The organism is Tistlia sp. (genome assembly GCF_040905785.1).
GTDB lineage: Bacteria > Pseudomonadota > Alphaproteobacteria > Kiloniellales > DSM-21159 > Tistlia.
In genome coordinates this window covers 112036-168666 of record NZ_JBBDQW010000005.1, presented here as the reverse complement: position 1 = coordinate 168666, position 56631 = coordinate 112036, and the positions used below count along the sequence as shown (strand labels likewise).

The window sequence follows — 56631 nt, the reverse complement described above, 5'->3', positions numbered from 1 at the left end:
CCTGCGCCGCCCGTCCTGCACGATGTCGTTGAGCGTGATGTAGATGGCGTGGTCGCTCTCCGGCCAGGTCAGCTTGTAGGTCCGACCGGGCAGGGCCTCGGGCCGGGCCAGCGGCTCCGTCAGGTGGACGACGCCGCCCTCCGCGGGCGCGGCGGCGGCGGCCTTGTCCTCGACCTCCAGCACGGCGCCGCGCAGCGCGTTCGGCCGGTAGGTCGTGCAGCCCTTGCAGCCGAGCTCGTAGGCGCTGCGGTAGACGTCCTTGAAGGCCTCGAAGCCGATGTCGGCCGGCAGGTTGATGGTCTTGGAGACCGAGGAGTCGATGAAGCGCTGCACCGTCGCCTGCATGACCAGGTGCGCCGCCGGCTCCAGCGACTGGGCGTCGACGAAGGCCGGCCCCGGCGCCGCCTCGGCGCCGAAGCGCTCGCGGAACAGGCGGTAGGCGTGGTCGACGACCTTCTCGGCCGGCCGCTCGCCGTCGGCCTGGCGGACCCGGCGCGTGTACTCGAAGGCGAAGACCGGCTCCAGGCCCGAGGAGACGTTGTCGGCAAGCAGCGAGATCGTCCCGGTCGGCGCGACCGAGGTGACCAGGCCATTGCGAATGCCGTAGCGGGCGATCGCCTCGCGCACCTCTGGCTCGAGCTCGCCGACGGTCTCGCCGGCCAGGAAGGCCTCGCGGTCGAACAGCGGGAAGCTGCCCTTCTCGGCGGCCAGCTCGCTCGAGGCCAGGTAGGCGGCACGGCGCAAGGCGCCCAGCCAGCGCTCGCTGCGCTCGACCGCCTCCTGGCTGCCGTAGCGCAGGCCGCAGAGGATCAGGGCGTCGGCGAGCCCGGTGATGCCGAGGCCGATGCGCCGCTTGGCCAGCGCCTCCGCCTTCTGCGCCTCGAGCGGGAAGCGCGAGGCGTCGATGGCGTTGTCGAGCAGGCGCACGGCGGTGGCGGTCAGCTCGGCCAGCGCCTCGAGGTCGAGGTCGGCATCGGCTTCGAAGGGCCGCTCGACCAGGGCCGCCAGGTTGATCGAGCCGAGCAGGCAGGCGCCGTAGGGCGGCAGCGGCTGCTCGCCGCAGGGATTGGTCGAGCCGATCGTCTCGCAGTAGTGCAGGTTGTTGCGCTGGTTGATGCGGTCGATGAAGATGACGCCCGGCTCGGAGGCCTCGTAGGTCGCCGCCATGATGCGCTCCCAGAGCGCCCGCGCCTTCATGGTCCGGAAGGTCCTGCCGCCGAACACCAGCGGCCAGTCGGCGTCCTCGCGCAGCGCCGTCATGAAGCCGTCGGTGACCAGCACCGAGAGGTTGAAGTTGGTCAGCCGGCCCGGGGTTCGCTTGGCCTCGACGAAGGCCTCGATGTCGGGATGGTCGCAGCGCAGGGTCGCCATCATGGCGCCGCGCCGGTTGCCGGCCGACATCACGGTGGCGCACATGGCGTCCCAGACGTCCATGAAGGACAGCGGGCCCGAGGCGTCGGCGCCGACGCCGGCGACCGGCGCGCCGCGCGGCCGCAGGGTCGAGAAGTCGTAGCCGATGCCGCCGCCCTGCTGCAGGGTCAGCGCCGCCTCGCGCAGCTGGGCGAAGATCCCGCCCATGTCGTCGGGGATCGTGCCCATGACGAAGCAGTTGAACAGCGTCACGTTGCGCTCGGTGCCGGCGCCGGCCAGGATCCGCCCGGCGGGCAGGAAGCGGAAGCCCTCCAGGGCCTCGTAGAAGCGCCCTTCCCAGAGGTCGGGCGCGCGCTCGACGGCGGCCAGCGCCCGGGCGACCCGCCGCCAGCTGTCCTCGACGCTGTCCTCGAGCGGCGCGCCCTCGGCGTCCTTCAACCGGTATTTGTCGTGCCAGATCTTCTGGGAGATCGACGAAAGCGCCATCGGGAGAGCGCGCTCCGGCTTGCCTGAAGGACCGCAAAGGTAGGGTCGCGGCCGGCAGGAATCAACGTTCATCCTTCGTTCGGCCGGCGGTGGCGGCCCGGCCCTCGGCCAGCAGCCGCCGGCTCGCCGGCTCGATGCGCGCCTCCAGCTCGGCCAGGAACTGCCGGCGCGGCAGCCCCGGCGGAATCGGCTCCAGGAACTCCAGCACGATGCGGCCGGGCCGGCGCAGGAACGACTGGCGCGGCCAGTAGAGGCCGGAGTTGAGCGCCACCGGCACGACCGGCACCCCGAGCTCGCCGTAGAGCGCCGCGACCCCCGGGTGGTAGGGCCGGCTGTCGCCGGGCGCGGTGCGCGTGCCCTCGGGATAGATCACCAGGGGCCGGCGCTCGCGGCCGACGATGCGACGCGCCGCCGCCAGCATCCGGCGCAGGGCCGCGGCCCCGCCCTTGCGGTCGACCGCGATCATGCGCAGCCGCCACATGATCCAGCCGAAGAAGGGCACCAGCAGGAGCTCGCGCTTGAGCACGTAGGCCGGGTCGCGGACCAGCAGCGGGAACACCAGGGTGTCCCAGGCCGACTGGTGCTTGCTGGCGATCAGCAGGCCGCCCTCGGCCGGCAGGCGGTCGCGGCCGCGGACCTCCCAGGTCAGGCCGCAGAGGTGCTCCAGCAGGAACAGGATGCCGCGGACCCACAGCCGGCCGCCGGCGTAGAGGGCGCGCCTGGGCAGCAGGAAGGCCGGCAGCAGGACCAGCCCGATGGCGACCAGCCAGAGGTGGTAGGCGAGCTGGAACAGCGCCGAGCGGAGGATCAGGGCGATCCCCGCCGGTGGCTCCGGCGGGCCTTCGGCCGGCGCGCTCACGCGCGCGGTTTCCCGAGCGCGCTCGCGCGCGCAGACCCCCCGAGCGCGCTCGCGCGCGCAGACCCCCCGAGCGCGCTCACGCGCGGAGCCCGTCGAGACCGCCGGGCAGCAGGCCGGCGGCCAGGGCGGCGAGGAACTTGACGTACTCGGTCATCAGCAGCCAGGCGCTGTCGGGGCTGAACCACCACTGCTCGCGGAAGCCGACCGGGAACACCGGATGGGGCACGATCTCGGCCTCGGGCAGGGCGCGGCGGAACTCCATCATGCTGCGCGGCAGGTGGTAGGCGCCGGTCACCAGGCGCAGGCTGGTCAGGCCCTCCCTGCGCATCCACTCGGCGGCCTCGCGGGCGTTGCCGTGGGTGTCCTCGGCGTCGTAGCCGAGGGCGATGCAGCAGGCCAGCTCCTCCGGCGCGCCGCGCCCCAGGCGCAGCAGCTCGCTGACCTCGACGCCCCGGTAGACGCCTGAGACGAAGAGCTTCTGCGCCGCGCCCTGCTCGAGCAGCTCGAAGCCGACCTTGAGCCGCTCGCTGCCGCCGGTCAGCACGACGATGGCGTCGGTGCGCTGGTCGGGTGGCGGCGCCACCGGCGGCAGACCGAGGGCGAAGGCGGCGAAGCCGCCCAGGAACAGCAGGAGCAGGACCGCCGGGACAAGCAGGAAGCGGCGCGGCCGCCGGGTCCGATCGCGAGGCATTGTGCTCATCGCCGGATCGCCGCTAGGCAAGCCGGGCGAGGGTGCCGAGCACCGTCCAGCGCGCCGTCAGGGCGGCGACCGCGACGGCCAGCGGCGGCAGCAGCAGCAGGGCGATCCAGTCGACCGGCGTCGGCGAGAAGCCCGGCAGCAGCCCGGCGCCGCTCTCCACGACCCGCTCCAGCGCATAGAGCACCAGGCCGGCCGCGACCAGGCCGACGAGACCGCCGCGCAGGGCCAGGCGCGCCGCGTTGTGCTGGAACTGACCGGCGACGTAGCGGTCGCGCGCGCCCATGAGGTGCAGCAGCTCGATGGTCTGGCGATGCACCGACAGGCCGGTGCGGGTGACGAAGATGAGCGTCAGGATGGTCGCGGCCCCGACCAGCAGCACGACCGCCGCGGCGATCAGCTGGAGCGAGCGCGCGAAGTCGATCAAGGCGCCCAGGTAGCGCTGGTGGTCGTCGAGCCGGGCCGCCGGGATCTCCTGCTCCAGCCGTTCGGCGAGGCCCTCGGGCACGCCCTCGACGCCGCGGGCCAGGGTGACGTCGACCAGCACGGGCAGCGGCAGGGTCGCGTCGTAGGCGCTGGCGCCGAGCCAGGGCTCGAGCAGGCCGCCGAGCGTCCGGCGGTCGAGCACCTCGACCTGCGAGATGCTTTCGCTGGCGGCCAGGAACTCGAGCACCAGGCCGACCCTGGCCTCGGTCTCGGCGGCGTTCTGGCCGGGCATCACCTGCACCGTCAGCTTGCCGGCCAGCCCGCTGTCCCAGCGCGCGGCCAGCCGGTTGGCGCCGAGCGCGCCGACCAGGGCGAGGCCGGCCAGGAAGACCAGGAAGGCGATCAGCCAGGGCAGGTAGCGCGCCGAGGCGTCGCTGGCCAGCGGCAGGTCGCGGCGGCGGCGGCGCTTGGGGACCGCGGGCCGCCGAGCGGAGAGCGAGGGGAAGCCGCGGCGCGCCATGGCTCAGGCGGCTCCGCCGGCCGCCCGGGCCACGGCGGGCACGATGCGCAGCGTGCCGCCTTCCAGGCGCAGCCGCGGGTGCGCGAAACGCCCGACCAGCGTCTCGTTGTGGGTGGCGACGACCACGGTCGTGCCGTTGCGGTGCATCTCCTCGAACAGGAACATCAGGCGCATGGCGATGCGGTCGTCGACGTTCCCGGTCGGCTCGTCGGCGAGCAGCAGGCTAGGCCGGCCGACGACGGCGCGGGCGATGGCGACGCGCTGCTGCTGGCCGCCCGACAGGGTCGCCGGCAGCGAATCCAGGCAGTCGGCCAGGCCGACCCAGGACAGGAGCTCGCTGACCTTGGAGTCGATCGCGCCGCCCCGCTCCCCGGTCAGGTGCAGCGGCAGGGCGACGTTCTCGAAGGCGGTCAGGTGGGCGATCAGGCGGAAGTCCTGGAACACGACGCCCATGCGGCGGCGCATCACCGCCCGGTCCTCGCGCGACAGGCGGGCGACGTCGCGGCCGAACAGCATCAGGCGGCCGCGCGTCGGGCGCTGGCCGAGGTTGAGCAGGCGCAGGAAGGAGGACTTGCCGGCACCGCTGTGGCCGACCAGGAAGTGGAAGGAGCCCGGCTCGAGGTGGCAGGTGACGCCGCTCAGCACCTCCGGCCCCTCGCCGTAGCGCAAGGCGACGTCGTCCAATCGAACCAACGGGCCTGTCCTCCTGGCGGTTGGGGGCGGGGGCGGCGGGCGGGCGCCGCCTCCGTGCTGCCGGTCGCCCGAGCGCCTGGATAGCAAGCGCCGGGATCGCTCCACAAGGGCCAGTCCCCTTATGGCACGTTCCGGCGCTGCCCCGCCCGCCCGGAATTCGCAAGGCCGGACCGGCCCGGATCGCCCCCGGTCGGGCGATTGCGCCGGTCGCCGCCGCAAGGTCGTCAGCGGCCGGCCTTGCTATGGCGCGAGTCAGGGTCTTATAAGGAGTCCCGCCTGCGCGCGACCCAGCGAGCCCTCTAGACGGACTGTCCTGCCCGGCCCATGGAAATCGCTTGCCCCAACTGCGCGAAGCGCTTCCGTCTGCCGGCAGAGAAACTCGGGCCGAAGGGCCGCAAGCTCCGCTGTGCGGGCTGCGCCCACGTCTGGTTCCAGGCGCCGCCGCCCGAGGCCGCGGCCGAGGGGACCGGCGCCGCGGCGGCGCCTGCCACGGCCCTGGCGGCCGAGGCCGGGGAGGTGCCCTGGCCCAAGGCCCCGCACCGCGAGGAGCCGGGCTACGACCGGCCGCCGATCTTCGACGGCCCGCATCTCGGCGAGCCGCGCCGCTTCGAGCTGTCGAGCGAGGCCGACGACGCGAGGAGGGCGCGCGGCGGCTCGCGCGCGGGCCTAGTCGTCGGCTGGCTGCTGCTGCTGCTGGTCGTTGCCGGCCTGGTCGTCGGCGGCTGGTACTACCGCAACCAGATCGTCGAGGCGGTGCCCGAGCTGCGGCAGATCTACGACCTGCTCGACGTGCCGCTGGAGACCGGCCATCCCGGCGTCGTGCTCGAGGACGTCACGACCCAGGTCAACACGGTCGGCGACGGCCGGGTCATGACCATCACCGGCCGCGTCGGCAATGTCAGCGACCTGCCGCGCGAGGTGCCTATGCTGGTCGCCACCGTGACCGACAAGACCGGCGCGGTCCTGGTCGAGTGGCGCTTCGACGCCGGTCGGACGGTACTGCGTCCCGGCGAGGAGCTCGAGTTCGAGACGCGGCGGGAGGCCATTCCGCGCGGCGAACTGAGCGTCCGCGTCGATTTCGTCCTGCCGTAGCGCCCGCCGCCTGCCATTCGCGGCTCGAACTCGGCGCGGAAATGCGCTTTGCTTGAGCGCGGCCGGCCCTTGGTGCCGGCTCCTGGTCGTGGGAACAGCCGATGGTCCGCATTCTGATCGCCGAGGACGACGAATCCGTCCGCACCTTCGTGACCCGGGCGCTTGAGCAGCGCGGCTTCGAGGTCACGGCGGCGAACGACGGCCTGCAGGCGCTGGAATGCCTGAAGGACGGGCCCTTCGACCTGCTGATCACCGATATCGTCATGCCAGGCCTCGACGGCATCGGCCTCGCGCTCAAGGTGACGCGCGACCACCCGGACCTGCCGGTGCTGCTGATGACCGGCTACTCCGCCGAGCGCCAGCGCGCCCACAATCTCGACGAGCTGATCGCCGAGGTGCTGGTCAAGCCCTTCACCTTGAAGCAGATCTGCGAAGCCGCCGAGACGGCCCTCGGATTGCGCCGCACGACGGACGACGCGCACCGCTGAAGCGCCCTTCGGTCAGGCGGCCGACTCCGCGTCGGCGGGCGGAGACCCCCAGCCTGCTGGCGCCGGCTCAGAACTGGCGGAGCAGTCGGTCCAGGTAGTCCAGCTCGATGGCCGGGCGGTCGACGTCCTGGCGACGCCGCCGCAGCTCGTCGAGAATCTGGCGGGCGCGGCGCAGCTCGGAGCCGGTCGGGATCTCGACGCGGTCGTCGCCCTCCAAACCCTGGCCCTGGGGGCCCCGGCCGAAGGGGTCGCGACCCTGCCCGGGACGCTCGCCCGCCTGGGTGCCGTCCTGGCCCTCGCCCGGCTGCATCTGCTGGGCGAAGCTCTCCAACATGCTCTCCAGGCCCTGCTGCAACTGGTCCAGGGCCTCGCCCTGGGACTGCGCCGCATTGCCGGGCTGACCCTCGCCGAGGGCGTCGCGGGCGTCGCGCATCGCCTGCTCGGCCTGGCCGAGCGAGCGCGGGATCTCGCCCATCATCTCGCCGATCTCGCCCATCATCTCGCCGAGCCGGCGGCGCAGCGCCTCCTGGGCCTGGGCGTCGCCGGCGTTCGAGCTGCGGCCCGGGTCCCTGCCCTCGCCCTCGCCCTCGCCGCGCTCACCCGACTGCTGCTGTTGGCTGCCCTGCTGCGAGCGCTGGAAGCTGCGGTCGAGCAGCTCCTGCTGCTGGCGCATCATCTCCTGCAGCCCCTGCATCGTCTGCTGGGCCTGCTGCGCGGCTTCGTTCATGCGCTGCTGCATCGGCATGGCCTGCAGGTTCTCCAGCATCTGCTGGAGCTGCGACAGCAGCTCGCGGGCCTGGTCGCGCGCGCCCGCCTGGGCCAGCTCGCGAGCCTGCTCGATCAGGCGCTGCAGGTCGTCGCGCTGCAGCATCTGCGCGTCGGGCGGCAGCGGCTGCGCCTCGCCGAGCTCCTGCTCGCCCATCCGCTCCATCATCTGCTCGGCCATCTGCCGCAGGAAGTCGTCGAGCGCGCGCTGCAGCTCGCTCATCAGGCGCTCGATCTCCTCCTCGGGAGCGCCCTGCTCGAGCGCCTCCATGAGCTCCTCCTGGAGCTCGCGCAGGCGCCGCTCGGCGAGCGCCAGCTCGCCTTCCTCGATGTGCAGGGCGGTGTCCCAGAGCAGCTCCTGGACCTGTGCCACGGCGGCCTCGCCGCGGTCGTGAATCAGGCGGCGCTCGGCGATGGACAGCGCCAGGGCGACCACGACGTCGTGCGCGAAGTGGGCCGGGCGGCGGCTCAGCTCGTCCAAGCCCTGGACGACCGGCCGGCGCTGCTCGGGCGCCAGGGTCAGCCGCTTGCGCAGCTCGACCAGGCGGCGCGCGACGGGATGCTCGAAGGTCCGCTCCGGCATGACCATGGCGAACGACTCGGTGGTGCCGGTCTGGCCGATGGCGTCGCGCGCCTCGAGCCGGACCGTGACCGGGATGCCGGCCCAGGGGTGTGGCGTCAGGTCCCGGTAGGCGGCCCCCTCGCTCTCCGTCACCTCGCCGCTCGGCAGTCCGAGGTCGAAGCTCAGCGGCTCCTCCTCCGGCCGGTCGTCGCGGCGGATCAGCGCCTGCAGGCCGGCCAGGCCGTAGTCGTCCTCGGCCCGGTAGGCCAGCTCCAGGGCACCGCGGCGGGCGCGCGCCGGCGGCTTCAGGTATTCGACGCTTGGCGCCCGGTCGGGCAGCACGCGCAGGTCCCAGGCGCCGAGCGTCGTCTCGCCGCGGCGGATCTCGAGCGGCAGGGAGCGTGCCTCGGCGTCGGTCTCGACCGCCCGCTCGAGCCGCAGGCTGCCGGCGTCGTGGCGCACGAAGGCGGTCTCGTCGCCGCCCAGGCTCAGCACCGCCTCGCCGCTGCCGCCCTGGACCTGGGCGAGCAGCCGGCTTCCGGTCGGCACCTCGATGCGGGTGCCGGCGGTCTTCGCCGGATCGAGGTAGCGCGGCGCCTCGCCGGTATAGGCCGGCGGGTTGAGCCAGACGTCGAGCTGGGGCGGCAGGCTGGCCTCCGTGGCGCCGAAGCTGGGCGTCAACGCGCTCGACAGGCGGAAGCGCCAGTCGGCGCCGCCGACGACCAGGCCGACGACCAGCAGCAGCCCGACCACGGCACGCAGCGCGAAGCCGTCGACCCGGGCCCAGCCGGCTGCGGGCGGCGCCACCCGCAGGCCGCGCAGCTGGTCGGCCAGGCGCCGGCGATGCGCCCGCCAGAGCGCCTCGGCCTCGGCGTCGTCGCCGGGTGTCGCCAGGCTGTCCTCGAGGGCCTGCAGGGGGCGGTGCTCGAAGCCGCTGTCGCGCTCCAGCCGGCGGCGGGCGGCCTCACGCCGCGGCAGGCGGACCCGCCGCACCGCCCAGGCCAGGGCGGCCAGGGCGGCGAGCGAGAAGCCGGCGAGGACGGCCAGGTGCAGCCAGCCGTCGAGCTCGGCCAGCGCGTCCATCAAAGCGAGGGCGAGGAACAGCCCGGCGATGCCGCCCAGCGGCCAGAGCGCCGGCCACAGGCTCTCCCAGAACAGCGCCGCGCGGCTCAGGCCCAGGCGCAGGCGGTAGCCGCGCGCCAGGACGCCCGGCTCCGGAGCGCCCGGCCGCTCGCGGCCCGCTGCCTGGCCGGGCCGGATCACCGGGTCGCTCGCCTTGGAGACCGCATCGCCTCACCTCGCTCGGCCGGGGCTATCCCTCCAGCCAGGCCGGCACCCTGTCCTGGGCGATCAGCGCGGCGTGGTCGGGACGGGCCCGGATCAGGGCGCTGTCGCCGCCGCGCACCATCACCTCGGGCGCCGGTAGTCTTGAATTATAGGTCGAAGACATGGTCGCGCCATAGGCCCCCGTCGAGAGGATCGCGATCAAATCGCCCGGCGCCAGCGGCGGCAGCGGGCGGTCCTGGGCGAAGCTGTCGCCGCTCTCGCAGATCGGCCCGACGACGTCGGCCGGCTCGGCCGGCGCCCCGGCGGCGGCCTGGCGGACCGGGACGATCTCGTGCCAGGCGTCGTAGAGCGCCGGCCGGATCAGGTCGTTCATCGCCGCGTCCAGGATAACGAAGCGCTTGGCCCGGCCCTGCTTGACGTAGAGCACCCGGGCCAGCAGCAACCCGGCGTTGCCGACCAGGTAGCGGCCCGGCTCGAAGACCAGCGGCAGGCCGAGGCCGCCGACCGTGCGCCTGACGGCGGCGACGTAGGCCTCGAGCGACAGCGTCGCCGCGCCCTCCGCCCCGGCCGGACCGTAGGGGATGCCCATGCCGCCGCCGAGGTCGAGGTGGCGGAGCTCCCAGCCCTGGTCGATGAGGCTGCGCGCCAGCTCGGCGAGGCGCGCGAAGGCGGCCTCGTAGGGCTCGGCGTGGACCAGCTGGGAACCGATGTGGACGGCCAGGCCGTCGAGGCGCAGGTTCGGCAGGCCGCGCAGCAGCGCCAGGGCCTCCGGCACCTGCTCGAGGTCGATGCCGAACTTGTTGCCGGCGAGGCCGGTCGAGATCTTGGCGTGGGTGCGCGCGTCGACGTCGGGGTTGACCCTGAGCGCGACCGGCGCGACCCGGCCGAGCCGTGCCGCGACCGCGTCGAGCAGCTTCAGCTCCTCGAGCGATTCCGCGTTGAACTGCCGGATGCCGGTCTCCAGGGCGAAGGCCATCTCCTCGGCGGTCTTGCCGACCCCGGCGAAGACGATGCGCTGCGGCGGCACGCCCGCCGCCAGCGCCCGCCGCAGCTCGCCCTCCGAGACCACGTCGGCGCCGGCGCCGAGTGCGGCGAAGCCGCGGATCACGGCGACATGGGGATTGGCCTTGACCGCGTAGCAGATGCTGGTCGGCAGGCCGCAGCCGGCCAGGGCAGCCTCGAGCGCCCGGTAGGTCGCCTGCATGGCGCCGCCGGCGTAGACGAAGCAGGGGGTGCCGGCCTGCTCGGCGATCCGGTCCAGGGGCACGCCCTCGGCGTGCAGGAGGCCGCCGCGATAGGCGAAGGCGGTCGCGTCCCCCTGGGCGGCGTTGCCGCTTTTGGCCAGGATCTCGGTCATGCCTGCGCTCACTGGGCCGGGTGGACCGTCGTGGTCGTGCGGTCCGGGTCGCGGCCGGGCAGGGCGTCCGGCCGCCGGAACTCCCGGGTCACCCCGAGGCCGGCGACCGGCTCCTCCTCGGCGAGGGGATCGGCCGGGACGACGGTGCGCGGCGCCGGATACTGCTGCGGCCAGGTGAAGGCGGCGGATTCCTCCTCCAGCGGCTTCAGGTCGCCCTTCTTGCCGCAGCCGGGCAGCAGCAGGGGCAGCGCCAGGCAGAGCAGGGCGGCGGCGCGCATCACAGCCAGCGCTCCCGCGCCGCCGCGGCGGCTTCGCGCACGCGCTGCGGGGCGGTGCCGCCGAAGGAGCCGCGGCTCCCGACGGCCTGTTCCGGGGTCAGCACGGCGAAGACTCCCTCGTGAATGCGCGGCTCGACCGCGCGCAGCTCGGCGAGCGGCAGGTCGGCGAGGTCGCAGCCGGCGGCCTCGGCCCGGGCGACCAGGCTGCCGGTGACGTGATGGGCCTCGCGGAACGGCAGGCCGAGCTCGCGGACCAGCCAGTCGGCGAGGTCGGTGGCGGTGATGAAGCCGGCGGCCAGCGCCCGGCGCATGCGCGCGCGGTCGGGGGTCAGGTCGCGGACCATGCCGGCGGTCGCCGCGATGCAGAGCTCCAGGGTGTCGACCGCGTCGAACACCGGCTCCTTGTCCTCCTGCATGTCCTTGCCGTAGGTCAGCGGCAGGCCCTTCATGACGATCAGCAGGGCGGTCAAGTCGCCGATCACGCGGCCGGCCTTGCCGCGCACCAGCTCGGCGGCGTCGGGGTTGCGCTTCTGCGGCATGATCGAGCTGCCGGTGGTGAAGGCGTCGCTGAGCGCCACGAAGCGGAAGCCCTCGGCGCACCAGAGTACCAGCTCCTCGGCGAAGCGCGACAGGTGGACCGCCAGGATCGAGAGCGCCGAGAGGAACTCCAGGGCGAAGTCGCGGTCGGAGACGGCGTCGATGGAGTTGGCCATCGGCCGCTCGAAGCCGAGCGCGCGCGCCGTCGCCTGCCGGTCGATCGGGAAGGAGGTGCCGGCCAGGGCGGCGGCCCCCAGCGGCGACTCGTTCATGCGGGCGCGGCAGTCGGCCAGGCGGCCGCGGTCGCGGCCGACCATCTCGACATAGGCCATCAGGTGATGGCCGAAGGTCACCGGCTGCGCCGCCTGCAGGTGGGTGTAGCCGGGCATCAGGGTCTCGGCCTCCTGCTCGGCGCGGCCGATCAGCGCGTCCTGCAGGTCGCGCAGGCGGCCGTCGAGGCCGTCGAGGGCGTCGCGGACCCAGAGCCGGAAGTCGGTCGCGACCTGGTCGTTGCGCGAGCGCGCGGTGTGGAGCCGCCCGGCCGGCGCGCCGACGATCTCGGTCAGCCGCGCCTCCACGTTCATGTGGATGTCCTCGAGTGCGCGCGAAAAGGTGAAGCGGCCCTCCTCGATTTCCGCCAGCACCTGGTCTAGACCCTGGCGGATGGCGGCGCCGTCCTCGGCCGAGACGATGCCCTGGGCGACCAGCATGGCGGCGTGGGCCTGGCTGGCGCGGATGTCCTGGCGGTAGAAGCGCCGGTCGATGTCGATCGAGGCGTTGATCGCCTCCATGACGGCGTCGGCGCCGCCGGCGAAGCGGCCGCCCCACATGCTGTTGGCAGCGGGGGCGGACTCGGCCGGGGCGGAACGGGTGCGGGCTTCGGAGCCCTTGGGTGTGGCAGCCTTCATGACGGTGAGGTTTAACGGATGACCCGGCTCTTGAGAAAGCCTCTTCGCGCTCCTACCCGCACGGCGGCGCTCGCGGCGCTGCTTGCGGGCCTGGTCGCGGTCCTGCTTCGGGGCGGCGCCGGCCTGCCGGTTCCCACCGCGGTCGCGGCCGGCCTGGGCGAGGGCTACGTCATCTACGAGAACGCCGAGCCGGTGCCCGACATCTCGTTCAAGCACAAGACGGGCGGCCTGGTTCGCGAGGTCAGCCTGCGCGACTTCGCCGGCAAGGTCGTGGTGCTGAACTTCTGGGCGACCTGGTGCCCGCCCTGCGTCGCCGAGATGCCCTCGCTCGACCGTCTGCAGGCGGCGCTCGGGCCCGAGGGCGTCGAGGTCGTGGCGCTGTCCGAGGACCGCGGCGGCTTCGCCCAGGTAGACCCCTTCTACGAGGCGCGGGGCCTGGAGCGGCTGGAGCGCTACGTCGACGAGGGCGGCGCGCTCGGCCGGCACTTCGCGATCAGGGCAATGCCCACGACCATTCTGATCGGCCCCGACGGCATCCCCGTCGGCGCCGTCGAGGGCGCCGCCGAGTGGGATTCGCCGGAAGCCCAGAAGCTGCTGCGGGCCCTGCTGAAGCAGTGAGCCGCCGCGGCGGCCTAGGGCGTCAGCGCGTCGGGACCGGGGTCTCGCCGCTGTAGTCGTAGAAACCGCGGCCGGCCTTGCGGCCGACCCAGCCGGCCTCGACGTACTTCACCAGCAGCGGGCAGGGCCGGTACTTGGTGTCGGCGAGGCCGTCGTGCAGCACGTGCATGACCGCAAGGCAGGTGTCGAGGCCGATGAAGTCGGCCAGCTCGAGCGGGCCCATCGGGTGGTTGGCGCCCAGCTTCATCGCCGTGTCGATGGCCTCGACCGAGCCGACGCCCTCGTAGAGCGTATAGACCGCCTCGTTGATCATCGGCAGCAGGATGCGGTTGACGATGAAGGCCGGGAAGTCCTCGGCGGCGACCGGCTGCTTGCCCAGGCGCACGGTCAGCGCGCGGATCGCGGCGAAGGTCTTCTCGTCGGTCGCGATGCCGCGGATCAGCTCGACCAGCTGCATCACCGGCACCGGGTTCATGAAGTGCATGCCCATGAAGCGCGCCGGCCGGTCGGTGACCGCGGCCAGACGGGTCACCGAGATCGAGGAGGTGTTGGTGCAGACCAGCGCCTCGGGCTTCAGCAGCGGGCAGAGCTTCTGGAAGATCGAGCGCTTGATCTCCTCGTTCTCGGTCGCCGCCTCGATGACCAGCTCGCAGTCCCCGAAGCCCGACATCTCGGTGACCGTCGAGATCCGCGCCATGGTCGCGTCCTTGTCGGCCTCGCTGATCTTGCCGCGCTTGGCCTGGCGGTCGAGGTTGCGCTGGATGCCGTCGATCGCCTTGTCGAGCTGCTCCTGGCCGAGGTCCTGGAGCACGACATGAAAGCCGGAGAGCGCGCAGACATGGGCGATGCCGCTGCCCATCTGGCCCGCGCCGATGACGCCGACGGTCTTGATCTCGGCGGGCAGGGGCGCGTTGCTCTGGTCGGACATGGGGCGGGGATCTCTTCGCTGTCGTGCAGGTTGAAAGGGACGGTCGGGAAGGGCTCAGGCCTTGTCGAGCTCGGCCTCGAGCTCGGGCACGGCCTTGAAGAGATCGGCGACCAGGCCGTAGTCGGCGACCTGGAAGATCGGCGCCTCCTCGTCCTTGTTGATCGCCACGATAACCTTGGAGTCCTTCATGCCGGCGAGGTGCTGGATGGCGCCGGAGATGCCGACCGCGATGTAGAGCTCGGGGGCGACGACCTTGCCGGTCTGGCCGACCTGGTAGTCGTTCGGCACGTAGCCCGCGTCGACCGCGGCGCGGCTGGCGCCGACCGCGGCGCCGAGCTTGTCGGCGATGCGCTCGAGCATGGCGAAGTTCTCGCCCGACTGCATGCCGCGGCCGCCGGAGATGATGACCCGGGCGCTGGTCAGCTCCGGGCGCTCGGACTTGGTCAGCTCGTGGCCGACGAAGCTGGAAAGGCCGGCGTCGCCGGCCGAGGCGACCTCCTCGATCGCGGCGCTGCCGCCCTCGGCCGCGACCGCGTCGAAGGCCGTGCCGCGCACGGTGATCAGCTTCTTGGCGTCGCTCGACTTGACCTTGGCGAGGGCGTTGCCGGCGTAGATCGGCCGCACGAAGGTGTCGGCCTCGACGACCTCGCTGATGTCCGAGATGCCCTGGACGTCGAGCAGGGCCGCGGCGCGCGGCAGGACGTTGCGGGCGCCGGTCGTGGTCGGGCCCAGGATGTAGTCGTAGCTCTCGGCCAGCTTGACCAGCAGCGGCGCGATGTTCTCGGCCAGCTTGGCGTCGTACTCCGGCGCGTCGGCCTTGAGCACCTTGGCGACGCCCTCGATCTTCGCCGCCGCCTCGGCCGCGGCGGCGCAGTCGCTGCCGGCGACCAGGACGTGGATCTCGCCGCCCGCCTTCTCGGCGATCGCCTTGGCCGCGGCCACGACGTTCAGCGTGACCGGCTTCAGGGAGGCGTTGTCGTGCTCGGCGTAGACCAGGATGCTCATGACGGGGCTGCCCTATGGCTGGCGCGGGGTTGGACCGATCCGGAAAAAAGCGGGATCGCCGCTCAGATGACCTTGGCTTCGTTCTTCAGCTTGTCGACCAGCTCGGCGACGCTGCCGACCTTGACGCCGGCCTGGCGCGCCGGCGGCTCGGTGACCTGGAGCACGCTCAGGCGCGGCGTCACCTCGACGCCGAGATCGGCCGCGCTCATCGTCTCGATCGGCTTCTTCTTCGCCTTCATGATGTTCGGCAGGCTGGCGTAGCGCGGCTCGTTGAGGCGCAGGTCGGCGGTCACGATGGCGGGCAGCTTGACCGTGATGGTCTCGAGCCCGCCGTCGATCTCGCGCGTCACCTTCAGCTCGCCGTCGGCCTTCTCGATCTTGCTGGCGTAGGTCGCCTGGCTCCAGCCGAGCAGCGCCGAGAGCATCTGGCCGGTCTGGCCGAAGTCGTTGTCGACCGCCTGCTTGCCGAGCAGCACCAGCTCCGGCTGCTCCTTGTCGACCACGGCCTTCAGCAGCTTGGCGATGGCGAGCGGCTCGAGCGCCTCGTCCGACTGGACCAGGATGCCGCGGTCGGCGCCCATGGCCAGCGCCGTGCGGATTGTCTCCTGGCTCTGCTGCGCGCCGCAGGAAACCGCGACGATCTCGGTGGCGATCCCCTTCTCCTTGAGCCGCACCGCCTCCTCGACGGCGATCTCGCAGAAGGGGTTCATCGACATCTTGACGTTCTGCGTCTCGACGCCGGAGCCGTCCGACTTGACGCGAACCTTGACGTAGGCGTCGATGACGCGCTTGACCGCGACCAGGACTTTCATGCTGCTTTCGTTTCCATCCGCCGGAGGGAGCGGGCGAGGCCGGACCCCGCCGCGGTCCCGGGAAGTGAGAGCCGGTGCGGACGGCTTGGCGCCGTCACGATTTGTTGCAGCCGCACAATAGGTAGATGGCGAAAGGCTGTCAATTGCCGCCGGATTGGCGTCAACTCGTTGTTATTTAAGTGTTTCTACCGGTGCTGACCGGGCACCCAGAGCACGTCTCCGGCGGCTTCGGCGTTGACGTGGCGCGCCAGGACGAAAAGCAGGTCCGACAGCCGGTTGAGGTAGCGCACGGCCTCGGGATTGATCGCCTCGCGCTCGGCCAGGCGCGTCGTCTCGCGCTCGGCGCGGCGCACCACGGTGCGCGCCAGGTGCAGGTGCGCGGCCGCCGCGGTGCCGGCCGGCAGCACGAAGGACTTCAGCGGCTGCAGCGCGGCGTTGTAGCGGTCGATCTCGCCCTCGAGCCAGGTCGGCTGGGAAGCCAGGATGCGCAGCGGCGGGAACTCGGGCGCCTCGACCTCCGGCGTCGCCAGGTCCGCGCCGAGGTCGAAGAGGTCGTTCTGGATGCGGCTGAGCAGCCCGTCGAGCGCCTCCTGCCCGGCCGTGTGCAGCCGCACCAGCCCGATGACGGCGTTGGCCTCGTCGACCGTGCCGTAGGCCTCGACCCGCAGGTCGTGCTTGGGCACGCGCTTGCCGCTCGACAGCGAGGTCCGGCCCTTGTCGCCGCCGCCCGTGTAGATGCGCGTCAGCTGGACCACGGGCTCAGCGGCCGGCGGTCAGCATGGCCAGCGCGAAGAGCGCGATCGCGACACCCTGGGCGACGATGCGCGCCCGCATCAGGCGGTTGCCGTACTTGGCGTTGAAGTCGCCGCCGCGCGCCATCGAGAACAGGCCGGTGAAGAGCACGCCGAGCGTGATCACCATGGCGAGGGCGACCAGGATCATCATGAAGCTCATGTCCCAGGATATAGGCAGTGGTTCGCTCGTCGCCAGCGTGTTTTGCGCCAGCGGGCCCCGCGGCGTGCGCGATCAGAACTGGACGGCGCTGCGCAGGCCGGGGAGGGCGAGCACGGCGATGTAGCCGAGGTAGAGCGCGACGTAGAGGCCGCCCTCGCGGCGGTTGATGCGCCAGCCGGAGGCCGCGGTGACGAACAGCAGCAGGGTCGCGCCGAGCATGACCCAGAGGTCGAAGCCGAGCACCGCGTCGGGGATCGGGATCGGCCTGACCAGCGCGGTCGCGCCCAGGATGCCGAGCAGGTTGAAGACGTTTGAGCCGAGCACGTTGCCGAGCGCGATGTCGGAGTGGCGCTTGAGCGCGGCGACGACCCCGGTCGCCAGCTCGGGCAGCGAGGTGCCGAGGGCGACCACGGTCAGGCCGATGATCGTGTCGTCGACGCCGAAGCGCTCGGCCAGGACGATCGCCGCCTCGACCAGCAGGTCGGCGCCGAGGATCACGGCGGCGATTCCGGCGGCCGCCACGCCCAGGCCCTTCCAGAGCGGACCGGACAGCGGCTCGACCAGCTCGGCCTCGGCCTCGTGGAGCTTGCCGGCCGGGTCGGCGCCGCGCCGCTCGATCAGGTAGGAGGCGAGCGCGTAGGCGGCGACCAGCGCGACGAGGGCCGCCCCCTCCCAGCGGCTGACCGAGCCGGAGTAGCAGAGGCCGATCGCCAGCAGGGTCGCCACCATCACCATCGAGCCGTCGCGCAGCAGCGCGCCGCGGGCGCAGGCGACCGGGTAGATCAGCGCCGTGACCCCCAGGATCAGCAGGATGTTGCAGATGTTGGAGCCGACGACGTTGCCGACCGCGATACCGGGTGCGCCGGCGAGGGCCGCCTTGATCGAGGCGACCAGCTCAGGCAGCGAGGTGCCGAAGCCGACCAGGAGGATGCCGATCAGGAGCGGGGAGATGTCGAGCCGCCGCGCCACCGCCACGGCGCCGCGGACCAGGAACTCTCCGCCGCCCAGCAGGAGCGCGAAGCCGATCAGCAGTTCGATGTAGAGCATCCGGGGTCCACTGCGCCGTCGCCGTTAGCCGGCCAGGGAACGCGCCGAGGCCACAAGGCGCAGACATCAGGCCTGCGCCGGGCGATTGCAAGCCTCAACGCGAAGCCCCGGCGGGGCCGAGATGGGCCGGCGAAGGGCCGGTGCCGGCGTTGACCCTGCCCGGGGCGGCCCACATAATGCGCTGGCAAGAAAGTGGCCCCACCACTTGTCGCCGATCCGTGCCGGCGGGGGCAAGCCGCCCTCGGTGCCGGCCCCAGGGAGCAGCGCGCCGATGAGGATGCCCGAGCCGGACAGCGCCGTGATCGCGCGCAAGCTGCAGATCGTCGAGGCTCTGCGTGGCCTCGTGCCGGCCCCGGGCGGCGTCATCTTCGACGAGGACGAGCTGCGCGTCTACGAGACCGACGGCCTCACCGCCTATCGCCAGGTGCCGATGATCGTGGTGCTGCCCGGCTCGACCGAGGAGGTCGCCGCGGTGCTGCGCTACTGCCACGCCGAGGGCATCAAGATCGTGCCGCGCGGCGCCGGCACCGGCCTGTCGGGCGGCGCGCTGCCGCTCGCCGACGGCATCACCCTCGGCCTGTCGAAGCTGAACCGCGTCCTGGAGATCGACTACGCCAACCGCTGCGTCGTCACCCAGCCGGGCGTGACCAACCTGGGCATCACCCGGGCGGTCGAGGCGGAGGGCTTCTACTACGCGCCCGATCCCTCCAGCCAGATCGCCTGCTCGATCGGCGGCAACATCGCCGAGAACTCGGGCGGCGTGCACTGCCTGAAGTACGGCCTGACCACCAACAACGTGCTCGGCGTCGAGATCGTGCTGGTCGACGGCACCGTGCTGCGCCTCGGCGGCAAGCACCTCGACGCCGAGGGCTACGACCTGCTCGGCGTGGTCACGGGTTCCGAGGGCCTGCTCGGCATCGTCACGGAGGTGACGGTGCGCATCCTGCGCAAGCCGGCGACGGCGCGCGCCCTGCTGCTCGGCTTTCCGAGCAGCGAGAAGGCCGGCGACTGCGTCGCCGCGATCATCGCGGCGGGCATCATCCCCGGCGGCATGGAAATGATGGACCGCCCGGCGATCCACGCCACCGAGGCCTTCGTCGGCGCCGGCTACCCGCTCGACGTCGAGGCGCTGCTGATCGTCGAGCTCGACGGGCCGGCCGCCGAGGTCGAGCACCTGATCGGACGGGTCGGCGAGATCGCCGAGCGCGAGGGCGCGAGCTACAACCGCGCCTCCCGCGACGAGGCCGAACGCGAGGCCTTCTGGTCGGGCCGCAAGAACGCCTTCCCGGCGGTCGGGCGGATCTCGCCCGACTATCTCTGCATGGACGGCACGATCCCGCGCGGCCGCCTGCCCGAGGTGCTGGCGCGGATGCGCGAGATGAGCGAGCGCTACGGCCTGCGCGTCGCCAACGTCTTCCACGCCGGCGACGGCAACCTGCATCCGCTGATCCTCTACGACGCCAACAAGCCCGACGAGCTGGAGCGCACCGAGGCCTTCGGCGCCGAGATCCTGAAGCTCTGCGTCGAGGTCGGCGGCGTGCTGACCGGCGAGCACGGCGTCGGCGTCGAGAAGCGCGACCTGATGGGCGAGATGTTCGACGAGGACGACCTGAAGCAGCAGCAGCGCCTGAAGTGCGCCTTCGATCCCGGTCAGCTGCTCAACCCCGGCAAGGTCTTTCCGGAGCTGCACCGCTGCGCCGAGCTCGGCCGTCTGCACGTGCACCGCGGCAAGCTGCCGTTCCCGGATCTGCCGCGGTTTTGAGCAGGCTCCCGCGATGAGCGAAGCCTGGAGGCCGACGGACGACGCCCAGGTGTGCGAGGCGGTCGCCTGGGCAAGCGCCGAGCAGGTGCCGCTCGAGGTCGTCGGCCAGGGCAGCAAGCGCGGCTGGGGCCGGCCGCTGCAGTGCGAGCGCGACCTCGACCTCTCGGGCCTGACCGGCATCACGCTCTACGAGCCGGGCGAGCTGGTGCTCTCGGCGCGCGCCGGCACCGGTCTTTCCGAGATCCGCGAAGCCCTTGCCGCCGAGCGCCAGGAGCTGGCCTTCGAGCCGCCCGACCTGGCGCCCTTCTTCGGCCGGCCGCCCGGCGAGGGCACGCTCGGCGGCACCATTGCGACGAATCTCGCCGGGCCGCGGCGAATCAAGGCGGGCGCCGCGCGCGACCACTTCCTCGGCTTCCACGCGGTCTCGGGGCGCGGCGAGCGCTTCAAGTCCGGCGGGCGGGTCATGAAGAACGTCACGGGCTACGACCTGCCGAAGCTGCTGGCCGGCTCCTTCGGCACCCTGGGGGTGATGACCGACCTCACGGTCAAGGTGCTGCCCGCGGCGGAAAAGCAGCGCACGCTGCTGCTCTTCGGGCTCGAGGCCGCGGCGGCGGTCGAGGCGCTGTCGGCGGCGCTGGGCTCGCCGCACGAGGTCTCGGGCGCTGCGCACCTGCCGGCCGCCGTCGCCGCCGGCTCGAGCGTCGACTTCGTCGCCGGCGCGGGCGCCGCGGTCACGGCGGTACGCCTGGAGGGGCACGGCCCCTCGGTCGAGGCCCGCTGTGCGGCGCTGCGCGAGGAGCTTGCCGGGCGCGCGCCGCTCGAGGAGCTGCACAGCCTGCGGACCCGCGCGCTGTGGCGCGAGATCGCCGACCTGGCGCCCTTCGTGGCGCGCCCGGAGCTGGCGGTCTGGCGCATCTCGGTCGCGCCGACCGAGGGCCCGAAGGTCGCGACGTCCCTCGAAGACCTGCCCGAGCTGCTGACTTTCTTCGACTGGGGCGGCGGCCTGCTGTGGCTCGGCACGGCGCCCGGCGAGACGGCCGGGGCCGAGCGGGTGCGCGCCGCCGTGGCCGCGGTCGGCGGTCACGCCACGCTGCTGCGGGCACCGGCCCGGGTGCGCCTGGCGGTGCCGGTGTTCCAGCCGCCCGATCCGCTGGCGGCGGCGCTCTCGCGGCGCGTCAAGGAAGGCTTCGATCCCCGCGGTGTCCTCAATCCCGGCCGCATGGTCGCGGAGCGGTGAGCCGCCCGGGGCCGCAGCGGGGCGGGTGATGGGTTCGCGGCTCCGCTACCTTCTGGTCGGGCTGGCGCTCAGCGCCGCCTGGCTGCTGATCGCCCTCCGCGCGATTCCGGGCGGGCTCGCCCAGGCCGAGGAATTCAGCCTCTACGGCTGGCCGGCCCTCGGCCTGCTCTTCCTCGCCCCGCTCGCGCTGATCTGGCTGGCCCTGGGCCTGGTCCGCCTGCAGCGGCGGGTGAGCCGCCTGCAGGACCTCCTCCTCGGCCGGGGCGCCGAGGGTACGCTGGCCCCGGCCCACCCGCCGCGGCGGGCCGGGCTCGACGCCGAGCCGCCCTTCGCCGAGGCGTGGCGCGAGAGCCGCGGCCCGGAGCACCTGTCCGATGACCCGCGGGCCACCCGGGCGCCCGGTCGGGTCGCCTACTCCGCACTCGATCCCCTGCCCGGCGACTCCCGCTCCGGCGACTCCCGGCCCGGCGAGCCCGAGGCCGGTGAGGCCGGGCGGCGCCAGGCGGCCCCGGAGCGGCAAGGCGCCGATCGCTACGCCGAGGCCGCCGACCGCACCGCGCCGCCCCAGTCGCCGCGGCGGGCGCCTCTGCCGGAACCGCACGCTGCGGAGGCGGACACGACGGCAGAGCCCCTGCCCGACGACCTGGAGCCTCATCGCCCGGCCCGCGCCACGCGCGGCGCGCCGCGGCTGGAAGCCCTGCCGCCGAGCTATCGCGAGGCCGCCGATCCACCCGTCCAGCCGCTCACGGAGGAGCAGCTGGCGCGCTACGAGGCGCGTGCCGCGCGGGAGCTCAACGCCATCACCATGGACCTGGCGTCGATCGTTTCGAACCCGGTCGATTACGACCGGGCGCTCGACGCCCTGAACGGCGGCGTCGAGGGCGCCTTCTTTCAGCTGCTCGCGCGGGATTTCCAGGTCGCCGAGAGCGCCGACCTGCGACAGCAGCTCGCAATGGTCGGCGGGAACGTGATGCTCGATACTTACCTGGAGAAGTACGAGCAGTTGCTCGTCGTCGCCTACCGCAGCGACCCGGGGGGACGCAGCGTCAAGCGCCTCGTCGAGGCGCCCATGGGTCGCCTGCACCAGGCGATCGAGTCCTATCGCCAGTCCGCTTCCCGCGGCTGACTCGGGCGCCGGCGCCCAGCGAGCCGCCGCTCACCGAACGGAACAGCCCACACCATGCAGACCGACTTCACCCTCGCACAGCTGGCCGACCCGGAGATCGCCGAGGCCAACGACATCCTGCGCTCCTGCGTGCACTGCGGCTTCTGTACCGCCACCTGCCCGACCTACGTGCTGCTCGGCGACGAACTCGACAGCCCGCGCGGACGGATCTACCTGATCAAGGACATGCTGGAGAAGGAGCGTGCGCCGAGCGTGCGCACCGTGACCCACATCGACCGCTGCCTGTCCTGCCTGTCCTGCATGACCACCTGTCCGGCCAGCGTCCACTACATGCACCTGCTCGACCAGGCGCGCGTGCGCATCGAGGAGCAGTACGAGCGGCCGCCGGCCGACCGCCTGCTGCGCAGCCTGCTCGCCTGGCTGCTGCCGCGGCCCCGGGCCTTCCGCCTCGCGCTGATCGGGGCCTGGTTCGCGCGGCCCTTCGCCGGCCTCGCGGGCGGCCTGCTCGGCGGCCGGCTCCAGGCCATGCTGCGGTTGGCGCCGGCGTCGCTGCCGGCACCCTCCGCGGTGGACCGGCCGCAGGTCTTCGCCGCCGAGGGGCCGCGTCGGTTGCGCGTCGCCCTGCTCGCAGGCTGCGCGCAGCAGGTCCTGGCGCCGGAGATCAACGAGGCGACGATCCGCCTGCTGACCCGTCACGGCGTCGAGGTCGTGATCGCCCGCGGCGCCGGCTGCTGCGGCGCCCTGACCCACCACATGGGCAAGGAGGCGCCCGCCCTGGCCTCGGCCCGGGCCAACGTCGAGGCCTGGACCCGCGAGCTCGAGGGCGAAGGGCTGGACGCGGTCGTCGTCAACGCTTCCGGCTGCGGCACCACGGTCAAGGAGTACGGACACATGCTGCGCCTGGACGAGGCCTGGGCCGGCCGCGCGGCGGCGATCTCGGCGCTGACCCGGGACGTCACCGAGCTCCTCGACGAGCTCGGCTCGCTCGACTACCGGCGCGTGACCGGCCAGGCGATCGCCTACCACTCGGCCTGCTCGATGCAGCACGGCCAGCAGATCCGGCGCCAGCCCAAGGCGCTGCTGCAGGCGGCCGGCTTCGTGGTCAAGGAACCCCTGGAGGGTCACCTCTGCTGCGGCTCGGCCGGAGTCTACAACCTGCTGCAGCCCGCCCTCGCCGGGGCCCTGCGCGACCGCAAGGTCGCCAACATCGAGCGCACCGGGGCGCCGGCGGTGGCGACCGGCAACATCGGCTGCATCACCCAGATCGCGGGCGGCACCGGCCTGCCGGTGGTGCACACGGTCGGGCTGCTCGACTGGGCGACGGGCGGGCCGCTGCCGAAGCCGCTGCAGGACCACCCGGCTTTCGCCGAGCCGCCCCGGGCCACCTAGTCCATCACGATCTAGTCCATCACGATCCGAGGGCCTTCGCGCTTCTCGGCGTCGGGGCCGAACAGCTTGTCGCGGATCTTGCCGGCGATCGCCAGGTAGACCTGGGCGTGCGGGCTGTCCGGATGCGAGACGACGATCGGCCGGCCGCCGTCGGAGGTCTCGCGGATCTCGATGTCGAGCGGCACCTCGCCGAGAAAGTCCACGCCCAGCTTCTCGGCCTCGGTCCGGGCGCCGCCGTGGCCGAAGATGTGCGCCTCATGGCCGCAGCTCGGGCAGATGTAGAGGCTCATGTTCTCGACGATGCCGAACACCGGCACGTCGACCTTGCGGAACATGTTGAGGCCCTTGCGCGCGTCGAGCAGCGCGATGTCCTGCGGCGTCGAGACGATGACCGCGCCCGACAGCGGGACCTGCTGGGACATGGTCAGCTGGGCGTCGCCGGTGCCGGGGGGCATGTCGACGATCAAGACGTCGAGCTCGCCCCAGTCGACGTCGCGGAGCATCTGCGACAGGGCCGACTGGACCATCGGACCGCGCCAGATCATCGGCGTGTCCTCGGCGACCAGGAAGCCCATCGACATGCACTTCACGCCGAAGTTCTCCATCGGCTTCAGCGTCTTGCCGTCGGGCGAGCTGGGCCGGCCGCTGATGCCCATCATGCGCGGCTGGGAGGGACCGTAGATGTCGGCGTCGAGCATGCCGACCTTCAGCTTCAGGGTCGAGAGCGCGAGCGCGAGGTTGGTCGCCGTCGTCGACTTGCCGACGCCGCCCTTGCCGCTGGCGATCGCGACGATGGTCTTGACGCCGGGCACCAGCGCGCGCTGCGCGCCCTGACCGCCAGTAGCCTGACCTCCCATACCCTGGGCCTGGCGCGCGGCCGGCGCCGGTCCGGAGGCGCCGGGCGCGGCACCGCGCTTGTGCGCGGTCAGCACGGCGGTGACCGACAGGACCTCGGGCAGCGCCTCGACCGCGCGCTCCGCCGACTTGCGCAGCGGCTCGAGCTGCGGGCCGCGGCGCGGGTCGACCTCGATGGCGAAGCCGACGTTGCCGTCCTTGACCACGAGGCCGGAGATCATGCCCGCGGAAACAAGGTCCTTGCCGCCGTCCGGCTCCATCACCAGCCGCAGCGCATCGAGCACCTGTGCCTCGCTCGGTCCGCTCATGCTTGAATTCTCCCCCTGTTACACGATATTCCGGGGCACGCGAACGCGATCCGGACGCTCGCGGGGCCGATATGGGATTGCCCCGCGGTCAATCCCACAGGGTGCCGGATAAATCAAATCAGCGAAGAGGGAGTGATCGGGGATGCCCTGGCAATCGTCCAACGGAGGTGGTGGACCATGGGGCAGCGGCTCCGGCGGCCGCGGTCCCTGGGGTCGGCCCCCGGCGGGCGGCGGTGGGGGTGGCTTCGGCGGCTCCAAGCCGCCCGACCTCGATGACGTGATCCGCAAGGGTCAGGACCGGCTCAAGCAGCTGCTGCCCGGCGGCGGCTTCAACGGCCGCGGCCTGATGATCGGCATCGCGGTCGTGCTGGTGATCTGGATGCTGTCCGGCTTCTACCGGGTCAATCCGGGCGAGCAGGGCGTCGTGCTGCGTTTCGGTCAGTGGGTCAACCAGGAGAACCTGGCACAACCGGGCCTGCACTGGCACCTGCCCTGGCCGATCGAGACGGCGATCACGCCGCAGGTCGACGAGGTCCGCCAGATCGACGTCGGCTACGTCGTGCGCGGCGGCAACACGCGCAACACGGGGACGGTCAGCGACCTGCCCCGCGAGAGCCTGATGCTGACCGGCGACCAGAACATCATCGACATCGACTTTTCCGTGCAGTGGCGCATCTTCAACGCCGGCCAGTTCCTGTTCAACATCCGCGACCCGGAGCTGACCGTGAAGCTGGCGGCCGAGAGCGCGATGCGCGAGATCGTCGGCCGCACCGACATCCTGCCGCTGATCGCCACGGAGAAGGAGGCGGTCGCCCAGCGCACCCGCGAAACCCTCCAGCGCATCCTCGACGAGTACCAGGCCGGCGTGACGATCACCGCGATCAACATGCAGAACGTCCAGCCGCCGCAGCCGGTGGCCGACGCCTTCGAGGAGGTGCAGCGCGCCCGCCAGGACCTCGACACCAAGCGCAACCAGGCCGACGCCTACCGCAACCGGGTGATCCCGGAGGCCCGTGGCCAGGCACGGCGCACGATCGAGGAGTCCCAGGCCTACAAGCAGCGCGTCGTCGCCGAGGCAAGCGGCGAGGCCGACCGCTTCAGCAGCGTCTACGAGGCCTATCGCCTGGCCCCGGACGTGACTCGCAAGCGCCTCTACCTGGAGACCATGCAGAACGTGCTCGGCAACGCCAACAAGGTGATTTTCGACCTCGGCGACGGGGGCAACGGCACTCAGCCGATCGTACCGTTCGACCGGCTGCTCGCGCCGGAATCGAACGGCGCTTCCGGCGGCCAGCAGTAGAGGAGGGCGACAGCCATGCGATCCAACGCGCTATTGATCGGCGGCGTCGTCCTGGTGGCACTCGCCATCCTGGTCTACCTCGCCACCTTCACCGTGCATCAGACCCAGCAGGCCGTGATCGTGCAGTTCGGCGCGATCCAGCGGACGATCTCCGAGCCGGGCCTGCACTTCAAGGTGCCCTTCATCCAGGACGTCCAGTACCTGGAGCGGCGGGTGCTCAACCTCGACCCCGAGGCCGAGACGATCGTGCTCGCGGACCAGCGGCGCCTGACGGTCGACTCCTTCGTGCGCTACCGCATCACCGAGCCGCAGCAGTTCATCCGTGTCGCGATCTCCGAGGCCAACCTGCGCAACCGGCTGGAGCCGATCGTCAACAACTCCCTGCGCAGCGTGCTCGGCAAGTCGGTGCTGACCGCGATCCTCTCCGAAGAGCGCGACGACCTGATGGCGCAGATCACCAGCAACGTGAACGCATCCGTCAACACCGAGCAGTCGAACTTCGGCATCGAGGTGCTCGACGTGCGTATCGTGCGTGCCGATCTGTTGCCCGAGGTCAGCGAGGCGGTCTATGCCCGCATGAGGGCAGAGCGCGAGCGCGACGCCGCCGAGTTCCGCGCCCAGGGCGAGGAGCAGTTCCAGACGATCACCGCCGAGGCCGACCGCCAGGCCATCGTCATCCAGGCCGAGGCGCAGCGGCAGGCGGAGATCCTGCGCGGCGACGGCGAGGCCGAGCGGACGAACATCCTGGCCGGCGCCTTCGGTCAGGACCCGGCCTTCTTCGAGTTCTACCGGACCATGCAGGCCTACGAAGCGGCCCTGCAGCCGCAGACCACGCGCTTCGTGCTGCCGCCGGAGGGCGAGTTCTTCCGGTTCTTCCGCAGCGACGTGAACCAGCGGCCGCTCGAGCCCGGCACGGCGTCGCCTGCCGCCGGCGCCGAGTCGGGGGCCGAGTCTGGGGCCGAGTCGGGGACCCAGTCCGGGACCCAGTCCGGGACCCAGTCCGGGGCTGCCGCCCCGGCCTCGGGAAGTGCCGAGCCGGCGCCCGCCACGACCCAGTGACGGGCCGGGCGGCAGCGGCCGGCACGGACGCCCGGGGAGAGGGTGACGGTCGATGGTCGATTTCGGGACCCTGCTGATCGCGGCGCTGGCGATGGTCATGGTCCTCGAGGGGCTGTTCGTCGCGGTCGCCCCCGGCGCGCCGCGTCGGCTGCTGGAGCGGCTCGCCGAGGTGCCTCCGGAAGCGCTGCGATGGGGCGGCCTGCTGTCGGCGTCGATCGGCCTCTTCCTGCTCTGGCTGCTGCTCTCTTGAGCGGCGGGCGGTGCCGGAGCGCCGCTTCCAGAATGCTTGCGCAACGTTCCGGTGCGTCGGGCGTTGCCCCGAGGCCCTGCGGGGACCATCTTGATGCAGGCCGGACTACGACCACTGCAGAACGGGGAGGGCCGGCCGCAAGAGCGCGCCGCACCGCCGTCGAAACCGCCCCAAGGGAGCCTAGGACCGACAGATGCCGAACCTGACCCACTTCGCCGCCGCGCCGCTCCGCAATCTCGGGCCTGCGCTCCTGGTGCTGGCCGCCGCCTGCTTGGCGGCCGCCTCGCCCGCCACGGCGCGCTCGGCGCCGGAAAGCTTCGCCGACTTGGTCGAGCCGCTGATCGACACGGTGGTCAACGTCCAGACCAGCGTCACCCGGTCCGCCCGGCCGGACGGGCCGGGCCTCGGCGACGTGCTGCCGGAAGGCATCCCGGACGAGCTGGAGGAGCTGTTCCGGGAGTTCCTGGAGCGCCGCGGCGCGCCCGACGAGGCGCCGGCGCCGCGACGGCGCGACAACGCCCTGGGGTCCGGCTTCATCGTCGACGCCGAGGGCTACATCGTCACCAACAACCACGTCATCGACGGCGCCGATGAGATCTCGGTGCGCCTGACCGACAACACGATCCTGCCGGCGACGCTGGTCGGCACCGATCCGGCGACCGACCTCGCGCTGCTCAAGGTCGAGACGGATCGCCAGCTGCCGGCGACCCGCTGGGGCGATTCCGACGCGCTCCGCATCGGCGACTGGGTCGTGGCGATCGGCAACCCCTTCGGGCTCGGCGGCACGGTGACGGCCGGCATCGTCTCGGCGCGCGGTCGCGAGATCGGCGGCCGCTACGACGACTATCTCCAGACCGACGCCGCGATCAACCGCGGCAACTCCGGCGGCCCGATGTTCAACATCGACGGCGAGGTCGTCGGCATCAACACGGCGATCTTCTCGCCGACCGGCGGCTCGATCGGCATCGGCTTCGCGGTACCCTCGGCGATAGCGCGCAGCGTCATCGATTCCCTGCGCGAGCATGGCGAGGTCCGGCGCGGCTGGCTCGGCGTGCGCATCCAGACGGTGACGCCCGAGCTCGCCGAAGGCCTGCGCCTGGGCACCGCCCGCGGCGCGCTGGTCGCGACGGTCACGCCGGGCGGTCCCGCCGCCGAGTCGGGCATCGAGGACGGCGACGTCATCGTCGAGTTCGACGGCCGGCTGGTCGAGGAGATGAGCGAGCTGCCGCGCATGGTCGCCGCGACGGCGATCGGCAAGAGCGTGCCGGTCAAGGTCGTGCGCCGCGGCGAGGAGCGGACCGTCCAGGTCGAGCTCGGCCAGCTCGACGAGGCGCAGTTCGCCGCTGCGGTCCCCGGCCGGGCGCAGCCTGGCCCGGAACGCGAGGACCTCTCGGGCCTCGGGCTCGGCTTGGCCGAGCTCACCGAGGAACTGCGCCAGGAGTACGGGTTGACCGAGGAGCTGGCCGGGGTGCTGGTCACCGAGGTGAAGCCGGACAGCCCGGCGGCCGAGCGCGGCCTGCGCGAGGGCGACGTCATCATCGAGGTCAACCAGAACCCGGTCGGCAACCCCTCGGAGGTCGCCGGCGAGTTCGAGGCGACCCGCGAGGACGGCCGCAACACCGCCACCCTGCTGATCTCGCGCGGCGGCGAGCGCCAGTGGGTGCCACTGCGGGTCGGAAACAGCGAGTGACGGCTTTCCGGCCGGGGCCGCAGAGGGCGGGCTCGGCCGGTGCCGCCGGCAGGGGTCGCAGCGCGGCTCAGCCGCCGGAGTAGACGAACTCTTCGCGCCGGTAGCCCTGCAGGTAGAGCAGCCCGGTCAGGTCGGCATGGTCGAGCCGGAAGGGCGCCGCCGCCCGCACGACCGGCTTGGCCCGGTAGGCCACCCCCAGCCCGGCGGCGCGCAGCATCGCCAGATCGTTGGCGCCGTCGCCGACGGCGCAGGCCGCCTCCGCCGCCAGCCCGCCCGCCGCCAGCAGCTCGTTCAGGGCCTCCAGCTTGGCCTCGCGGCCCAGGATCGGGCCGAGCGTCCGTCCGGTCAGGCGGTCCTCGACCAGCTCCAGGCGGTTGGCCCGGCAGTGATCGAAGCCGAGCGCCGCGGCGACCGGTTCCGCGAAGCAGAGGAAGCCGCCGGAGACCAGGGCGGTCTCGGCGCCGCCGGCCTTCATGGTGCCGAGCAGCGCGGTTGCCCCGGTGTCCAAGGTGATCGCCGCGGCCGCCTCCTCGAGGGTCGCGCGCTCCAGGCCGGCAAGACGCGCGACGCGCTCGGCCAGCGCCGCCTCGAAATCCAGCTCTCCGCGCATCGCCCGCTCGGTGATTGCCGAGATCTCGGCGCGCAGGCCGCGCCGCTCGGCCAGCTCGTCCAGCATCTCCTGGGCGATGATCGTCGACTCCAGGTCGGCGACCAGCAGCCGCTTGCGCCGTCCGGCGGTCGGCTGCGCCCCGATGTCGATGGCCTGGCCGTCGAAGGCGACCCGCAGCGCCGTCTCCGAGGCCTCGGGCGAGAGCCCTTCGAAGGGCAGGTCGCAGGCCAGGCCGGTGGCCAGCCAGTCCGGCGCGCCGACTTCGGCGCCGGCGCGACCGAGCGTACCGCGCGCGGCCTCGACCTCGGCCGCCGTGACGGGCACGCCGCGCGGATCGGCCAGCAGGGTGACGACAAACGACATGGCGGCGTCCTATAGAGGGCAGGCCATGGCCCCGACAAGCCTCAATGAGCCGCGCGGCACCGCCGCCGGGCCCGCTGCGCCGCGCCGGCCGCCGGCCGTGATCGTCGCCGGCCCGACGGCGAGCGGCAAGTCCGCCCTGGCCCTGGCGATCGCCGAGAGCTTCGGGGGCACGGTGATCAACGCCGACGCCCTGCAGGTCTACCGCGAGCTGCCGCTGCTCACCGCACAGCCCGGGCCGGCGGCGCTGGGGCGGGCACCGCACCGCCTCTATGGCGCTCTGTCGGCGGCGGAGCGCTGCACGGCCGGGCGCTGGCGCACCCTGGCGCTGGCCGAGATGGCGGCGGCCGCGGCGGCCGGACGGCTGCCGGTGCTGGCCGGTGGCACCGGCCTCTACCTCAAGGTGCTGGAGCAGGGAATCGCGGCGGTGCCGCCGGTGCCCGCGGCGCTGCGCGAGGCCGCGGCGCGGGATTGGCAGGCGCTCGGGCCGGCCGGCTTCCGCGCGGCCCTGCTGGCCCGCGACCCGGCCAGCGCGCGGCTGCACCCGAACGACCGGCAGCGCCACCTGCGCGCCTGGGAAGTGCTGGAGGCGACCGGCCGGCCGCTCGCCGACTGGCAGCGGGGCGCCGCCGGCGCCGCGCCACCCTTCCGCTTCCTACATGTCGTCCTGCTGCCCGACCGCGTCGTCCTGAACGCCACGATCGACGCCCGCTTCGAGGCGATGGTGGCGGGCGGCGCGCTCGAGGAGGTGGCGGCGCTGCTGGCGCGGCGGCTCGACCCGGGACTGCCGGCGATGAAGGCGGTCGGCCTGCCGGAGCTGGCGCGGCACCTGGCCGGCGAAGCCGGCCTCGCCGACGCGATCGCCGCCGGGCAGGCGGCGACGCGCCGCTACGCCAAACGGCAGGCGACCTGGCTGCGCGGCCAGATGCTGGGGGGCAAGGATCCGGCTGGTCCAGGGCTTGAGCCGGGCGCCCGACAGAAAGCGACAACCCTGGTCATGCCGTCGCAATTTTCGGAATGTCACGACCGGCAAATCTTTTCGAATATTCGTCGCTTTCTGTTGACCGCACTGCAGCAAGAGGCTTAGGGTCCGGCCTCCCCGCCCGCCTCCTCCTTGCGGAGCGGGGAATCCTTTGCTCCGCGGCTGCCGGCACAGGTCGGCACGGCGGGGTCAACCGATCTTCGATGGACCAGTGGAACGATGAGCGCGACCACCCAGGAGCCGATGCAGACGACGACCGCCGACCAGCCGAACGGTGCCGAGATCCTGATCAAGGCGCTGATCGAGCAGGGCGTCGAAGTCGTATTCGGCTATCCCGGCGGCGCCGTGCTGCCGATCTACGACGCGCTGTTCCAGCAGAATGCGCTGCGCCATATCCTGGTCCGCCACGAGCAGGCGGCGGTTCACGCCGCCGAGGGCTACGCCCGCTCGACCGGCAAGGTCGGCGTCGTTCTGGTGACCTCGGGGCCCGGCGCGACCAACGCGGTCACCGGCCTCACCGACGCGCTGATGGACTCGATTCCGGTGGTCTGCCTGACCGGCCAGGTGCCGACGCACCTGATCGGCAACGACGCCTTCCAGGAGGCCGACACCACCGGCATCACCCGGCCCTGCACCAAGCACAACTACCTGGTCAAGACGATCGGGGACCTGCCGCGGACCCTGCACGAGGCCTTCTACGTGGCGGCCAGCGGCCGGCCGGGGCCGGTCGTGGTCGACCTGCCCAAGGACGTGCTGCAGACCAAGGGCAGCTACCTGTCGAAGGAGGCGGTGACGCACCGCAGCTACCGGCCGCAGACCGAGCCGGATCCGCGCAGCCTCGAGCAGGCCGTCGAGATCTTCGCCCAGGCCAAGCGGCCGGTCGTCTACTCCGGCGGCGGTGTCATCAACTCGGGCCCCGCCGCCTGCGAGGCGCTGGCCCGCTTCGTCCGGGCGACCGGCGCGCCGATCACCAACACCCTGATGGGCCTCGGCGCCTATCCGGGCACCGACCGGCAGTTCCTCGGCATGCTCGGCATGCACGGCACCTACGAGGCCAACCTGGCGATGTACAACGCCGACGTGATGCTCTGCGTCGGCGCGCGCTTCGACGACCGGGTGACCGGCCGGCTGTCCGATTTCTCGCCCGGCTCGATCAAGATCCACATCGACATCGACCCCAGCTCGATCAACAAGAACGTCATGGTCGACCTGCCGGTGATCGGCGACGTCGGCTTGGCGCTGGAGGGCATGAACCGGCTGTGGAGCGAGGGCGGCCACGCCCTCGATCGGAAGGGCGCCGAGGCCTGGTGGCAGCAGATCGAGCAATGGCGCGGCCGCGACTGCCTGGCCTTCATCCAGCAGGGCGACGTCATCAAGCCGCAGCAGGCGATTCGCCGGCTCTACGAGCTGACCCTGGGGCGCGACCTCTACGTGACCACGGAGGTCGGCCAGCACCAGATGTGGGCGGCCCAGTACTTCAAGTTCGACCAGCCGAACCGCTGGATGACCTCGGGCGGCCTGGGCACCATGGGCTACGGCCTGCCGGCGGCGCTCGGCGTGCAGATCGCCCATCCCGACAGCCTGGTCATCGACGTCGCCGGCGAGGCCTCGATCCTGATGAACATCCAGGAGCTCTCGACGCTCGCCCAGTACCGCCTGCCGGTGAAGACCTTCATCGTCAACAACCAGTGGATGGGCATGGTCCGGCAGTGGCAGGAGCTGCTCCACGGCAAGCGCTATTCCGAGAGCTACTCGGAATCGCTGCCCGACTTCGTCAAGCTGGCCGACGCCTTCGGCGCGCACGGCATCCGGGTCGACAAGGCGAGCGACCTCGACGAGGCGATCCGCGAGATGCTCGAGACGCCGGGTCCGGTGGTCTTCGACTGCCGCGTGGCGCAGGACGAGAACTGCTTCCCGATGATCCCCTCGGGCGCGGCGCACTACGAGATGCTGCTCGGCCCGAGCGACCAGGCGGCCAAGCCGATCTCCGAAGAGGGCATGGTCCTGGTATGACCCCGGGCGGTCGCTCCCGGCCGCGCGCGCCCCGCTTCGGCAAAGACCAACAAGAACGAAAGATCGCCCCATGGCTTCGAGCCCCCTACAGAGCGTCTACGGCGCCAGCGTCGGCCAACCGCCGATCGAGAAGCGCACCATCGCGGTGCTGGTCGACAACGAGCCGGGCGTGCTGGCCCGGGTCATCGGCCTGTTCTCCGGGCGCGGCTACAACATCGAGAGCCTGACGGTCAGCGAGGTCGACCAGGAGAACGGCCTCAGCCGGATCACCGTCGTGACCAGCGGCACGCCGCAGATCCTGGAGCAGATCAAGGCCCAGCTCGACCGCCTGGTGCCGGTCCACCGGGTCCGCGACCTGACCGCCGCCGGCAGCTTCGTCGAGCGCGAGCTGGCCCTGGTCAAGGTCGCCGGCACCGGCGAGAAGCGCGTCGAGGCGCTGCGCATCGCCGACATCTTCAAGGCCGAGGTGGTCGATGCCGGCCTCGACTACTTCGTCTTCCAGATGCACCACCGCAGCGACAAGGTCGACCGCTTCATCGAGCTGATGCGGCCGCTCGGCCTGGTCGAGCTGGCGCGCACCGGCGTCGTCGCCATCGTGCGCGGACCGAAGGGGCTGTGAGCCCGCCCGGCCCCGCGCCCGGTCCCGCGCCCGGTCCCGGTCCTGCGCCCCGCGCGAGGCTGGCCTGTGCCGCGGCCTCGGCCGTTGCGCGCACCTACGGCGGCGGCTAGAAGGCGCCCGGACCTTTTCCTGCGCGGGGCGGGCTCGCGCGGCAATGAATTGACCGATCGACGGAAGGAAACGAACAGATGCGCGTTTATTACGATCGCGACGCCGACGCCAACCTGATCAAGGGCAAGAAGGTCGTCATCGTCGGCTACGGCAGCCAGGGCCACGCCCACGCCATGAACCTGCGCGACAGCGGCGTCGGCGAGGTCGCGATCGCGCTGCGCGAGGGCTCGGCGACCCGCAAGAAGGCCGAGGGCGCCGGCTTCAAGGTGATGAACCCCGACGAGGCCGCCAAGTGGGGCGACGTCCTCATGATGCTGACCCCCGACGAGTTGCAGGCCGACATCTACCGCGAGAGCCTGGCGCCGAACATGAAGGAGGGCGCCGCCCTGACCTTCGCGCACGGCTTCAACATCCACTTCAACCTGATCGAGCCGCGTCCCGACATCGACGTCTTCATGATCGCGCCGAAGGGCCCGGGCCATACGGTGCGCAGCGAGTACCTGCGCGGCGGCGGCGTGCCCTGCCTGATCGCCATCGCCCAGGACGCCTCGGGCAATGCCCACGAGCTCGGCCTGAGCTACGCCGCGGCGATCGGCGGCGCGCGCGCCGGCGTCATTGAGACGACCTTCAAGGAGGAGTGCGAGACCGACCTGTTCGGCGAGCAGGTCGTGCTTTGCGGCGGCATCACCGAGCTGATCACCGCCGGCTTCGAGACCCTGGTCGAGGCCGGCTACGCGCCGGAGATGGCCTATTTCGAGTGCCTGCACGAGGTGAAGCTGATCGTCGACCTGATGTACGAGGGCGGCATGGCGACGATGCGCTACTCGATCTCCAACACTGCGGAGTACGGCGACTACACCCGCGGCAACCGGATCATCACCGAGGAGACTCGCGCCGAGATGAAGCGGGTGCTGGCCGACATCCAGGAGGGCCGCTTCGCCCGCGACTGGGTGCAGGAGTGCAAGGCCGGGCAGCCCTCCTTCAAGGCGATGCGCCGGCGCAAGGCCGAGCACCAGATCGAGGAGGTCGGTGCCAAGCTGCGCGGCATGATGCCCTGGATCTCCGAGAAGGCGCTGGTCGACAAGTCGAAGAACTAAGCCCCGGCGGACTCATTCGCGCGGCGGCCGGTCCCTGGCGGGGCCGGCCGCTTTGCGTTGCGGCTTAGCCGAGCCGCCGGGGTCGTCGTTTCGGCCGTCGCCGAGGCGCGAGGGCCACGTCTGCGCTAGACTGAAGGTCGGTCGAGCCGAACGGACAGGAGCCATGGTCACTCTCGCCCGCGCCGCCGCCACCGCCGCGCTGATCGGCGACCCGAGCCGCCTTGCCATGCTGACGGCGACGCTCGACGGCCGCGCCCTGACCGCCGGCGAGCTGGCGCGGGTCGCCGGCGTCACGCCGCAGACCGCGAGCGGGCATCTTGCCCAGCTCGTGGGCGCCGGCCTGCTGCAGGTCCTGCGCCAGGGCCGGCACCGCTACTACCGCCTGGCCTCCGCGGAGGTGGCGCACCTGCTGGAAGGCCTGATGCTGGCGACCGCCAGCAGCCTGCCGGCCGCCGCCGCGCCCGGCCGCCTGCCGGCGGTCGGGCCCAAGGAGGCCGCCCTGCGCCGCGCGCGCACCTGCTACGACCATCTCGCCGGCCAGCTGGGCGTGGCGCTGGCCGACGCCCTGGTCGAGCGCGGACGGCTCGAGCTCTCGGCCGACGGCGGTGCGCTGACCGCCGCCGGCGAGGCCTTCCTGGAGGAGCTCGGCGTCGAGCCTCCGGCACCCGGCGGCGGCAGCCGCTTCTGCCGGCCCTGCCTGGACTGGAGCGAGCGGCGCTTCCACCTGGCCGGCGCCCTCGGGCGCGGCCTGCAGCGGCGCTTCCTGGAGCTCGGCTGGATCCGCCGGGTCGAGGGCAGCCGGGCGATCCTGGTAACGCCGCCGGGCGTCCTCGGCCTGCAGCAGCGCTTCGGGGTGCGTCTCGAAGTGGCCTGCGCCGCCTGACCGGCCGGGGCGCGGCGAAATTCCCTTGTTCGCCGAGCCCGCTCCGGTATATCGTCCCCGGACTTCCGGCCCAGGCTGCCAGGGTGGCCGACCAAGAAGAGAGCCATGTTCGATCGTATCGACACTGCGGGAATTTCGGACCGGGGCATCGCCTCGGCGCTTCCGCTTGCTCTCCTCGGCCTGCCGGCGGGGGCCCTCCTCCTTATCTGCCCCTGAGCGCAGCAGCCGCACCGCGGCAAGCGTTCGGGGGACCTCGGCCAGCGTCAGCGGCCCCTTCAGCCAATTCCCCCATGCGACGTTGAAGGATCGGAGGGTCTAGGACCATGACCAGCGAACAGCAGCATTCCAAGGGCGGTACCGCCGCGAACCCCGCCAACGCTAATCCCAGTAGCGCCAACCACGTCAAGATCTTCGACACGACCCTGCGCGACGGCGAGCAGTCGCCGGGCTGCTCGATGAACCTGGAGGAGAAGATCCAGGTCGCCGAGATGCTCGAGGCGATGGGCGTCGACGTCATCGAGGCCGGTTTCCCGATCGCCTCGAACGGCGACTTCGAGGCAGTCCGCGAGGTCGCGGCGCGCGTCAGGAACAGCCGGGTCGCCGGCTTGGCCCGCGCCACCACCAAGGACATCGACCGTGCCTGGGAGGCGCTGAAGGGCGCCGAGGCCCCGCGCATCCACACCTTTCTGTCGACCAGCCCGCTGCACATGAAGTTCAAGCTGCAGATGGAGCCCGAAGCGGTCCACCAGGCGGTGATCGACAGCGTCTCCTACGCCCGCAACCTCTGCGACGACGTCGAGTGGTCGCCCGAGGACGGCACGCGCACCGAGCACGACTTCCTGGTGCGCTGCGTCGAGAGCGCGATCAAGGCCGGCGCGCGCACCATCAACATCCCCGACACGGTCGGCTACACCGTGCCCGAGGAGTTCCATGACCTGATCGCCATGCTGATGAACCGCGTGCCGAACATCGACCAGGCGACACTCTCGGTGCATTGCCACAACGACCTGGGCCTGGCGGTCGCCAACTCCCTGGCCGCGGTGCGCGCCGGCGCCCGGCAGATCGAGTGCACGGTCAACGGCATCGGCGAGCGGGCCGGCAACTGCGCCATGGAAGAGGTCGTCATGGCGCTGCGCACGCGCAGCGACGTCTTGCCCTACGACACCCGCGTCGACACCCGCAAGATCACGCCGGCCTCGCGCCTGGTCTCGACCATCACCGGCTTCTCGGTGCAGCCGAACAAGGCGATCGTCGGCGCCAACGCCTTCGCCCACGAGTCCGGCATCCACCAGGACGGCATGCTCAAGAACGCCCAGACCTACGAGATCATGACGCCGGAGTCGGTCGGCCTGACCCGCTCGACCCTGGTCATGGGCAAGCATTCCGGCCGCCACGCCTTCAAGGCGAAGCTGGAGGAGCTGGGCTTCACGCTGTCGGACAACCAGCTGCAGGACGCCTTCGTGCGCTTCAAGGACCTGGCGGACCGCAAGAAGGAGGTCTTCGACGAGGACCTGGTCGCCCTGGTCGACGATGCCGTGATGCGCCACAACGACCACGTCCGCTTCGTCGAGATGAGCGTGGTCTGCGGCTCCAAGGGCCCCCAGACCGCCGAGCTGACGCTCGAGGTCGAGGGCCGGCGCAAGGTCGCCAAGGCTGAGGGCAACGGCCCGGTCGACGCCGCCTTCGAGGCGATCCGCGCGATCGTGCCGCACGAGGCCAAGCTGATGCTCTACCAGGTCCATGCCGTGACCGGCGGGACCGACGCCCAGGCCGAGGTGACGGTTCGCCTCGAGGAAAACGGCAAGACGGTCAACGGCCAGGGCGCCGATCACGACACTATCGTCGCCTCGGTGCGCGCCTACGTGAACGGCATCAACAAGATGATGGTCAAGCGCGAGAAGACGGCGCCGCCGGTCCAGGCCGCCGAATAGCCGCGCCTTTCCTGTCCCCAGCCTGAACGGCCCCGCCCCGGCGGGGCCGTTCGCCTTCCAGCGCGCCGCGCTCCCCATCCGGCGCCTTGATTCGGCCCGACGCCCTTGCGAGGCTGCGGCACGCCGACGAGCCGGCATGTCATCGAGGGAGGCGCAGCATGGCGATCCGCACCGCACTGACCGACCGTCTCGGCCTCTCCGTGCCGGTGATCCAGGCGCCGATGGCCTCGGTCGCGACGCCGGCCCTGGCGGCCGCGGTATCCAACACCGGCGGGCTCGGCTCGCTCGGCTCGGCCCAGCTCGACGCCGCCGCGCTGCAGGCCCAGATCTCGGAGGTCCGTGCCGCCACCGACCGGCCGTTCAACGTCAACTTCTTCTGCCACCAGCGGCCCCAGGACGATCCGGCGCGCGCGGCGGCCTTCCGCGCCCGTCTCGCCGGCTTCTACGCCGACGAGAACCTGGCCAAGGTGCCCGACCCCGGCGAGACCTACCTGCCGTTCGACGAGGCGCGGCTCGAGGTCGTGCTGGCGGCCCGGCCAGCCGTCGTCTCCTTCCACTTCGGGCCGCCGCGCGCCGAGTGGCTGACGGCGATCAAGCAGGCCGGCTGCCTGACCTTCGGCTCGGCGACCACGGTCGAGGAGGCCCGCGACCTCGAGGCGGCCGGAATCGAGGTGATCGTCGCCCAGGGCTGGGAGGCGGGCGGCCACCGCGGCACCTACCGGACCTCGCTCGATCGCGCTCAGGTCGGCACCATCGCCCTGGTGCCGCAGGTCGTCGACGCGGTCTCTTGCCCGGTCGTGGCGGCCGGCGGCATCGGCGACGGGCGCGGCATCGCCGCGGCGCTGATGCTTGGGGCGGTGGCGGCCCAGCTCGGCACCGGTTTCGTCCTGGCCGAGGAAGCGGCGACGCCGCCGCTCTACCGCGCGGCGCTGGCCGCGGCCGGCGAGGGCGACACGCGGGTGACTCGCCTGTTCACGGGGCGGCCGGCGCGGGCGCTGGTCGCGCGCTACGTCACGGAGATGACGCCGCACGAGGCCGAGGTGCCGGACTACCCGCTGCCAGGGCCGATGGTGCGGCCGCTGATCGAGGCGGGGGTGGCGCGCGGCGTGCCGGATTTCCACCCGCTCTGGTCCGGCCAGGCGGCTCGTCTGGCGCGCAGCGAGCCGGCGGCCGCGATCGTGGCGCGCCTGGCACGAGAGACCGAGGATGCGCTCCACCGCAGATAAAGCTTCAAAGCCTGCACGGGTTTAGCGCACTGTTAACCATCTGCTTCCTACGATGCCTGCCTTGCATTCCCGGCAACGGCGCGCTATGCGCTGTGCCGGGTCGGCGGCGCGGCGAAATCGGGGTTGACCCGCGTCACTCCACCCCTACGGAAGGCGAAACGCTCACATGCTGTCCAAGATGCTCGGCATCCTTTCCGCCGACATGGCCATCGACCTCGGCACCGCCAACACCCTGGTCTATGTCAAGGGCCGTGGCATCGTGCTGAACGAACCCTCCGTCGTCGCGATCGCCGACGTGAAGGGCAAGAAGCAGGTCCTGGCCGTCGGCGACGAGGCGAAGATGATGCTGGGCCGCACGCCCGGCAACATCCAGGCGATCCGGCCCCTGCGCGACGGCGTCATCGCCGACTTCGAGGTCGCGGAGGAAATGATCAAGCATTTCATCCGCAAGGTGCACAACCGGCGCTCCTTCGCCTCGCCCCAGGTCATCATCTGCGTGCCCTCGGGCTCGACCGCGGTCGAGCGCCGGGCGATCCAGGAATCGGCCGAGGCCGCCGGCGCGCGCCGGGTCTTCCTGATCGAGGAGCCGATGGCCGCGGCGATCGGCGCCGGCCTGCCGGTGACCGAGCCGACCGGCTCCATGGTCGTCGACATCGGCGGCGGCACGACCGAGGTCGCGGTGCTGTCGCTCGGCGGCATCGTCTACTCGCGCTCCGTGCGGGTCGGCGGCGACAAGATGGACGAGGCGATCATCGCCTACATCCGGCGCAACCATAACCTGCTGGTCGGCGAAGGTTCCGCCGAGCGGATCAAGAAGCAGATCGGCTCCGCCTGTCCGCCCGAGGACGGCGACGGCGCGACCATGGAGATCAAGGGCCGCGACCTGATGAACGGCGTGCCCAAGGAGCTGGTGATCTCGGAGCGGCAGATCGCCGAGGCGCTGGCCGAGCCGGTCTCGGCGATCGTCGAGGCCGTCAAGGTCGCGCTCGAGCACACGGCCCCGGAACTGGCCGCCGACATCGTCGACAAGGGCATCGTCCTGACCGGCGGCGGCGCCATGCTCGGCAATCTCGACTTCGTGCTGCGCGCGGCGACCGGACTGCCGGTCTCGCTGGCGGAGGACCCGCTGTCCTGCGTCGCACTCGGCACCGGCCGTTGTCTCGAGGAAATGCGTACCCTCAGAAACGTCCTGATTTCGACCTATTGAGTCTTTAACTCCTTCTTTATTTTAATCTGTTGATCCTTTAGGTTCGTAATGAACCAAAGGTTTGGTCCGCTGTGTCGTGGACCGTTGGAGGCACGCGTTGAATAAACGCACTGGAAAGGTCGCGCGACTGGCCACGCCGCTCAAGGCCTGGACCCAGCGCTTCGCCTTTCTGCTCCTGATCGCTGCGGCCTTCGGCCTGATGCTGCTCGGGAAAGCCGACACGCTCATAGTCGAGCGCGCGCGCATCCAGCTCGCCGACACCATGGCGCCCTTCCTGGAGGCGGCCTCCGAGCCGGTCACGACGGTCAACGAGACCGTCGGCAAGATCCGGGACATGGCGCGCCTGCGCGAGGTCAACGCCATGCTGCGCGCCGAGAACGAGCGGCTGCTCGAGTGGCGCCGCCAGGCGATGGCGCTGGAGGCGCAGAACGCCGGCCTGCGCGACCTGCTCCGCCTGGCGCCCGAGATCGAGCATCAGTATCTCTCGGCCAGGGTCGTCGGCGACCAGGGCAGCGCCTTCGTACGCTCGGTGCTTGTTTCGGGCGGGCAGTCGGAGGGCGTTCGGAAGGGCCAGGCGGCGCTGACCGGCAGCGGCCTGGCCGGCCGCGTCGCCGAGGTCGGCGAGCGCGTCTCGCGGGTCCTGCTAATCACCGACATCAACAGCCGCATCCCGGTCCAGGTCGGTCCGGCGCAGGACAAGGCGATCATGGCCGGCGACAACTCGCCGGAGCCGAGCCTGCTGTACCTACTGCCCGGCACCTCGATCGAGGTCGGTGACCGTGTCGTGACCTCCGGCCATGGCGGCCTGTTTCCGCCGGGCCTGCCGGTCGGCGACGTCGTCGAGGTCACCGAGGCCGGCGTGCGCGTACGGCCATACACCGACTGGAACCACCTCGATTACCTGCGACTGGTCAGCTACGACCTGCCCGGCCTGATCGAGGACTTCATCGCCCGGCGGGCTCCGCCTCGCTGACCGGGACCCGGCGGCCTCCGGCCTGCCGAACCTTAGCGGGCGGGCTGCGGCCCGCCGAACGCCATCCCGCGGGCTCCGGCCCGCTACCCTCATCGACACCGGCGGGCTCGGTCCGCCAAGTGGAGACGGTTCGTGCAGTCCAGCCTCTTGCAGCGTCTCGATCTCTTCGCGCGGGCGCTCACGCCTTTCGTGCTGACCTTGCTGCTGCTGCTGCTCAGCCTGACGCCGCTGCGCTCGCCCTACTTGGCGCCGGTGATGCCTTCGATCGCGCTGATCGCGGTCTACTACTGGACTGTCTTCCGGCCGGACCTGATGCCGAGCGGGGCGGTCTTCCTGATCGGCCTGCTCCACGACCTCGGCGGCGTGGCGCCGCTCGGCATCGGCGTGCTCGCACTGCTGGCCGTGCATGGCGCGGTCGGCGCCCAGCGCCGCTTCTTCGCGACCGCGGGCTTCGGCCTGCTCTGGCTCGCCTTTGCGGTGCTGGCGGCCGCCGCGCAGCTGTTCATTTGGCTGCTGTCCTGCGCGATGATCGGCCGCCTCGTCGACATCGCACCGGCCCTGCTGCAGTACGCCGTGACCCTGGCGATCTATCCCTGCCTGTTCTGGCTCTTCGGCCGCGCCCAGCAGCTGCTGCTGCGCGACGCCGAGACGGTGCGCTGAGGGAAGGTCGATGAGCGAGCGCCGCAACGAGGAACAGGGACGCTACCGCGGCTTCGCGCGGCGCGCCGTGATGCTCGGCGGCGGCCAGCTGCTGCTACTCGGCGCGCTGGCCGGTCGGATGTACTACCTGCAGGTCGTCGAGGCCGAGAAGTACAAGCTGCTGGCCGAGGACAACCGGATCAACATCCGCCTGCTGCCGCCGCCGCGCGGGCGCATCGTCGACCGCTTCGGCACGCCGCTCGCGGTCAACCGCCAGAACTACCGGGTGCTGCTGGTCAGCGAGCAGATCCGCGACCTCGAGGCGAGCCTGGACGACCTCGACCGCATCGTCCCGCTCGACGAGGCCGACCGCGAGCGGATCCGCAAGGAGATCACGCGCAAGCGCAACTTCGTGCCGGTTACCGTGCGCGAGAATCTGAGCTGGGAGCAGGTCAGCCGCATCGAGGTCAACGCCCCGGAGCTGCCGGGCGTATCGATCGACGTCGGCGAGACCCGCCACTACCCCTACGGCGAGATTCTGTCGCACATCGTCGGCTACGTCGCGGCGGTCTCCGAGAAGGAGCTGACCGGCGACCCGCTGCTCGAGCTGCCCGGCTTCCGCGTCGGCAAGAACGGCGTCGAGAAGCTCAACGACGAGGCCCTGCGCGGCACCGCCGGTACCAGCCACATCGAGGTCAACGCCGTCGGCCGGATGATCAAGGAGCTGTCGCGCCACGAGGGCCACGCCGGCCGCGAGGTCGTGCTGACCATCGACAGCGGCCTGCAGTCCTACATCCACCAGCGGCTCGCCAACGAGAAGTCGGCCGCCGCCGTGGTCCTCGACGTCGACAACGGCGAGGTGCTGTCGCTTTGCTCGGTGCCGAGCTACGACCCCAAGCCCTTCAACGTCGGGCTCAGCCGGCAGGAGTGGCTGGGCCTGGTCAACGACCCGCTGTCGCCGCTTTCGAACAAGGCGATCTCCGGGCTCTACGCGCCGGGCTCGACTTTCAAGATGATGGTCGCCCTGGCCGCGCTCGAGGCGGGCCTGGGCGCCGACCACAAGGCCTACTGCCCCGGCTTCATGCGGCTCGGCAACCACCGCTTCCACTGTTGGAAGCGCGGCGGCCACGGCTCGATGGATCTGACCGGCGCGATCCAGCAGTCCTGCGACGTCTGGTTCTACGACGTCGCCAAGCGCATCGGCATCGACCGCATCGCCGGCATGGCCGAGCGCTTCGGCCTCGGCGCCCCCGTCGGCATCGACCTGCCGGGCGAGCGCGGCGGCGCGATGCCGACCAAGGCCTGGAAGCTCGCGAACATCGGCCAGGCCTGGCTCGGCGGCGAGACCCTGATCAACGCCATCGGTCAGGGCTTCGTGCTGACGACGCCGCTGCAGCTCGCCGTGATGACCGCGCGCCTGGCGACCGGCAAGGCGGTGGTGCCCCACGTCACCCGCGGCCTGCGCGGCGGCGGCATGCCCAGCCTGTCGATCCGGCTGCCGGCGCCCTCCATCGAGGTGCCGAAGGCGCACCTCGAGGTGGTCCGCAATGCCATGGACGCGGTCGTCAATTCGGCGCGCGGCACGGCGCGCGGCTCGGCGATCCAGGAGCCCGGATGGGAGATGGCCGGCAAGACCGGCACCAGCCAGGTCCGCCGCATCACCAAGGCCGAGCGCGACGCCGGCGTGATCAAGAACGAGGACCTGCCCTGGCGCCGCCGCGACCACGGCCTGTTCGTCGCCTACGCGCCGGTCGATCGCCCGCGCTACGCCTGCGCGGTCGTCGTCGAGCACGGCGGCGGCGGCTCCTCGGCGGCGGCGCCGATCGTCAAGGACATCCTGCTCGAGACGCAGCGCCGCGACCCGCTCGGCAACGAGCCGCTGCCGCTGGTCGCCCTGGGCGACGGGCAGAAGGCCTGAGCCGCCATGTCCGTGCTCGACGAGATGCACCTGCGGCGCAACCCGCGCCTGACGCTCGGCCAGAAGCTCCTTTCGATCAACTGGGGCCTGGTGCTGCTGATCGCCCTGCTCGCCGGCTTCGGCCTGGCCATGCTCTATTCCGCCGCCAACGCCTCCTTCCATCCCTGGGCGAGCCGCCAGGCGATGCGCTTCCTCTTCGGCCTGACGGTCATGCTGGCCGTCGCCCTGATCGACATCCGCGTCTGGTTCCGCCTGTCCTACCCGATCTACCTGCTGTCGCTGCTGCTGCTCGTCGCGGTCGAGCTCAAGGGCTCGGTCGGCATGGGCGCGCAGCGGTGGATCGACCTCGGCGTCATCCAGCTGCAGCCATCCGAGGTCATGAAGGTCGCCCTGATCATGGCGCTGGCGCGCTACTTCCACGGCCGCACCCTGGAGGACGTCGGCCGGGTGCACTACCTGATCCCGCCGCTGTTCCTGGCGGTGGCGCCGGCCGCGCTGGTGCTGCGTCAGCCCGACCTGGGCACCGCGCTGATGCTGCTGATGGGGGGCGGCGCGCTGTTCTTCGCGGCGGGCGTGCGCTGGTGGAAGTTCGCGCTCGCGATCGGCGCCGTCGGCGCCGCCGTGCCGCTGGCCTGGAACAGCCTGCGGGGCTACCAGCAGAAGCGCGTGCTGACTTTCTTCGACCCCGAGAGCGATCCGCTCGGCGCCGGCTACCACATCATGCAGTCGAAGATCGCCCTCGGCTCCGGCGGCGTGCTCGGCAAGGGCTACCTCCAGGGCTCGCAGAGCCACCTGAACTTTCTGCCCGAGAAGCAGACCGACTTCATCTTCACCATGCTGGCCGAGGAGCTCGGCATGGTCGGCGGGCTGATCCTGCTCGGCCTGTTCTTCCTGGTCTTCGTCTACGGCTTCGCCATCGCGCTGAGAAGCCGCAACCACTATGGCCGCCTGCTCGCGCTCGGCCTGACCGTCAACCTGTTCCTCTACGTCTTCATCAACATCGCCATGGTCACCGGCCTGATCCCGGTCGTCGGCGTGCCGCTGCCGCTGGTCAGCTACGGCGGCACGGCGATGCTGACGGTGCTGTTCTCGCTCGGCCTGATGGTCAGCGTCTCGATCCACCGCGACGTGCGGATTCCGCGCCGGGGCCTGCGCGACGAGAGCTGACAGAGGCCCTGAATCCGCGCCCGCCGTGCCCCCACGCAAGGCCCGCATTTTGCGCTTCACAAAGCCGCCCCGCGTTGCTATCTACCCCGCTCCCGGCCGCCAGGCCCCGGCCGGTGGCTTTGCGTGGGCGCATAGCTCAGTTGGTAGAGCAGCTGACTCTTAATCAGCGGGTCCAAGGTTCGAGTCCTTGTGCGCCCACCACTCCCGCACAGAACTGGGCACCTGCCTGTCAGGTGCACCGCTGTGTAGCAAAGCCCCGGCCAGCGCGGCCTTCGGCCCCGAGATCCTGATCTCTTCGTCGTCCAGCTCGACCCGCTCGACAAACTGGCGGACATAGGCCTTGCGCAAGGCGCCGTCGGGCTCGCGCAGCTTGCTGCGGACGGCATCGGCGAAGCGCTGGCAGTCCTTCACGGTGATCTCGGAGACGGGCAGGGCGCGCCGCCGGTCAGCGGCAGCAATCAGCCTCATAAGCTCCTCGCGGTGCCTCTCGTGGCGGCTGACGCTGTTCTTGAAGGCGTCGGTCCGCTCGACCGTGCCCTCCGCCACGGCGTCGTAGAGCCGCGCCAGCTTGTCGTCGACGTCCCGCAGCTGGCTGCGGAGCTTGCGCGCCTGGGTCTTGTGATCGTCGGCGCTGCGGACCAGTCGCTCCGACAGGGCGCCAAGCAGCGCCTGGACGCGCTCCGGCTGAAAGATCCTATCCTCAAGCTTCGACAGCACCGCCTCGTCCAGCGTCTCCATACGGATGCTGCGGCCCTTGCAGCGGCAGGCGCCCTCTGTCATGCGTCGATTGCAGGCGTAGTAGCGATAGCGGCCGCCCTTGCCAGTGCGGATGGTCATGCCGGCGCCGCAGCTGGCGCAGCGGGCAATGCCGGTCAGCAGCGTCGGCCCGTTGACGATGCGAGGTGGCGTCACCGCCGGCCGCCGCTGCTCCAGCAGCGCCTGCACCGCCTCGAAGGCCTCGTCCTCGACGATGCGAGGGGTGGCGACCTCGATCCACTCGCTGCTGTCCTTGCGCGTCCGCGTCTTGACGCAGCGGGTATTGAAGTAGTGCCGTGCCCTATAGGCCCCGTTGCGCAGGATCGCGTGTACCAGCCCAGAGGTCCAGGCGCGGCCCCGGCGGTATGTATAGCCCTTGCTATTGAGGGAACCGGCTATGGCGCGGATGCCCATGGGCGTACCGCTCTGTCCTGTACGGAACATCCCATATATGAGCCGCACCAGCTCGGCCTCTGACGGCTCGACCTCCAGGCGCTTCTTCACGGAATCGCCGCGCGTCTCGACGGCGACGCTCCTATAGCCATAGGGCGTCGGCCCGCCGTTCCAGAAGCCCTGCCGGGCGTTCTCCTTCATGGCGCGGAGGACGTGCTTGGCGTTCTCCTTGCTCTGGTACTCGTCGAAGAGGTTGAGGATCTGACGGACCATGTTGCCCATCGGATCGTCGCCGGTCTCCTGCGTGATCGACACCAGCTGGATACCGTGCTTGGCGAGTTTCCGCCGGTGGAACTCGAACTGGTAGGCGTCCCGGAAGAAGCGCGAGAAGCTGTGGACGACCACCACGTCAAACGGCTCACCGCCGCCTTGGGCGTCGGCTATCAGCTGTTGCAGCTGCGGCCGGTTCTCGTCGGTTCCGGAGGCGCCGGCCTCCACATACTCGCCAACGACCTCCCAGCCGCGCGCCTGGCAGTGCCCGGCGACCTGGGAACGTTGGTCAGGGATGGAGAGATCCTTTTCGGCCTGTCTGACCGTCGAGACCCGCAGATAGAGCGCTGCCCGCATCCCTGACCAACTCCCCTTGCCTCACCTGTCCATCGCCGTGATGGCCCGCAGGATATCGCCGAACTGTGCTGCGAGGAGATCCAGCTCCTCCTCCCGGATCGGCAGCTCCGCCGGCAGATCGTCCCTGACCGACGGAGCTCGCCGACTGGCCGCCCGAGCGGCCGCGGCGTCATGTGCATTGTGATGGTGGCGGATCAATCATGGGAACCTCCTTTCCGTGCCTCAGTCTGACCGGCCCGTTCCTGTCCTTGCCTGTCCCTGCGCTCAACGGCGCAGCTGCCGAAGATCCTCCGCCAGCCCGCTCTGCCCGAACTCGTCCAGAGCGAACTTGCGAAACGCGCGGAACTGGTCGGGCGGCAGCGCCGCCTCCGCCGCCAGCAGGACGCGCGTGAGGCGCTGGTTCACCAGATCGATGATCGTCTTGTTCATCACCACTTCCCCAGGGCGTAGCCGCGCATGCGCTTCGTCACGTCCTCGTCCCAGTCCGCCGGCTGATGGCGGATCGCGAGAAGGCGCCTCAGCTTGCCCAGGACCACACTGAGCGTCGGCGCCTCTTCCTCCCCGGCGATGAGCGCGAGCGTCGCGCCTGCGCCCTTGCAGTAGCCGTAGATGGCCGTCAGCTGCTGATGCAGCCGGTACTCAAGCGAGGTGACCGCACTCAGGCTCTCCACCAGCCCGTGTTGCGGCATGGCATCGATGGCGGCTTGCAGGGCGCGCCAGAGCGGATGCAGGGGCCAGCGCGATCGGTTGCTGTCGCTGGCGTCCGGCAGGCGGAGCGAGGTGTGGTTGGTCGCCAGCTCGCGCAGCAGATCGCCCTGGTACTCCGCCAGGTCGCCCATTGTGACGATGCCGGCTGTGCGCAGCCGTGCCTTTCGGACCTGGAACTCGATCCGCCAGACGCCTTCGCTCTGCCCCCACAGCTGATGAAAGAAGACCTTGCCGCTCGCCTGCTCGATCTCCTTGGCCTTGTCGTAGACCCGGACCACTACGTCGCCGGTGCCGAACTGAAAGCTCTCGGCCTTGCGGTCGCCGCGCCACTTGCCGTCCTTCTTCGCGCGGGTGACGAAGTGGTCTTCCGAGAAGTCGATCTCCTCGAGCGCGAAGTCGAAGGCGAGATCGACGCGCGACAGGCCTTCCGGCTCGGCAGGCGTCAGGCTGACGGAACCCGCCCAGGCGAGCAGACGCCGATGCAGGGCTTGCGCTCCCTCCTTCCACAGCGCCTCGCTCAGGAACTGGACGTAGCAGGACGGCCGGATGTGCTCGCCCAGCGCCACGTGGAAAGCCCTGTTCTCGAAAACGTAGTTGTAGGGGAAGCGTCCGGAGGGGCGGAGGGCGAAGCGCTCGCTGCCCAGCTCGATCTCCGCGTAGTCGTCGGAGCGCGACTGCTGCACCCGCTCCTTCTGGTACTGGATCTCGTCCCAGTCGAACGCCGCCGCCGAGGTGTCGAGATAGTAGCCCGCATAGAGGCTATCGATGCCGGCCAGGAGCAAGCGCGGCGGTTCTCGCCCCTCTGCCCCGGTGAAGTCTGAACGCGTCATGGTGTTGCCCCCTCTGATTGCTGTCTCCACCGGGCTCGACCTCGCGAGAGAAGCCGTGCCCGACCCGTCAAGCGCTAGGCCTCGGCCGCCGATGAGGGGAAGAGGGAAGTGGTACGTTCTATATACGCAGACCCCCCGATGTTCTGGCTTTGAGCCTGTCGCGGCCCATGGCCCGGAGAGGCGATCCGTGCGCGAATCGGGGCGCGGCCGTCATTCATGGCGAGCGTCTAAGGGCGCCGCCGGAAAAGCGCTGGGCACTGCCGGAGCCTCAATGGGCAGGGCCGGGGCTGGGGGCGCCGGCCCTTGCAAGGCATGGTCAGGGACCGGGATTGGCTGACCCGGTCAAGGTCGAGCCGGGCTTGCGCCCGGTGACTGCGCCAACCTTGACCGGGCCAGCCAATCCCGAAGGGGGCTTGGCATGCCTTGCAAGGACCGGCTCGGCCGGAGCCGGAGAGTAAAGCAGGAGCGGGCGGCTCGCACCCAATGGAGGTGCCAGCACTGAGGGTAACGTCGGGGGCTTTTCCTACCGCTAGTACGACTCCACGGACGCGCGGTATATTATGGCCCCCGTGTTACTGATCACGGGGGCAGCAATCGGTCCTAACCAATGGCGGCCGGGTACATTCTGCGAGCACGATTCAGTCCATACGAGCCGCGCGAAGGCAAAAACTGAGATTGTCAGGGTACTCACGCGACCCTTTTAAAGGTGCCGAACATGGCTACACTAATCACCGCTTCAATGCTCTACGACTTGGTCTCGTGCCCCCATCGGGTAACCATGGACATCTTCACCGATCCGGCCGAACGCGATGCTCCCAACGCCTTTATCGAACTCTTGTGGGAGAAGGGCTCCATGTACGAACAAGAGGTGATTGAAGGGCTGAAGGTGCCATTTACCGATCTCTCCATGTATTCCGGTGAAGAAAAGGAGCTGCTAACCCTTGAAGCCATGCAGCGCGGAGACCCGGTAATTTACAGTGGACGCGTACAGGCCGACGGCCTGCTCGGGGACCCTGATCTGCTACGTAAAGAAGACGAAGGGTATATCGCCGGTGACATCAAGTCTGGATCAGGCGAGGAGGGGCCTGAGGATCTTTCAAAGCCAAAGAAGCACTACGCAGTGCAGCTTGGGCTTTACACTGACATTCTCGAACGCAAAGGTCTTTCGGCCGGTAAACGAGCATTCATCTGGGATATCAATGGTGAAGAGGTCATCTATGATTTTGCGAAGCTATACGGCAAAAGGAATCCGCGCACGCTCTGGCAAGATTATCAGGACCACCTCATTGAGGCAGAGGCCATTGTCGGACAGTCCACGGAGACGCTCGCGGCCTATAGTGGAGCCTGCAAACTTTGCCACTGGTATAGCGCTTGTCTCTCCCGCTTGAGCGAGGCAAATGACCTCACCTTGATTCCCGAGTTGGGCAGGTCAAAGCGCGACGTAATGATAGACCACGTCAGAACCATCCAGGAACTCGCCGATGCTGATCCAGGTGACTTTCTGGATGGAAAGAAATCAGTCTTTCCCGGAATTGGTCCCGACACTCTGAAAAAATTCCGCGCCCGTGCGAAGTTAATTTCTGCTGGGAAAAATGCGAAACCCTACCTGCGTGAGCCAGTAACGCTTCCAGCAGCTGACCTGGAGTTGTACTTCGATATCGAAGTTGATCCTATGCGGGACATTTGTTATCTGCACGGCTTTGTTGAGCGGCGTGACGGTAACAATGATTCAGAACGATTTATTGCATTCCTTGCCGAGGAGCCTACCGCTGAAGCCGAGGAGCAGGCTTTTGCCGATGCATGGCGCTACATGCAGGAAAGTCAACCTTGCATCATCTATTACTATTCGAAGTATGAGCGAACAATCTACCGAAAGCTCCGCGAAAAATATCCTTCCGTTTGTACGGAAGACGAGCTGGAGACCCTATTTGACCCTCAGCGGGCCATAGATCTTTATTTTGACATAGTACTAAAGGCTACGGAGTGGCCTACGCGAGACTTTTCCATCAAAACCCTCGCGAAATTTCTCGGTTTTTATTGGCGCGACACGCATCCGTCTGGTGCGGCATCCATTGAATGGTTTCATAGATGGGTCGAAACGAGCGATACGGCAATCCGCCAACGTATTCTTGATTATAACGAAGATGACTGCCGTGCGACGCGCGTACTTCGCGACGCCATAGACGGCCTTACCTTAGTTCCGGAGGAGGCCGCATGACCAAATCGCAGCACACTCACGATGCCCTAAAAGCGCTTTCAGACCTGAGAGACCACCTCGCTCGTCATGATAAGCCAATCGCATTTTTCTTCGGAGCGGGAACCTCTTGTTCAGTTAGGATCCCCGACCCTGACAAGGAAGGAGAGACACTGCCGCTCATACCAGCCGTGGCCGGGCTTACGGAAATATGCCGAGAGGAGACGAGTGGGCTGGGCGAGAAGTTTGGAAAAGCCTGGACCTTGATTGAGGAGAACTGCAAGGAAATCGGACAAGACCCGAACGTCGAAAACATCCTCTCACGCCTGCGCATGATGCTGAATGCCGTTGGCAACGCCGATTCTTTGTCTGGTTTGAATAGGGGTGAGATCGAAACGCTTGAGGAGTCTGTTCGGAAGACTATAGCGAAGGTGGTCGCTCCTGACCTGAGCAATGTTCCGAACGACCACGCCCACCGGAAGTTCGCGCAGTGGCTTGTTAAAACGTCGCGCCGGAACCCGGTCGAGATCTTTACCGTAAATTACGACGTGCTCATTGAGCACGCCCTTGAGGTTGAACGTGTCCCAGTCTTTGATGGCTTCGTCGGTAGCTACCAACCCTTTTTCCACCCCGATAGCCTCCGCAGACTTGAAACAGCGCCTGGGGCCAACTGGACTCGGCTCTGGAAAATGCACGGCTCCGTCACGTGGCGGCGCATCGAGCAAGCCGATCGCTTTCGCGTAGTCAGAGGCGAACCCAATCTAGGCGGCGAAATGATCTATCCGTCGTTTGAAAAATACGATGAGTCACGCCAGCAGCCATATTCCGCTTTTACAGACCGCCTCAGCCGGTTCCTCGAACAGGATGATGCACTTCTGATCGTTGCCGGCTTCAGCTTCGGCGATGAACACATAAACAACCTTATTTTCGGAGTTTTGGAAAACAGGCCGAGGACTCACGTCTACGCCCTTCAGTACGGAGAGCTACCCGACGGGAATGAGTTGATTAAGCGTGCTCACCAGAGGCCAAACATGATCGTGATGGGTCCAGAAACGGGAATCATTGGTGGGAAGCGTGGAGCGTGGGTACCTGGCGAGAGTCCGAAGTCTATGGCGGTCGCGTTTGAGGTAGCCGAACTTGAAGCCCCGGAAGGCGGAGAGGGAGCTACAGATCAAGACGCCAAATCGGGCTTGATGAAGATCGGTGGATTTGGGTCATTCTGCGACTTTCTCGAATCCATGTCAGCGAGCTAGATCACCATGCCGCTCTCTGATCCGACATATATAGGCCAGGTTGCCTCCGTCACAGGGGCTGTAGTTCGCGTACGGCTACGTGAAGATATGCCGTCAACGCTGGTTATGATTGGCGGTCAATCTTATCGCGTTGGACAGATTGGCGGATTTTTTAGGGTCCCTCTTGGTTACGCCAACCTCTATGCAGTCTGTACTCAAATCGGCGCAGATGCGGCCCCTCCTGGAAGCGCTGGTGAAACTCTTGGAGCAATACTGGAGACCGAGACTCAGGCTCGACTATCGGGCTTCCGATGGATGACGATTGTCTTATTCGGCGAAGGACTTGGTGGCGATTTTGAGCGCGGCGTTGGTCAGTATCCAACTGTGGGAGACGAAGTCCATCTTGTTACTAATGATGATCTAAGAGTTATCTACGGCTGGGCGAAAGGGAAGAAAGGCACTATTTCTGTCGGGCAGATAGCCGCTGCATCCGGCATTTCAGCCGATATCAGTGTAGCCGGACTTGTTAGTCGCCATAGCGCGATCGTTGGTTCTACCGGCGCTGGCAAATCGAACCTCGTCACCGTTCTCATGGAAACGGTTTCTGATGGAAGCCTGCCGAACGCGCGTGCGATTGTGATTGATCCTCACGGGGAGTACGCGACTGCACTCGGCGACAAGGCTAGGGTGTTCCGTATCCGGCCGAACGAAGAAGCTGGAGAAAGACCATTACGGGTCCCGTTTTGGGCGCTGCCTTTTTCCGAACTTCAGCAGCTTACTCTTGGCGGGCTCCAACCAAACCATGAAGCCGCGATACGCGATCAAGTCCTTGATATGAAAGTTGTGGCTGCCGAGCGCCTCGCCATTTCTCCGCCACCCGAGGCGCTTACAGCTGATACCCCTGTTCCGTTTAGCATTAAGAAACTCTGGTACGACCTTGATCGCTTCGAGCGCGTTACTTTTAGAACAACGGGCAATCAGCAGACAGAGGATCAGGCCTACCCACCTGACGAAGTTGGAGACGCCAGTCAACTCAGATCTGATCGTTATCCTGCCGCAAGTCCCTATAACCAAGAACCATATAAGAACCAGAGAAAGCGGAATCTTGAGCGCCACCTGGACCTGATGCGCAGCAGACTTAAGGATAGCCGTTTTTCCTTCCTTTTCTCCCCCGGTGGGGGCTATGAGCCGAGTTTAGACGGTGAGATAGAAAATGACCTAGATGTGTTGGTTCGAGAATGGGTTGGCCACGACAAGCCAATAACAATTTTTGATGTTTCGGGACTCCCGTCCGAAGTGCTCCCGACCATTGTGGGGACAATGCTACGCGTGGTTTACGATACGCTATTCTGGGCACAGGACCTGCCCATAGGCGGACGACAGCAGCCACTCCTCGTCGTTCTTGATGAAGCTCACCGCTTCGTTCCAGAGGGAGAGGACTCCTCAGCTCATCGGACACTGTCTATGATCGCGAAAGAAGGTCGCAAGTACGGAACCGGTCTCATGCTCGTGACGCAGCGCCCATCTGAGATCGATAGCGCCGTCCTGAGTCAGTGCGGCTCTCTCATTGCTCTGCGGATAACCAACTCGTCAGATCGTGGCAAAGTCAGCGCAGCCATACCTGATGACCTTGGTGGACTCATTGAACAGCTACCTTCATTGCGTACAGGAGAGGGTATCTTCCTCGGTGAAGTTATGCCTATACCGTCGCGCGTCCGTATTCGTAAGGCGAAGAAAAAGCCTATTGGAGATGATCCTAAACTACCTGATGCATGGCAGGTGGAAAATCGTCCTGATGGGGGCCTCTATTCACGCGCCCTGACTAACTGGCGCGCGCAGTCTACTTCCGCCCAGATCGCAGAAAGCGAAGTGGAGGAACCTGACAATGATTGAAATGCATTATGTCGATTCATCCAATATCGAAGCGATTGGTTATGACCATGACAATCAGGAACTACATGTTCGGTTTCTTAGGTCGGGTGAGACGTACGTTTATTATGGCGTTGAAGAGTGGGTTTTCCAGGAGCTTCTGCAAGCGGATTCAAAAGGAACTTATTTAAATACCCATATAAAAAGAAAATATCAGTATGGGAAAATTTGACTCTATGAAAAGGACAATATCCTGAAAACTTCTTTATTTATAATTTATCGTTATTCCTAAGTGTTTTCATTGACGCTTACATGGTATCAGGATTGGTAGTATCTCTTCTATGTCCGAACGTTCACTTAGGGCGCCACAGCACAAATAATCCAGTGCCCATCTTCGCCGGCCGCTGCCCACCACTCTCTTCAAAGGCGTAGCTGGAATCCCCGGAAGCCGTGGCACCGATTTGGCGCCTCGAGGCGCGGGTGTTCCGGCGTGTCGTCATGCGTCATGGTGCGGTTCCCCGGCCTCCCCGCCTGGATATCGAGCACCCTCAACGGCCCAGCTTTAGGTGCGCGCCGCCGAGGACAAGCGTGCCCGATCCGCTCGGATCAGGCGATGCCGACGGCGTCATAGGCGCGCGAGAGCGCATCGGCCACCTCGGGGCGGGTCGGAAACCGCAGTGCGACGATGGCTGCCATGGTTTCCCGCACGTCCAGGAAGCGGGCCGAGCGGGTCAGCCGGGAGAGCGTCAGGAAGTAGAGCTCCGCGGTTTCCTTGGGCGACAGTACGGCGCTACCGCTGCTGCGGGCGGTCAGAAGAGCCTTTGCCGCCAGGGTATGGATGACGCAGTTCGCGTGCTCGGAAAAGGGCGCGGTCTGGTATTGCGAGTAGTGCACCGGAAAGCCGCCCGCGGCGGGATCCTCCAGATCGCGCAGTGCCGTACCCCCGGGGCCCAGGCCGGCGCCGATCGTCCAGCTCCAGCCCTGCGCGTCGGCCGGCGGCGCGTCGCCCCAGTTGGCGATGCACAGGCCGAAGATGTCCGCAAAAGACTCCTCCAGCGCCGCCGGCTCGTTGATCGCCGAGAATTCGGTGACCGCCGCAATGACCCCGTGCGTTACCTCGTGCGCCGCCACGTCGAGCAGCCGTGCCAAGCTCGCCAGATCGCTGCCGCCGCGAACCTGGCCGAACCACATGCGGCCGTTCCACCAGATCGCGTTCGACCACTCGGGCGGCGCATCCCCGGAGGCGGCGCTGGTGCAGTTGACGACCCCGACCAGCGGCGCCCTCTCTCCATCCACGCCTGGATGCAGCAGCACGCCGTTGTAGAAGTCATAGATCCGCACCAGGTTGCAGTGCGCCGACACGGCCGCCGGGTTGATCGCGCCGAAGGCGGCCGAGGTGTGGCGCACCGGCGTACCGAGCTTCGTGGCGGATCGGAGATCGGCATACTCCAGATCGTAGACCTCTATGCCCCGCCGCAGGTCGTGCAGGCTGTACAGACCCTCCGGTGTGCGGCGCCCGTCGAAGGTCTGCTGCCGGCCCACAGCGTCCATGCCGGTGAGCGACACCGGGATTTCCGCAGCCAGCCGCCGTGCCGTGGGCCGGACCGCCACCACCTCGCCTGCATGCGCATCGACGTAGAGATCGTAGGTGCCGCTCGGCGAGCGCGCCGCCGCCGCCTCCGCGACCTCCGGCGGCAGCGGGACGTCGGGAAAGTCATGCACCAGCCGCCAGCTGGGGGCACCGCCCTCCACGACCTCGTCAGCCGCAAGGAAGGCCAGCCGCGCCCCGGCAGGCGGGGCCTCCGCGTCGAGGCGGAACCGCCCGATCAGGCGCCGCCACGCAGCCTCCGCGCTCACAGTCGGCCGCGCCGACACCGCCGGAGGGTCGGCGAGGTCGGCGTTGAGGGACACCAAGCGCCCGTCCGGCGCGAGCTCGACCTTGAGGTTCGTACCGCCGACCTCGACGCTGTCCGCTGTCTGAAAGAAGCTGAAGAGGTGGGTTCCGGACAGCCGCGAGAAGCGCCTGTTGACCAGGACGAGGTCGGAGCGCGGGCCACCGCCGGCCGGCGCCAGGACGGCGTGCAGCACCTCCTGCGCCTGCTGCTGCGCCATCTCGGCCAGCAGCTCCTGGGACGCACGGCGGCGTGCGCCGAGATCGACGCTCAGCAGGGTGCGAAACACTTGGCCCTCTTCGGTCGAACCCGTCCCGAGTCCGGGGGCGTTGTGGCGCACGCGATGGAAGCGCTCGGCCATGGCTAGCCAGCCACCGCGTCCTCGGCCCGGCCACGGCGCGCCGCGTCGCCGGCCTGCGCGTCGCCCGCCTGCCCGTCGCCCGCCGGCACAGCGCCGGGCGGCATCAGACGCAGTCGACGCGGAGCGGTCTCCACCGCCCCCTGGCGCGCGAAGGCAGGGTCGTGCGCGACGCACAGCAGCGCGCGCCGGTGGCAGACGAGACTGCCCAGCGCGAGGTGGCGGGCGACGATCTCGCCCAGACGCTCCTTCGATAGCTGTGGCAGCGCGCGCTCCAGCTCCCGCTCGGTCCGGGTCCAGTAGCAGACGCGCAGGACGGCCAGTTCGGCGTCGTCCAGCGGCGTTTGCGTGCGCTGCCCCGCGGGATCGCAGCGCGCCAGCCGGTCGCCCGCGATGCGCAGGTCCGGCATCGCCGGCCCGGCCTGGTCGGGCTGCGCCGCCGCCTGGCGCAGGGCGTCCAGCGTGTCGATCAAAGCCTGACGCCGCCGATAGGCGCGCGTGCCGGCGAGCGCCTCGGCGCCGCGCAGCATGAGCCGGGCGGCCGCCTCCGCCAGCCTGTACGGCATCAAGGCGCCGCGCGGTGGCACGCTGCCCGGTCCACCCAGCACCAGCCAGGCGCCCTCCGCCCGTCGCCGCCGCGTCTGTGCCAGGGTCAGGCGGTGATGCACGCGGGCCAGGAGCTCGCCGCGATCCGTCCGCCCGGTGCGGCGATAGCGATGCGCCCAGATTGAAAACGGCAGGTCGAGACCGAACAGCTCCTTCGCCCAGCCGTCTTTGGGCAGGCGCTCGATGCGCACGCGGAACCGCTCCTGCTGGGCGGCAATGTCGTCGCGCCCGTTGGCGGCATAGGGGAAGGCATAGAAAATCGTCTGCGGTGGGGCGAAGAGGTGCAGCGATCGCTCCAGCAACGCCGCCTCCGCGGCGACGTCGTCGGGGCGCTGGGTCGGATAGCCGACGAAGTAGTTGGTCGCCACGAGCTGCCCCGCATCGCGCAGCGCCTTGACCGCTTCCAGCGCCTGCAGCGGCGAGAACCCCTTGCGCATGGCCGTCAAGGTCTCGGGGCCGAGGCTCTCGACGTTGAGCCGGACGCGGCTCAGCAGGCGGCTGCCCAGCCGGCCGGCCACCGGCAGGAACTCGGCCCGGAAGCTGCGCACCATCAGCCAGAACTCCAGCAGATAGCGATCCGCCGAGACCTGTGTGCCGGTTCCTTCGGCAGCGGAACGATCGGCGGCGATCGTCTCCATCAGCGGCAGGACGACCCGCAGGTCGTTCTCGTCGGCATCGAAGGAGATCCGGCCCGCGGGGGCCTTGCAAGCGGACGGCCGCGCCTCGCGCGCACGGCAGGCCGCGTCGAGCTCGTGGTGCAGGCT

Annotated in this window: 50 protein-coding genes and 1 tRNA gene (2 of these 51 cut by a window edge); 28 read left to right on the top strand and 23 right to left on the bottom strand. The window is 69.7% G+C overall.

Translation table 11 applies throughout. The features are described 5' to 3' along the window. From WD341_RS01240 to WD341_RS01220, 5 genes are all read right to left on the bottom strand, one after another. On the bottom strand, positions 1-1857 hold the 5' portion of the coding sequence (locus WD341_RS01240) for an adenosylcobalamin-dependent ribonucleoside-diphosphate reductase (protein ID WP_368423583.1). The gene continues 441 nt to the left of window position 1, outside the view; 1857 of the gene's 2298 nt are visible here — the first part of the coding sequence; the start codon lies at positions 1855-1857; the stop codon falls past the left edge of the window. A gap of 61 nt (positions 1858-1918) precedes the next feature. After that, positions 1919-2716: a lysophospholipid acyltransferase family protein gene (locus WD341_RS01235; RefSeq protein ID WP_368423582.1), complete on the bottom strand. Its 798-nt coding sequence runs from the start codon at positions 2714-2716 to the stop codon at positions 1919-1921. Between the two features lie 76 nt (positions 2717-2792). Continuing rightward, positions 2793-3407: a YdcF family protein gene (locus WD341_RS01230; protein ID WP_368423581.1), complete on the bottom strand. Its 615-nt coding sequence runs from the start codon at positions 3405-3407 to the stop codon at positions 2793-2795. A 22-nt stretch (positions 3408-3429) separates the two neighbouring features. After that, positions 3430-4359 carry a cell division protein FtsX gene (locus WD341_RS01225; RefSeq protein ID WP_368423580.1) on the bottom strand — a complete coding sequence of 310 codons (930 nt, stop codon included), beginning with the start codon at positions 4357-4359 and terminating at the stop codon, positions 3430-3432. Positions 4360-4362: 3 nt separating this feature from the next. After that, positions 4363-5052, bottom strand: a complete 690-nt coding sequence (locus WD341_RS01220; protein WP_368423579.1) for a cell division ATP-binding protein FtsE — start codon at positions 5050-5052, stop codon at positions 4363-4365. 324 nt (positions 5053-5376) lie between these two features. Here WD341_RS01220 and WD341_RS01215 point away from each other — a divergent pair, with 324 nt between their 5' ends. Together WD341_RS01215 and WD341_RS01210 are read left to right on the top strand one after the other, a co-directional pair. After that, positions 5377-6144 carry a DUF3426 domain-containing protein gene (locus WD341_RS01215; protein ID WP_368423578.1) on the top strand — a complete coding sequence of 256 codons (768 nt, stop codon included), beginning with the start codon at positions 5377-5379 and terminating at the stop codon, positions 6142-6144. A 101-nt stretch (positions 6145-6245) separates the two neighbouring features. Then, positions 6246-6632 carry a response regulator gene (locus tag WD341_RS01210; protein ID WP_368423577.1) on the top strand — a complete coding sequence of 129 codons (387 nt, stop codon included), beginning with the start codon at positions 6246-6248 and terminating at the stop codon, positions 6630-6632. Positions 6633-6699: 67 nt separating this feature from the next. Here the strand turns inward: WD341_RS01210 and WD341_RS01205 are convergent, their stop codons facing one another. From WD341_RS01205 to argH, 4 genes are read right to left on the bottom strand one after another with little or no spacing between them, the layout of a single operon-like run. Next, complete coding sequence (locus WD341_RS01205) at positions 6700-9222, bottom strand: TIGR02302 family protein (RefSeq protein ID WP_368423576.1); 2523 nt, start codon at positions 9220-9222, stop codon at positions 6700-6702. 49 nt (positions 9223-9271) lie between these two features. Then, on the bottom strand, positions 9272-10603 hold the full coding sequence (lysA, locus tag WD341_RS01200; RefSeq protein WP_368423575.1) for a diaminopimelate decarboxylase: 1332 nt from the start codon (positions 10601-10603) through the stop codon (positions 9272-9274). Between the two features lie 8 nt (positions 10604-10611). Next, positions 10612-10881 carry a hypothetical protein gene (locus WD341_RS01195; RefSeq protein ID WP_368423574.1) on the bottom strand — a complete coding sequence of 90 codons (270 nt, stop codon included), beginning with the start codon at positions 10879-10881 and terminating at the stop codon, positions 10612-10614. Next, positions 10881-12248 (bottom strand): argininosuccinate lyase, encoded by a 1368-nt coding sequence (gene argH / locus WD341_RS01190; RefSeq protein WP_368423621.1) that lies wholly within the window; start codon positions 12246-12248, stop codon positions 10881-10883. The genes WD341_RS01195 and argH overlap by 1 nt, the downstream gene beginning before the upstream one ends. Before the next feature lie 108 nt (positions 12249-12356). Here argH and WD341_RS01185 point away from each other — a divergent pair, with 108 nt between their 5' ends. Beyond that, positions 12357-12944, top strand: a complete 588-nt coding sequence (locus WD341_RS01185) for a TlpA family protein disulfide reductase (RefSeq protein ID WP_368423573.1) — start codon at positions 12357-12359, stop codon at positions 12942-12944. A gap of 22 nt (positions 12945-12966) precedes the next feature. Here the strand turns inward: WD341_RS01185 and WD341_RS01180 are convergent, their stop codons facing one another. From WD341_RS01180 to WD341_RS01155, 6 genes are all read right to left on the bottom strand, one after another. Further along, positions 12967-13872: a 3-hydroxybutyryl-CoA dehydrogenase gene (locus WD341_RS01180; RefSeq protein WP_368423572.1), complete on the bottom strand. Its 906-nt coding sequence runs from the start codon at positions 13870-13872 to the stop codon at positions 12967-12969. 54 nt (positions 13873-13926) lie between these two features. Further along, positions 13927-14877 carry an electron transfer flavoprotein subunit alpha/FixB family protein gene (locus WD341_RS01175; RefSeq protein WP_368423571.1) on the bottom strand — a complete coding sequence of 317 codons (951 nt, stop codon included), beginning with the start codon at positions 14875-14877 and terminating at the stop codon, positions 13927-13929. Positions 14878-14939: 62 nt separating this feature from the next. Next, positions 14940-15689 (bottom strand): electron transfer flavoprotein subunit beta/FixA family protein, encoded by a 750-nt coding sequence (locus tag WD341_RS01170; RefSeq protein WP_368423570.1) that lies wholly within the window; start codon positions 15687-15689, stop codon positions 14940-14942. 185 nt (positions 15690-15874) lie between these two features. Then, positions 15875-16444, bottom strand: a complete 570-nt coding sequence (locus WD341_RS01165) for a cob(I)yrinic acid a,c-diamide adenosyltransferase (RefSeq protein ID WP_368423569.1) — start codon at positions 16442-16444, stop codon at positions 15875-15877. A gap of 4 nt (positions 16445-16448) precedes the next feature. Next, positions 16449-16634: a twin transmembrane helix small protein gene (locus WD341_RS01160; protein WP_368423568.1), complete on the bottom strand. Its 186-nt coding sequence runs from the start codon at positions 16632-16634 to the stop codon at positions 16449-16451. 81 nt (positions 16635-16715) lie between these two features. Further along, positions 16716-17690 carry a calcium/sodium antiporter gene (locus WD341_RS01155; RefSeq protein ID WP_368423567.1) on the bottom strand — a complete coding sequence of 325 codons (975 nt, stop codon included), beginning with the start codon at positions 17688-17690 and terminating at the stop codon, positions 16716-16718. A 271-nt stretch (positions 17691-17961) separates the two neighbouring features. Here WD341_RS01155 and WD341_RS01150 point away from each other — a divergent pair, with 271 nt between their 5' ends. Genes WD341_RS01150 through glcF form a run of 4 tightly spaced genes read left to right on the top strand, consistent with a single transcriptional unit; the run spans position 17962 to position 23204 of the window. Further along, positions 17962-19452, top strand: coding sequence for an FAD-linked oxidase C-terminal domain-containing protein (locus tag WD341_RS01150; protein WP_368423566.1), 1491 nt, complete (start codon positions 17962-17964; stop codon positions 19450-19452). A gap of 13 nt (positions 19453-19465) precedes the next feature. Further along, on the top strand, positions 19466-20689 hold the full coding sequence (glcE, locus tag WD341_RS01145) for a glycolate oxidase subunit GlcE (protein ID WP_368423565.1): 1224 nt from the start codon (positions 19466-19468) through the stop codon (positions 20687-20689). A gap of 28 nt (positions 20690-20717) precedes the next feature. Beyond that, positions 20718-21815: a hypothetical protein gene (locus tag WD341_RS01140; RefSeq protein WP_368423564.1), complete on the top strand. Its 1098-nt coding sequence runs from the start codon at positions 20718-20720 to the stop codon at positions 21813-21815. A gap of 54 nt (positions 21816-21869) precedes the next feature. Further along, positions 21870-23204 (top strand): glycolate oxidase subunit GlcF, encoded by a 1335-nt coding sequence (gene glcF, locus WD341_RS01135; protein WP_368423563.1) that lies wholly within the window; start codon positions 21870-21872, stop codon positions 23202-23204. 11 nt (positions 23205-23215) lie between these two features. Here glcF and apbC read toward each other — a convergent pair whose 3' ends face one another. Then, positions 23216-24367: an iron-sulfur cluster carrier protein ApbC gene (gene apbC, locus WD341_RS01130; RefSeq protein ID WP_368423562.1), complete on the bottom strand. Its 1152-nt coding sequence runs from the start codon at positions 24365-24367 to the stop codon at positions 23216-23218. A 277-nt stretch (positions 24368-24644) separates the two neighbouring features. On the opposite strand from apbC, the gene hflK reads away from it, so the two are divergent. The 4 genes from hflK to WD341_RS01110 all read left to right on the top strand — a co-directional run bounded on the left by hflK (position 24645) and on the right by WD341_RS01110 (position 28666). Then, positions 24645-25667, top strand: coding sequence for an FtsH protease activity modulator HflK (gene hflK / locus WD341_RS01125; RefSeq protein ID WP_368423561.1), 1023 nt, complete (start codon positions 24645-24647; stop codon positions 25665-25667). A 15-nt stretch (positions 25668-25682) separates the two neighbouring features. Then, positions 25683-26726 carry a protease modulator HflC gene (hflC, locus tag WD341_RS01120; protein WP_368423560.1) on the top strand — a complete coding sequence of 348 codons (1044 nt, stop codon included), beginning with the start codon at positions 25683-25685 and terminating at the stop codon, positions 26724-26726. Positions 26727-26778: 52 nt separating this feature from the next. After that, a complete protein-coding gene (locus WD341_RS01115; RefSeq protein WP_368423559.1) occupies positions 26779-26976 on the top strand; it encodes a DUF2065 domain-containing protein in 198 nt (65 codons plus the stop codon). Between the two features lie 193 nt (positions 26977-27169). Then, positions 27170-28666, top strand: a complete 1497-nt coding sequence (locus tag WD341_RS01110; RefSeq protein ID WP_368423558.1) for a DegQ family serine endoprotease — start codon at positions 27170-27172, stop codon at positions 28664-28666. Between the two features lie 67 nt (positions 28667-28733). On the opposite strand, the gene serB is transcribed toward WD341_RS01110, so the two are convergent. Then, positions 28734-29639: a phosphoserine phosphatase SerB gene (serB, locus tag WD341_RS01105; protein WP_368423557.1), complete on the bottom strand. Its 906-nt coding sequence runs from the start codon at positions 29637-29639 to the stop codon at positions 28734-28736. Between the two features lie 25 nt (positions 29640-29664). On the opposite strand from serB, the gene miaA reads away from it, so the two are divergent. From miaA to WD341_RS01040, 13 genes are all read left to right on the top strand, one after another. Next, entirely contained in the window at positions 29665-30723 is a 1059-nt protein-coding gene (gene miaA / locus WD341_RS01100) for a tRNA (adenosine(37)-N6)-dimethylallyltransferase MiaA (protein ID WP_368423556.1), read from the top strand. 114 nt (positions 30724-30837) lie between these two features. Then, entirely contained in the window at positions 30838-32631 is a 1794-nt protein-coding gene (locus WD341_RS01095) for an acetolactate synthase 3 large subunit (protein WP_368423555.1), read from the top strand. A 70-nt stretch (positions 32632-32701) separates the two neighbouring features. Next, complete coding sequence (gene ilvN / locus WD341_RS01090) at positions 32702-33250, top strand: acetolactate synthase small subunit (protein ID WP_368423554.1); 549 nt, start codon at positions 32702-32704, stop codon at positions 33248-33250. A 188-nt stretch (positions 33251-33438) separates the two neighbouring features. Further along, positions 33439-34458: a ketol-acid reductoisomerase gene (ilvC, locus tag WD341_RS01085; RefSeq protein WP_368423553.1), complete on the top strand. Its 1020-nt coding sequence runs from the start codon at positions 33439-33441 to the stop codon at positions 34456-34458. A gap of 163 nt (positions 34459-34621) precedes the next feature. Next, the gene (locus tag WD341_RS01080) at positions 34622-35341 is read left to right on the top strand and encodes an ArsR/SmtB family transcription factor (RefSeq protein ID WP_368423552.1); all 720 of its coding nucleotides are present in this window, start codon (positions 34622-34624) and stop codon (positions 35339-35341) included. Positions 35342-35664: 323 nt separating this feature from the next. Further along, positions 35665-37272 (top strand): 2-isopropylmalate synthase, encoded by a 1608-nt coding sequence (locus WD341_RS01075; RefSeq protein WP_368423551.1) that lies wholly within the window; start codon positions 35665-35667, stop codon positions 37270-37272. A gap of 158 nt (positions 37273-37430) precedes the next feature. After that, positions 37431-38498, top strand: a complete 1068-nt coding sequence (locus tag WD341_RS01070; RefSeq protein WP_368423550.1) for an NAD(P)H-dependent flavin oxidoreductase — start codon at positions 37431-37433, stop codon at positions 38496-38498. 166 nt (positions 38499-38664) lie between these two features. Continuing rightward, on the top strand, positions 38665-39705 hold the full coding sequence (locus WD341_RS01065) for a rod shape-determining protein (protein ID WP_368423549.1): 1041 nt from the start codon (positions 38665-38667) through the stop codon (positions 39703-39705). A gap of 97 nt (positions 39706-39802) precedes the next feature. Next, on the top strand, positions 39803-40678 hold the full coding sequence (mreC, locus tag WD341_RS01060; RefSeq protein ID WP_368423548.1) for a rod shape-determining protein MreC: 876 nt from the start codon (positions 39803-39805) through the stop codon (positions 40676-40678). Positions 40679-40810: 132 nt separating this feature from the next. Continuing rightward, the gene (gene mreD, locus WD341_RS01055) at positions 40811-41338 is read left to right on the top strand and encodes a rod shape-determining protein MreD (RefSeq protein WP_368423547.1); all 528 of its coding nucleotides are present in this window, start codon (positions 40811-40813) and stop codon (positions 41336-41338) included. A gap of 10 nt (positions 41339-41348) precedes the next feature. Further along, positions 41349-43235: a penicillin-binding protein 2 gene (mrdA, locus tag WD341_RS01050; RefSeq protein ID WP_368423546.1), complete on the top strand. Its 1887-nt coding sequence runs from the start codon at positions 41349-41351 to the stop codon at positions 43233-43235. 6 nt (positions 43236-43241) lie between these two features. Continuing rightward, the gene (gene rodA, locus WD341_RS01045; RefSeq protein WP_368423545.1) at positions 43242-44402 is read left to right on the top strand and encodes a rod shape-determining protein RodA; all 1161 of its coding nucleotides are present in this window, start codon (positions 43242-43244) and stop codon (positions 44400-44402) included. Positions 44403-44527: 125 nt separating this feature from the next. Next, positions 44528-44603 (top strand) — tRNA-Lys (locus tag WD341_RS01040). Here the strand turns inward: WD341_RS01040 and WD341_RS01035 are convergent. The 4 genes from WD341_RS01035 to WD341_RS01020 form a co-directional block, all read right to left on the bottom strand. Next, complete coding sequence (locus tag WD341_RS01035; protein ID WP_368423620.1) at positions 44562-46178, bottom strand: recombinase family protein; 1617 nt, start codon at positions 46176-46178, stop codon at positions 44562-44564. The two genes, WD341_RS01040 and WD341_RS01035, sit on opposite strands and share 42 nt — an antisense overlap. Before the next feature lie 21 nt (positions 46179-46199). Continuing rightward, the gene (locus tag WD341_RS01030; RefSeq protein WP_368423544.1) at positions 46200-46376 is read right to left on the bottom strand and encodes a hypothetical protein; all 177 of its coding nucleotides are present in this window, start codon (positions 46374-46376) and stop codon (positions 46200-46202) included. Between the two features lie 66 nt (positions 46377-46442). Further along, positions 46443-46607, bottom strand: coding sequence for a hypothetical protein (locus WD341_RS01025; protein ID WP_368423543.1), 165 nt, complete (start codon positions 46605-46607; stop codon positions 46443-46445). Next, the gene (locus tag WD341_RS01020; protein ID WP_368423542.1) at positions 46607-47716 is read right to left on the bottom strand and encodes a hypothetical protein; all 1110 of its coding nucleotides are present in this window, start codon (positions 47714-47716) and stop codon (positions 46607-46609) included. The genes WD341_RS01025 and WD341_RS01020 overlap by 1 nt, the downstream gene beginning before the upstream one ends. Before the next feature lie 715 nt (positions 47717-48431). On the opposite strand from WD341_RS01020, the gene WD341_RS01015 reads away from it, so the two are divergent. The 4 genes from WD341_RS01015 (at position 48432) to WD341_RS01000 (ending at position 53243) form a co-directional block, all read left to right on the top strand. Next, the gene (locus WD341_RS01015; RefSeq protein ID WP_368423541.1) at positions 48432-49934 is read left to right on the top strand and encodes a TM0106 family RecB-like putative nuclease; all 1503 of its coding nucleotides are present in this window, start codon (positions 48432-48434) and stop codon (positions 49932-49934) included. Beyond that, entirely contained in the window at positions 49931-51163 is a 1233-nt protein-coding gene (locus tag WD341_RS01010; protein ID WP_368423540.1) for an SIR2 family protein, read from the top strand. Before WD341_RS01015 ends, WD341_RS01010 begins: the two co-directional genes overlap by 4 nt. Positions 51164-51457: 294 nt before the next feature. Further along, complete coding sequence (locus WD341_RS01005; protein ID WP_368423539.1) at positions 51458-53035, top strand: ATP-binding protein; 1578 nt, start codon at positions 51458-51460, stop codon at positions 53033-53035. Continuing rightward, entirely contained in the window at positions 53028-53243 is a 216-nt protein-coding gene (locus WD341_RS01000) for a KTSC domain-containing protein (protein WP_368423538.1), read from the top strand. The genes WD341_RS01005 and WD341_RS01000 overlap by 8 nt, the downstream gene beginning before the upstream one ends. A gap of 374 nt (positions 53244-53617) precedes the next feature. Here the strand turns inward: WD341_RS01000 and WD341_RS00995 are convergent, their stop codons facing one another. Together WD341_RS00995 and WD341_RS00990 are read right to left on the bottom strand one after the other, a co-directional pair. After that, a complete protein-coding gene (locus WD341_RS00995; protein ID WP_368423537.1) occupies positions 53618-55264 on the bottom strand; it encodes a M4 family metallopeptidase in 1647 nt (548 codons plus the stop codon). 2 nt (positions 55265-55266) lie between these two features. Beyond that, on the bottom strand, positions 55267-56631 hold the 3' portion of the coding sequence (locus tag WD341_RS00990) for a hypothetical protein (RefSeq protein ID WP_368423536.1). Its footprint extends 912 nt past the window's final position; 1365 of the gene's 2277 nt are visible here — the last part of the coding sequence; its start codon lies beyond the right edge, outside the window — the gene reads right to left on this strand; its stop codon occupies positions 55267-55269.

Coding starts and splice junctions, on each gene's coding strand:
- WD341_RS01070 (WP_368423550.1), top strand. CDS start 37,431: ATGGCGATCCGCACCGCACTGACCGACCGTCTCGGCCTCTCCGTGCCG.
- WD341_RS01080 (WP_368423552.1), top strand. CDS start 34,622: ATGGTCACTCTCGCCCGCGCCGCCGCCACCGCCGCGCTGATCGGCGAC.
- WD341_RS01075 (WP_368423551.1), top strand. CDS start 35,665: ATGACCAGCGAACAGCAGCATTCCAAGGGCGGTACCGCCGCGAACCCC.
- lysA (WP_368423575.1), bottom strand. CDS start 10,603: ATGACCGAGATCCTGGCCAAAAGCGGCAACGCCGCCCAGGGGGACGCG.
- argH (WP_368423621.1), bottom strand. CDS start 12,248: ATGTGGGGCGGCCGCTTCGCCGGCGGCGCCGACGCCGTCATGGAGGCG.
- WD341_RS01150 (WP_368423566.1), top strand. CDS start 17,962: ATGAGGATGCCCGAGCCGGACAGCGCCGTGATCGCGCGCAAGCTGCAG.
- WD341_RS01180 (WP_368423572.1), bottom strand. CDS start 13,872: ATGTCCGACCAGAGCAACGCGCCCCTGCCCGCCGAGATCAAGACCGTC.
- WD341_RS01175 (WP_368423571.1), bottom strand. CDS start 14,877: ATGAGCATCCTGGTCTACGCCGAGCACGACAACGCCTCCCTGAAGCCG.
- WD341_RS01010 (WP_368423540.1), top strand. CDS start 49,931: ATGACCAAATCGCAGCACACTCACGATGCCCTAAAAGCGCTTTCAGAC.
- rodA (WP_368423545.1), top strand. CDS start 43,242: ATGTCCGTGCTCGACGAGATGCACCTGCGGCGCAACCCGCGCCTGACG.
- WD341_RS01160 (WP_368423568.1), bottom strand. CDS start 16,634: ATGATGATCCTGGTCGCCCTCGCCATGGTGATCACGCTCGGCGTGCTC.
- miaA (WP_368423556.1), top strand. CDS start 29,665: ATGGCCCCGACAAGCCTCAATGAGCCGCGCGGCACCGCCGCCGGGCCC.
- WD341_RS01005 (WP_368423539.1), top strand. CDS start 51,458: ATGACGATTGTCTTATTCGGCGAAGGACTTGGTGGCGATTTTGAGCGC.
- WD341_RS01095 (WP_368423555.1), top strand. CDS start 30,838: ATGAGCGCGACCACCCAGGAGCCGATGCAGACGACGACCGCCGACCAG.
- glcE (WP_368423565.1), top strand. CDS start 19,466: ATGAGCGAAGCCTGGAGGCCGACGGACGACGCCCAGGTGTGCGAGGCG.
- WD341_RS01225 (WP_368423580.1), bottom strand. CDS start 4,359: ATGGCGCGCCGCGGCTTCCCCTCGCTCTCCGCTCGGCGGCCCGCGGTC.
- WD341_RS01115 (WP_368423559.1), top strand. CDS start 26,779: ATGGTCGATTTCGGGACCCTGCTGATCGCGGCGCTGGCGATGGTCATG.
- WD341_RS01110 (WP_368423558.1), top strand. CDS start 27,170: ATGCCGAACCTGACCCACTTCGCCGCCGCGCCGCTCCGCAATCTCGGG.
- WD341_RS01140 (WP_368423564.1), top strand. CDS start 20,718: ATGGGTTCGCGGCTCCGCTACCTTCTGGTCGGGCTGGCGCTCAGCGCC.
- WD341_RS01155 (WP_368423567.1), bottom strand. CDS start 17,690: ATGCTCTACATCGAACTGCTGATCGGCTTCGCGCTCCTGCTGGGCGGC.
- serB (WP_368423557.1), bottom strand. CDS start 29,639: ATGTCGTTTGTCGTCACCCTGCTGGCCGATCCGCGCGGCGTGCCCGTC.
- WD341_RS01035 (WP_368423620.1), bottom strand. CDS start 46,178: ATGCGGGCAGCGCTCTATCTGCGGGTCTCGACGGTCAGACAGGCCGAA.
- WD341_RS01215 (WP_368423578.1), top strand. CDS start 5,377: ATGGAAATCGCTTGCCCCAACTGCGCGAAGCGCTTCCGTCTGCCGGCA.
- WD341_RS00995 (WP_368423537.1), bottom strand. CDS start 55,264: ATGGCCGAGCGCTTCCATCGCGTGCGCCACAACGCCCCCGGACTCGGG.
- WD341_RS01025 (WP_368423543.1), bottom strand. CDS start 46,607: ATGAACAAGACGATCATCGATCTGGTGAACCAGCGCCTCACGCGCGTC.
- WD341_RS01210 (WP_368423577.1), top strand. CDS start 6,246: ATGGTCCGCATTCTGATCGCCGAGGACGACGAATCCGTCCGCACCTTC.
- mrdA (WP_368423546.1), top strand. CDS start 41,349: ATGAGCGAGCGCCGCAACGAGGAACAGGGACGCTACCGCGGCTTCGCG.
- hflC (WP_368423560.1), top strand. CDS start 25,683: ATGCGATCCAACGCGCTATTGATCGGCGGCGTCGTCCTGGTGGCACTC.
- WD341_RS01195 (WP_368423574.1), bottom strand. CDS start 10,881: ATGCGCGCCGCCGCCCTGCTCTGCCTGGCGCTGCCCCTGCTGCTGCCC.
- WD341_RS01065 (WP_368423549.1), top strand. CDS start 38,665: ATGCTGTCCAAGATGCTCGGCATCCTTTCCGCCGACATGGCCATCGAC.
- WD341_RS01020 (WP_368423542.1), bottom strand. CDS start 47,716: ATGACGCGTTCAGACTTCACCGGGGCAGAGGGGCGAGAACCGCCGCGC.
- WD341_RS01015 (WP_368423541.1), top strand. CDS start 48,432: ATGGCTACACTAATCACCGCTTCAATGCTCTACGACTTGGTCTCGTGC.
- WD341_RS01170 (WP_368423570.1), bottom strand. CDS start 15,689: ATGAAAGTCCTGGTCGCGGTCAAGCGCGTCATCGACGCCTACGTCAAG.
- WD341_RS01000 (WP_368423538.1), top strand. CDS start 53,028: ATGATTGAAATGCATTATGTCGATTCATCCAATATCGAAGCGATTGGT.
- ilvN (WP_368423554.1), top strand. CDS start 32,702: ATGGCTTCGAGCCCCCTACAGAGCGTCTACGGCGCCAGCGTCGGCCAA.
- apbC (WP_368423562.1), bottom strand. CDS start 24,367: ATGAGCGGACCGAGCGAGGCACAGGTGCTCGATGCGCTGCGGCTGGTG.
- WD341_RS01230 (WP_368423581.1), bottom strand. CDS start 3,407: ATGCCTCGCGATCGGACCCGGCGGCCGCGCCGCTTCCTGCTTGTCCCG.
- glcF (WP_368423563.1), top strand. CDS start 21,870: ATGCAGACCGACTTCACCCTCGCACAGCTGGCCGACCCGGAGATCGCC.
- ilvC (WP_368423553.1), top strand. CDS start 33,439: ATGCGCGTTTATTACGATCGCGACGCCGACGCCAACCTGATCAAGGGC.